Genomic DNA, 57,671 nt, shown 5'->3' on the forward strand with positions numbered 1-57,671 from the left:
AATTATGAATTATGAATTATGAATTATGAATTATGAATTATGAATTATGAATTATGAATTATGAATTATGAATTATGAATTATGAATTATGAATTTTTTTGTGGACATAGTGGCGCGTGGTTTTTTCATGACTCGTTTATGATAGCTCATTTTCTTTATTCGGATTATAATTTTTACTATGACAATTGACTATAATTTATAACCATTCTCCTATTTATAATTAGTAACTATAATTCAGAATGATAACGCGTAATAACAATCACAACTCAAAACAAACAACAAACAATAGGCAATTCATAATTCATAATTCATAATTCATAATTAAATGAAACTTTTATTGGCGCCACGGGGCGTGGCGGCGGCGGGAGGTGTGCTGGTGGTAAGTGATACGGGGCAGAACCGGGTGTTTATTTGGAAGAACTTTTCTTACCGGGAGGAGAAAGAGCCGGAGGTGGTATTGGGGCAAGATGATTTTTTGGGGACCAGTCGTAATACGGGAAAACAGGTAACTGCCCGTTCTTTACAGTATCCTTCGGGGGTGTGGACGGATGGGCAGCGTCTCATCGTGGCCGATGCCTGGAACCACCGCGTATTAATATGGTTGCAGCTTCCCACCGAGAATGGACAGCCTGCCGATGTAGTGGTAGGGCAACCAGATATGGAAAGCAATCTGCCTAACATAACAGGCCTCTCCACACCGCCCACCGCGCAAAGTTTATATTGGTGTTACGGCGTGGTAAGTGATGGGCAATCGTTATGGATTGCCGATACTGGCAACCGGCGGGTATTGTACTACGCCAACATCCCAACGACTCATTTTGCGGCCGCCGACCAGGTGATTGGTCAGTTAAACATGAACGAGCGGGAATCTGATAGCCGGAATGCGATATGGCCTTATTCCGTAAAACTGAGTGCGGGCAATGCCCTGGCCATTACTGACACCCAGTACTACCGGGTGTTGATATGGAAAGACAAAACAACCGCCTTTACCCAACCGGCGGATATAATTATTGGCCAGGAAGATTTTGAACACAACGGCCAAAATCAATACCAGCTATTACCGGCTGCCCATACATTGAACTGGTGCTATGACTGTTGTTTTTATCAGCAAGGCATTTGGGTGGCAGATACGGGCAATAGCCGGGTATTATACTGGCCGGTCTTGCCGGAGGCAAATAATGCGCCGGCGGAGAAACTGGTGGGACAGCTTAATTTTTCTACCAATGGTGAAAGCAGCCTGAGTTTGAAAACACCCCTGGTCAATGAAATGTACTGGCCATTTTCCGTTACCTGCCTGGACACGCAATTAATTGTGGCAGATACCGGCAATCACCGGATACTATTTTACGAACTATAAATGTGAACGTATGCATACCGTACCCTTACTTGTTATCATGTATGCCGGCCTTACCCATGCATTTGAAGCCGACCACCTACTGGCGGTATCTACCATCGTATCGCAGCGGAGCCGTGTGATGCCGGCATTGAAAGACGGGATGTTGTGGGGGCTGGGACATACCTCTACTATATTGATGATTGGGCTACTAATGCTCGTATTTAAAATAAATATTGCAGCACCCACCTTTTCTTACTTTGAAGCGGCGGTAGGCCTTATGCTGGTAAGTGTAGCCATCTACCGGCTGTCAAAACTTTTCCGCAAGGGCGAAATATCGGTGCATCGCCATGAACACGAGCATTCCGGCGCCAATCATCTTGTGCATGTACATATGCCGCTGGAGGCAACACAGAAAAACTTGCATAAAGCCTCTTACGGCATAGGCCTGGTGCATGGCCTGGCCGGGAGTGGTGCGCTGGTAGTGCTGGCCATGACGCAGTTTTCCACCCCGCAATCCGGTATTTTTTATTTATTCCTTTTCGGCATGGGCTCCGTGGCGGGTATGTTGCTGGCGGCGGCTTTGTTTAGTATTCCTTTTTCCAAAAAGGTGATCAATATTCCCTTACTCAGAAATAGCATGGTATTGTTATCTTCGGGCCTGTGCCTGGTGTATGGCTTTTATGTAATCTATCACAACCTTGCTGCATGAATCAGGAAGCCAAGACAGATTTGCTGGACGCACTGGCCTTCTACCAAATAACAATAGTGGAAGATAACGGACAAGCAGTATCGGTACAGAATAATTATACCATCGTCATTGAAAGCAATGGCTTGTATAAGCTAAAGGAGGAAGACCTGGTGATTGCACCCTTCAACGATTTGAATGCGCTGTGCCGTTTCATCCTCACTTAAAAAATAATTACCGGATGGACAAGAAAGAACTAAACATTGTAGCCCTCTGTGCCAGCGAATCATCGCCCGGCAATTATGCATTGATACTGGAAGAACCGTTGTCTAAGGTGCGGGTACCCATTATCATCGGTACGTTTGAGGCGCAATCCATCGCAGTATATTTTGAACGGATGAAGATACAACGCCCACTGACTTACGACCTCTTTAAAAACACCATTGCCAGCCTGGATGCTACCGTGCAGGAAGTGGTGATCTATGACCTGGCAGATAATGTATTTCATGCCTGGCTGGTGTTGCTGCGCAGCGATGGTACGGAAATAAAAATAGACGCCAGGGCCTCCGATGCCATTGCCATAGGCATACGGTTCGATAGCCCGGTAAGCATGTACGACTTTGTATTACAGGAAGCCTCGGTGGCAGAAAGCGAGAAAAGGCTGAGTTTATTAAAAGGATCGCTGGCTCACTACAGCAGCGAAGCCCTGGAAGACCTGCTGGAAGATCTCCTCAAAAAAGAGGACTATGAAAGCGCGGCCCGTATCCGGGATATGATAGAACGAAGGAAAAAGAAATAGGTGGGGCAGCAGCAAGGTTATTGTTCAATTTTCAACTGATAGTCAGCCTCCTGCCGCAGATAGTCGGGTAACCTTATTTTATTTTTAATCTCCTGGAACCCAGCATTGGGATATTTCTTTAAAGCCATGTATAAGGCTGCCCCCAGCATTTCCCGCCGGAAAGTATCCGATGCAAGCAAGGTTCTTTCAAACAAAACCTTGGTTTGCGGATGAGGATATTGCGCGAGCGCCTGGTACAATATGCGCCATAGTGGATAGTCGTACGACTCTTTAGCCCACTCCCTTTCAAATAACTGCAACAGTTTTGGATAAAACTGCTCCGATGGAAATTCCCGCACGGCATATAAGGGATAATATAACTCACCGGTATTGTCCAGGGCCGCATTGATAATATCCAGGTCTGCCGGATTTCTATAACGTTAAAGCGCCAACAGCGCCACCTCATTGTGTTGTTTTACGGCTATTTCTTTTATCCGGGCGTAGTAGGTGGGATTGGGTTTCATGCTCGAGAGCAATCCATCTTTTGCATTCAAAACCATTTGTTTGTCATACAGCAGTATGCTATCCAGTACGTGATGTTGCACCTCATTCAGCATGTAGGAAGGTGAGACTAGATGCTTTTGTGTAACGGTCCTTATAAAAAAATCCCCCACGAAATCTTCCATAACAATGCAGCCCGATTGGGTAGAAACCTTTGCGGTATCATGCAGATGCGCCAACAGTATTGGAAACACAGCGCTGTCGAGGCGATTGGCTAAAGCGCGGAAGGCATAACAACTCAGCACCGGATGATCATCATTTACCAGATCATGCAGTTCCTGCCGGGTGGCCGCTTTACAAAGGGCTTCAAAACGATACCATTGGGGTGACGTATAACCATCTTCTCCTATGGCAATATCATCCACTTTTGCGTAGGCTACCATAGCTTGCACTATCCCAGCCACAGTGGGGCTTAGTTGTATTTGCCGGACAGGAATGGCCTTTTTAGTCTGGCAGGCTGGCAGCAATAACCCTAGAAAAGTTGCCAGCAATAAGAGATGTTTACACTTCATTCTTTTGTTTTTAGGGAAAACAAATACAGCCTCCGGTACAAGCCTGTTGCATAAAGTTACTTACCGGATGCCAGCTATAAGATACAAAGCCAGTAAGTATTCCATAATTTACTCCTAAAAAAACAGCCCACCCGTGCTACACCGGAGGGCTGTTTTGTATTTACAGGCTGCTCATGCTTTTTAAATTGTTGCGCGGGTCATCCCCGGCCATGGGGAAGGGGGGGTAATCTTTACACACATCCATTTTCCTGCACAACTGGCTACCCTGTCCGTTCACCGGTTGTGCATGCACAATACCCCCTATTCCACCGCCTCTCTCTCGATGATGGCCGGGTCTTCCCATACCGGATTATAAGGCCGGATACTAAAAGACAGTTGAACGGGTTTAAAGGGAATATAATACTGTGGCAAGGGTCGGGCATTGCCTAAGCCAAGTTGTGCATAGTCCAGGCTCAGCACCGTTGATCTGCAATTCTTCTCCGCGCATATTTTTTGTGGGAATCCGGCGTGCGCCGGGAGATGTTCCGCTGCCGCGGGGGCTTTCTTTTTGCTGGTGCAAAAAGAAACAAAAAGCACCTGGCGGCTGCGGAAAATGGCTAAAATTTACTGCGTTCCGCTACGGCAAACGAGCTTACTATTTAGCGGTGGGATTTCTATTTTGCGATGGTGCGCATGGGCTCTTGTACCACCCTCGGCCCGTTTGCCGCTTAACGCTCTACTGCGTAAATTTTTAAACGCCATTTTCCTAAGGCCGCAAAGTCTTCTCATACCATCTGCTTCCATCTTGCTAAACTGCAAAGTCTTCGCATACCATCAGCAGCTATCTTCTAGGCTTTCAAATCCACCATGGTGGCTCCGATGCATAAGTTCCCCCTTGGAAGGGGCAGGGAGCAAACAAACACGCTTCGACGAACTAAATCAGGTGGATAACATTTAAGAACATCCGTCGTTTGCAAGGTGCCTGCATTACTTTAGTTTTTTTTATTAATTCATGGGCATAAGCACTCAGTTGTTGCAGGCCTTGTTCTTCCACGGCGATACAACCCGCGTCATGCGGGGGGGGGGGTAACAAATTAGGCAAATCATACCGTTGTGCCTATCTTGTAAATCAATTTTTAACAGCGATAGGCATATGGAACTTTCACTCAATAATGTAAAGACAGTGCTTCCCAAAGCAATTATAACGAAGGCAGGGAAATGCACCGTAAGAGAATGCGATGAGCTGGAGAAAGGACATTTCCAGGCTTATGTGGATGAGCAAGCCGAAAGTTTTGACGTGTCCATTACCCTGGGTGATAAAAATATAGTAACCGCCCACAGTTGCGACTGTAAGCGCAAACAGCCTGTTTGCCATCACAAGGTTGCCCTGTTACTCCACCTGAAAAAAGGAAGCAGCCTGCCATCATCCTCCCAAAAAAAGAAAACACTTCAACTGGAATCTTTAGTGGATCAGGTAGGGGTAGATGAACTGCGCGCCTGGATAAAAACATTGCTGGGAAAAAATAAAGACCTTGAACTGGCCTTCGTACACCAGTTTACCCAACAGCAAAAAGAACATACGCCTGCCGATATAAAGCAACTTACCCAAGCCGCGGTAAAAGCCGTTTTAAAAAACCGCAAAAAGGCCGACACCAGCGAAGTAAAAAAGATCGTGGAACTATGGATCGATATCCACGCATCCTTTGTAGCCCAATATCGCGCACACCTGACGGATGAAACCTTGTTCCTGCTTTTCAATGCCATCATAGCCGCCGTGGAGGACACACAAGGAGAGATCATTACTACCAGTAACCGGTTTGATAAGTATCTCGAAAAACAATTTGCCGACCTCATTACCGCATTAGATGCCCTACAGGACGATGAAGCCTGGCACACCGCCACCAGCTATTTTACCAACCACACGATCTATCAGCAGTACGGCTTACGGAAAAGCTATTTGTTCTTTCACGAAAAACTGCTCCTGCAGGCCAGTGCCGCCAGGAAGCAATGGCATGTAAAAGCCCTGTTAAAACAGTACACGAACATGAACCTCCATAAATATTACAACGGGGAAGCCTACACCGAGATGCTGTTGAATATGACCATGAACACGGGTTTATTCAACACCTGTTATTCCCGTTTTAAGCCTATTTATTATAACAATAAATACAACCTGCAGCTTATTACCGGATTAATCGACCTAGGCCAACTACCGCTGGCGGAGCAATATTGCGAACAGCAAATAAAAGTAAATGTCAAGGAGGAATATAGCATACCTTACCTGGAACTACTGCGCGACATTTACCGCCAAGAGAAGAACGACCCGAAACTGGCAACGGTGTTAATGACGCTATTCCCGCTCACGTATAATTTTGAAGACTATCTGTTCATAAACGCACAATTACCAGACGAGGAGCAGCGAAAAAACTGGCGGAGTAAAATATTAGCGCGGGCCAGAAAAGCTACCTATAATCAACATGCAGTGGCCTTTGCTTTCCGCCTCATGGAGGAAGAGCAAAAGCATAAAAAAATGATCGATTACCTGGATAGTTATTGCTCCTACCAGCTCATTGCCCAATATGCCGAAAAAATGATCCTGGCAGACAAGCAAGCGTTTCTTCGCCAATTGTTGATCAGATCGGATCTAATGGACGTGGATTATGAAGATGAGTTCGAAAATATACAGGCCTGCGTAGCCATCCTGCATAAGCATTATACCACCAGTATCTTAAAGGCAGCCATTAATGCTACAACATCAAGGCATGTGTATTTCAATAATTTATTGGTCAAATACATCCTTGAGCTTTCAGGTAAGTAAAATAGGGGTTATGAAGATTATCTTGTGGGGGTTTTTATCTGGGTGTTTTGATGTTATTTTGCCGCATTTTCTACACGCAAATTTTGTGGGTCATCCGGCTTGCGCCGGGAGTGGCATTCCGCTGCCGCGGGGGCTTTCTTTTTGCTGGTGCAAAAAGAAACAAAAAGCACCTGGCGGCTGCGGAAAATGGTTAAAATTTACTGCGCTTCGCTACGGCAAACGAAGCTTACTATTGAGCGGCGGGATTTTTATTGGGCGATTGTGCGCTTGGGCTGCTGTACTACCCTCGGCCCGTTTGCCGCTTTACGCTCCACTGCGTAAATTTCTTGACGCCATTTTCATAAGGCCGCTAAATGCTTTGCATACTATCTGCTTCCATCTTCTTCACTATAACGTTTTCGCACACCATCCGCTTCCATCCGTTCGATACGATCAAACTATCCATGGTGGCTGCGCTGCATTGGCCCCCCTTTGAAGGGATGACCTTCGCGCATATCAGGCGCACTTATCATCCGCTGCCAATTTTTCCAGCTAGAAATGTAAACACCTGGCATTCAACTAAACCATACATAAAATGAAAAGTAAATTAATCCGGCTGGCAGCTAAGCCCCAGGGCCTCCCCCAAGCCAATGATTTTAGCATAGCGGAAACAACCCTGCCACCGTTAACCGAAGGGCAATTGGCGCTACAGGCCTTGTATATTTCCGTAGATCCTTATCTGCGCGCGGCGATGGCCGGTGGCCATCCACCTAACATTCATCCTGGCGATGTGATGATCTCCCGGGGCCTTGCTGCGGTAACGGCCACTGCACATAAAGATTTTAAACCGGGCGATATCGTGATGGGCTATATGGAATGGCGCGACCGGCAGGTGTGTAGTGCCAACGGCCTGGAAATATTAGATCCACAAAACCTGCCCCTGAGTACCTACCTGAGTGTACTGGGTTCTACCGGCCTGTCTGCTTATTTCTTCCTGCAAACTATCGGCTTCCCGAAGCCGGGGCAAACGATGGTGGTATCGGGCGCTGCGGGCGCAGTGGGCAGCATTGCCGGCCAGATCGGGAAAATATACGGCAGCAAGGTGATAGGCATTGTAGGCAGTGATGAAAAAGCAGCCTTCATCACCAGCCTAGGTATGGATGCGGCGATTAATTATAAAACAACGCCCAACATAGCAGCCGCCTTAGGCCAGTTATGCCCCGAAGGCATAGACCTCTATTTTGATAATGTGGGCGGCTTTATATCGGATGCGGTATTTGCCCACATGAATAATTACGGGCGCGTGGTGGTATCGGGTTCCATCGCCAATTACAATGACCAGGAAGTGGCCATGGGCCCCCGGTTGCTGCCAATTATCATGGCTAAAAAATTACTGCTACAGGGCTTTTTGATCGGCGATTATAAAGACCGCTTTAAGGAAGGCCGGGAACAATTACGGCAATGGATAAACGAAGATAAAATTCATTACCGGGAAACTATTATCAAAGGTTTTGAGCAACTGCCCACGGCATTTATCGGTTTATTTTCCGGGCAAAATGAAGGGAAGATGCTGGTAGAAATATAATGTTACCCAGCAGTTGCACCCACTTGCTTAGAACTCCATCCGCACGCTCACAAAAACATTCCGGCGCACCAGGGGAACGCTATAGAAGTTTTGCAAGGTCGCGTAATTGTTGAAACTGGAAAAGTATTTTACATTGGCAAGGTTATCTGCCTTAATTGCTACAGACACCGGGGCTTTATTAAATTTATAGTTCACCATGGCGTCCATAAACAAAAAAGATTTGGCCTGCGGGGTAAACAGGTTGTTGTTGTAATAACTGGTAGTGTAGGTAAAACTCAATTGCTTGTTCACTTGCAGGCGCTGCTCCAGGGTGGATTTTATATTACAAATATCCGGGGCAATATTGGCAGATGCCAGGCCTTCTATTTTATTCCGGCCATACAAGCCCTGGCTGGATAGTTTAATAAAGTACACCTTATGCCAGTTCCTTTTCAGGGAAAGCGTTACACCGTAGCTGGAAAGCTTGTTTTTATAAATCTGATGATCGTCGCCGATAATCAGATTAGCACCCTTGTTGTACTGCCCGGTAATATTTATCACCGCATGCAGGAATAACGATGGGATGATATGGGAAGTGGAAATGCCCAATTGATCGGATCCCCGGTTCATGAGGCTGTCTTGCTGGATGGCTACAAAATCTTTCAACGTTTGGAAGCTGGCTATACTGGTGAAATTATGCATATAATACAGATACAACGTACTGGACACCTCGCTTTTATGCCACTGTTTAAAAAAATTTGAATTCATTGTAAACGAACGTTGTGGGCGGTTTACACCACTCCACTGCCTAAATGAAGTGAGGGAGCTTGGATAGATGGCCCTTTGCAATTGATAGGGCGCTAATTGCCTTTGATACAGGGTTCCATTGATCTCACCATTATATCCATCCCCAAAGCTAAATGGCTGACTTACATCAAAATAGTATTCTGGTACCGTAAACCGATCACTCAAGTCAGGTTCCCGGGTGGTGGCATGGGAAAAGCCATAATCAGTTTTAAACCTGGTGGCTTTTTTTCCCCATAATGATATATTTTTTTCCAGCACTACATGGAGATTATTAATCGTATAATCACCGGCATTACTAAACCCTGGTGGCATAAGCGTGTTGGTGGCGTTTGCGGTATCGGTGAGTTTCAACTGGTTGGCCAGGTGAAGGGAAGTCCTCACATAGTTAATCGACATATCAAAAGGCCATCCCTTATTATGATTGTAATATTTCCAGTTGGCCGTTATGGTTTGATAGGTGGGGCTACCCTGCTGGCTGAGCAAATCGAAGTGCCCGTTTTCCACGCCAAAAACCTGGTTCCAGTTTGGCGACCATCCCTGGCCATATTGGCCTAGTTTTTCTTTATTATAATTCACCTGCAAAATAGCGGCCTTGGTCTTGGAAATCCGGTGCGTATAAAGCAGGCTTGCCGACCCGCTCGTCCAATTGTTGTCCAGTTGATTGCGCACAAAACTGCGCGTTGTATCTGTATAGCTACTGAACTGGCCTCCGCCGGTACGATCGATAAACAGGTGGCCGCTCACGTTAAGTTCGCGGGAACTGTCCGGGTGATAGATAAAGGTTTGCCGCACCGCCAACAGCGATGGGCGGTAAGTGATGCGGTTGCTATCCAGGCGGCTGAAATAGGTACTACCCGTTAAAATCTTCGCATTATTATAACTGCGTTGTTGCTGGTTATCTTTGAGAAAATTTAATTCCGTTTCACTCCGTAGTTTTTTATTAACCGGCAGGTTCACCTGTAGGCGGTTATCCCATTGGCGATTTTGAATGTACCACCGGTTCTCAAATCCGGGAATGGTTTGTAAAGGGTGATTACTGATCATCAGGTTTTGGGCGATGGTTTCATCTGCCTGTTTAAATTCACGTTCCTCCTCCCAACCTATCCCTTCGCCAATGCTATTAAAATTACCAATGTAACCCACCTTTGCTTTCTGGAGCAGGGAAAACAAAACAGGACTTACGCTGTAGCGGTGCGCAGTACCCACGCCTGCCTCCGCATCGCCAAACACGGTGTGTAATTTATCTTTTTTAAGGCCCAGGTTTAACACGGTATTTCTGCCCCCGCCCATACCCGCCAATAGCGGCTGATCATTTTGGTTTTCGATGGCTTGTAAAGTATTGATCACATGAACCGGGAAGCTGTTCAGTAACAATTTTATTTTATCGCCGAAAAGCTCTTCTCCATCCATGCGGATCTTTTTTATCTCCCGGTGATTATACAGCAATCTACCATCGTCCATTATTTCAAATCCGGGCACTTTGGTGATCAGGTCTTTTAACTTGCGCTCATCTCCATCCTTAAAATAATCTGCCTTAAAAAAGGTAGTATCGCCTCTTTTCCACACCGGTGGCGCCTTCACCTCCACGGGATGTAAACCACGGGGTTGATACTTCATGACCGCACTAACCGTAACGATTTTTAACTGCGCACTCACAAAGGCCCTCACCACTAGGGGGGCATAACCCAGGTGGGTGATCTGAAAATTAAGGGTATCGGGCGATGGCAAGGTGAGCGACTGTTCAAACGTATTTTTATCGCCGGTATTAAAATAACCGTATATCATGCGGGAAGAGGTTCCATACACCTTCACATAACAGTCGGACACCCCTACGCCGGCGCTGTCGAGTATCTCCCCCTTCACGATAACGGGTAGCCCCTGGGCATACCCTTTCCGGTACAGCATCAACAGCAGGGCCAGAAAAAGCGTATTGGCTATTGTTTTAATAGTTCTTGTTTTTTGCTGGGGCGGCTGGGGCGATCATTTACAGTACCTCTATATAAATCAGACCGTTTGTCAAATGGCTGGTTAAATTCTTGTGGCCAGAATAGGCTGTCCTGCACAACTCCATTCGTATCGTAGCTATCCAGCGTGTAATGCCGGTGATCGGGTATACTTTCTGCATCCACGACCAGGCCGGGTACACCCATGATATTCTCGACACCCGCCTGCATGGGAATATCTGGACAAAACCAAAGCTCCCATTGAGGTATTCCATGTAAGGTTAAGGTAGCCTTTTGACAGTGCAAGCCATTGATCTCCTTGGTATCCGTTAGAAAAACCCACTGATAATAATTGGGATCAAAATTTTGTATCCGGTTGGGCAGAGTAGACAACTGGTCTACCCTACGCCGGTAAACAAGGCTATCAAAGTCGTAATAATTAATGCTTTGAATAGTGTCTGTATTTAAAGAAAAAGAGTAAGTATGATATGGATTGGGACTAACGCTTATAGCACCATCAGGATATTTATTCAGGTATGCAGGCCTTTCAAAATAAATATAGCGGTTCCCTTTTCTGTATAAAAAACCTTTAAGAGTAATGGATTCCCGGTGAACGTCTCCTCCATCGAGGTCCATTTTTATCGTGAAAGTAACGGTATATTCCGCTTGTAGTGATTGCGCATTAGCTGTAGGAGCATGCAAGACAAACAAAACAGTGAGTAATAGCAGGTATCTCATATGTGCGGTTATTAAAGCAATGGGAGGATAAATATTTGGTAACGGCCATTGGCGTTCGCCTGGTCTATGCATCATTTATTGGCAAGACCAGCTTTTACGAGCACGTGTATTGCATACGTTTTTGCATGTTGGGTAATTTAAGCACGGGGTTTAATAATACTGCCCATCTAAAATAAAATATAATTTGTTAAGGAAAATCCAAAAGAACCGGGTAATGTTTTTTCATAAAGGACCATTATATCCATACACCTTCGCATAACAGTCGAACACTCCCACGCCAGGGCTGTCACGATAACAGGTAGCCCCTGGGCATACCCTTTCCGGTACAACATCAACAGCAGGGCCAGAAAAAGCGTATTGGCTATTGTTTTAATAGTTCTTGTTTTTTACTGATGCGATCGTTTTCCTTACCACTCCGTAATGCGGGTGGTTTGCTAAAGGGTTCGTTAAATTCTTTCGGCCAGAATATACTGTCTGGCACCACGGCATTTGCATCGTAGCTATCCAGCGTGTAGTGCTTATGGTCGGACATCCGTTCTGCTTCCACGATCAGGCCAGGTACCCCCTTGATATTTCCTATACCCGCTTGCATAGGAATATCAGGACAAAACCACAACACCCATTGCAGGTTGCCGCGTAATGTTAAGGTAGCTTTTTGACAGTGCAAGCCATTGATCTCTTTGGTATCTGTTAAAAAATCCCAGTGATAATAATTGGGATTAAAATTTTGCACCCGGTTGGGCAGGGTAGACAATTGATCTATCCGGTACCGGTAAATAAGGCTATCAAAGTCACTATAATAGATGCTTTGAATAGTATCTGTATTTAGGTTAAAAGAATACCCGGTGTTCGCAGTAGTATTCGCGACAAACTGTCCATCAGGACGATCTTTCAAATACTCCGGTTTTTCAAAATAAATATAGCGGCTGCCTTTTTTGTACAAATAACCCGTGAAGGAAATAGATTGCATGGGGGAGTCTCCGCCTGCGGGGCCTACATCTATGGTGGATACAATGGCGTATTGCGCCCGGAGCGATTGTGCTTGGGCTACAGGCCAGTGCAGCATAGGCAAAACAGTAAGTAATAACAGGTATCTCATGCGTGCAGTAATTAAAGCAATAGGAGAATGAATATGATAGCTACAGCCATTGGCACCCACCTAAACCATGCATCATTTGTTCGCAAGGCAGGCGTTTACCAGCAGGTCTATTGGATGCGTGTATTCATGTTGGGTAATTTAGCACGGGGTTAAATAATACTACCCATCTAAAATAAAATATAATTTGTTAAGGGAAACCCAAAAAAACTAGATAACAATTCTTAATTCTATTGCCCTGGCATATGCTAGCCCTTATCTCCTCCTATTCTTATTTCACAAAACTACATACTACTCCTTTGGCAAATATCTATGGGATCACCTGCCATATTGGTGATAAAAGCGGCTGTCCGGAAATTTTTTATCTTTGCCTGAGTGTATCATTTGCTTGTTACCACATAAAAATCAAACTATTGGGGTTAATCGCCCCCTTTTTGTTTAGCTACTTATTTTACCCAGACAACAATATATCTTATATGGAAACCTTTTCTTTCAAATTTCAACAGGTAAAAGCTATTTGGTATTTGTTCTTGGGGCTTATAGGAATTCCATTTATCGCTTTCCTTAGTAATAATGCACCTATTGGCTGGTTTCTGTTGATTATACTAACTCCAATGGCCCTGGCTTTTTTTTTATTTTTCAAGAAAATAAAAGATGCCGATACTATTACGCTGGAAGACGACCACATAAATTCTGCAAGATTTGGTAAAATATATTACGCCGATATTGTATCTGCAAAATCACCCTGGCTTTATAGTACACCTGCGTTACAACTAAAACTCCGGAATGGCCAAAAGATTACCTGGGCAGCCTCTTTTCAAAACAATATTACTACCAGTAAGCAAGATGCGCAGACATTAGTTGCTTTTACCAATGCATTAATTAATAAAACGAGTACACGACAAGATGTACTTTTCAATCAAGCAGCAGCAGACACGAAGTCATCGCCCATAAAAAACATAAATACCGCTCCAATTGGTCAACCTATTAGTCCAACATTGCATCAATCATTAGCAGGAGCGCAGAAGCGAAATCTAAAACCCCAATGGGTGGCCATCCCAGCCGGCTCCATTATAGTATTGTTGTTGGCTTTAAAAAACTGCGGAACAGATTATATAAAAAAGCATAAAGATGATGAAGTAAGAAATATACTCCAGAACAGCGAACAGCAGTATGATCAAAGCATACAGGATGCTAGAAAAATGATCGATAGCATGACGAACGTGTTGGGTCCGGTATATCTTTATACCAATGATTCTGTTGTTTCGGTGCATTTGATGCCCGATATAAATACTGGGGATGCAGCTATTTTGGATAATGTACCTGTACTACAACATTCATTAATGTTTGATTCCATCAAAAAATTTATTGCACACCCCGATAGTTTCGCGTATAAAATTGCGATCGAACGCAAAGCGAATGATGTAGCATGGCTTCAGAAGAGTGTATTCAATTATGGCGACTCAACAGATACCTGGCTGTATCTTTTATCAATCGATCCCGATATTGATGTATCAAAAGATCGTGCAGTGATAGATACTATCCACGGTTCCGGCTCCAAACCGTTTGAATTTTCTACCGGCATACCTGTTTATAAAAATAAATCTTTATTGCAAAGCATGGAAGCTGCCAGCCCCAACTTGAGCATGATGCTTGCAAGAGCGCACTTCAGTAAAAATTATAAATTGTATTTGGTGGGCGTACGGAAAGATAATATTTCGGAAGCGTTGTTTTCGAAAGCCATTACGGTTTTCAACAAACAATTAGCCGCCGTAAAAGCCGATACCAATAGCTTTCATTATTCCAAACGATAGGATATTTTAATAAGGACGCCCCCAATAATGAGGTTGGCGCTGGAGTCATACCGTAACGCTGATGGTTTCCCATTCATTCACAACACCTCCTTTTCCAGGGCAATCTTCCGGTAAGCCATCACGCTATTGTTATTTATTGGCAGATGAAATAGTGGAGCTTTAGGGAAAGGCAGATGGATTAGGGGTGCTTTATCCACCCGTTGAGAAAATGAAAGCAGGCCTTCCCCATCTTTTGGGCAGCCTGGAAATAGAAAATGTGGGTCACTGGGTACAACATGAAGCGGCAGCACAGGTGAGCGAACAGTTACTTAAATTCTTAGCCAACGTAAAGGCGTCTTAGTTTTGCCAAACAGATGATCCCATCCACAGCGTGTGAACACTTCTGTTGGATCGGTATAAATTACCATAATCAAACCTCTATGCCCCTTTTGCAGCATCTTATGTTGTAAACAATTATTGCACAGCCTTCCGCTGTAATGTGTAAGCGTAGAAAATAAACATTGGATAATTACTACTGCACAGTGTGATTTAACTCTCCGTAAAAATCCTTCACAGTAACTATTTGTCTTTGCACAATTGCAATGCCTCATTTAATAAGGCATATTCATCCAAGCCAAATCCAATGAATTAGCAAATGAGCGTAAGCAAATGCAGGATTTGCACACCAGTCAGTACTATACCTTGGAATCCATAAAATTCACCATGGTGGCTACCATGCATTTAGTCCCCCTTTAATGGGGACAGGGGGATGACCTCGTACATCATTCGCCCCTATCCCTTCGAGACCCCAGAAAAAGCCATGATGACTCTGAGCCACCATAGCGGGTTTGATAACCTCGAAGCATAGAAGGGATCGTATCGAATGCAAAAAAAGAAATCCGCGGATGCAACTCCCGGCCCAAGCCGGAAAACCACTACATTCCCAATACCAAACACTTTGTCCGGAACCGGACAAATTTCGCACTACAAATCCACGCAAACATCTTATTATCAACAATTTGCCTTTGGCACCCGGCTTGTAAACTCACCGTCCTAAACACCCTTATGGACACGGTTATTGCGGCAAGCGTAAGAAAACGCACCACCTACAAATGGCTGATCACCGGCGGCGCGGTACTGTTGCTACTGGGGGCAGGCGTATGGCTGCTGCGGTATGCGGTGTCGTCCTCCATTAGCCGGTCTGTGATCACCACGGCGGTGGTAGAAAAAGGCAATATAGAAAATACCCTCACCGCTACCGGCGAGGTGCTGCCGGAATTTGAAGAAGTTATTACAAGTCCTATCAATGCTTCGGTGCAGCAGGTAGCGCTGAACGCAGGCAGTACCGTAAAAGCCGGTGAATCGCTGTTGACCCTGGATAAATCTGCTACGCAAACCAGTTACGAAAAACTAAAGTTCCAGTTGGAGTCTAAACGCAACGACATTAAAAAACTACGGCTTCAGTTGGACAAGAGTTTTTATGATATCAAGTCCAACAACGACATCAAGCAACTACAGATCAACAGCCTGGAGGCAGATGTAGAAAACGCCCGCCGCCTGTACAAGGCCGGCGGGGGTACCCGGGAGGATATTGAGAAAGCGGAGCTAAACCTGAAAGTGGCCCGCCTGGAAAAACTGCAACTGGAAAATGAAATCAAAAGCAAGCAGCAAACCATGCAGGTGGAGATGCGGGAAGCGGAAATAGCCGCCGCCATCCAGGATAATGAATTACAGGAACTGCAACGGAAACTGCAACAGGCCAATGTTGTAGCCAGTCGAGATGGCGTTATTACCTGGATAAACCGCAACATCGGTGCGGTGATCCATGAGGGCGATGCGCTGGCACGCATTGCAGACCTCAACAGCTTTAAAGTGCAGGGCAGTATTTCTGACAACTATCTGGACCAGCTGCACAAGGGCATGGCGGCCATTGTGCGCATGAACGAGTTGCAGATACGGGGCACTGTGATCAACATACAACCCGCGGTGCAGAATGGCATCATCACTTTTGATGTGCAACTCAATGAACGCAATCACCCGCTGCTGCATCCTAACCTGAAAGTAGATGTATACCTGGTCACCGCTGCGCAAAACAATGTGCTGCGCGTAGCCAACGGCCCTGCTTTCCGGGGAGCCGCCACGCAGGACATTTTCATTATCCGCCACCAAAAAGCCGAACGGGTAGCCGTGCATATTGGCATGAGTAATTTCGATTACGTGGAACTCAAAGACCATGTAAAACCCGGCGACGTAGTGATCACCAATGACATGAGCAATTATAAAAATGCACAAACCCTTACGCTGACGCCATAAACGCCGCCACACTATTTATGCTTATACGTACCATATATTTTTGCGGTTGTTTGCTGATAAGCCAGTTCCTCCGGGCGCAATCCACCGATACGCTCACGCTTACCTTACAGCAGGTAGTGAGCATGGCGAAGGATAAATCTATCGCGGCCCGGCAGGCGGTTACTACGCAAAAAACGAAGTATTGGCAATACCGTACCTACCTGTCGAACTACCAGCCGCAATTAGCGCTGAACGGTACCCTGCCGGGTTATAACAAAACCTTTACGCAGGTGCAGCAGCCCGATGGTACTATTTTATTCCAGTCTGTACACAATAATAACTCTACACTGGACTTGTCATTCAGTCAGACCATATCCGCTACCGGTGCCACCGTGTTTGGCACCACCCAGCTACAGCGTTATGACGACTTTGACCGGAAAACAACGCTGTATAACAGTACCCCTTTGGGCATTGGGTACAGCCAACCGCTGTGGCAGTTCAATGCCCTGAAGTGGGATAAAAAAATAGAACCCTTAAAATACCGCGAGAGCAAACAGGAATTTATAGAATCGATGGAGCAGATTGCCATCACCGCCAATGGTTATTTCTTCGACCTGTTACTGGCCCAGGTGAATCTGCAAATTGCGGAGACCAATCTTACCAATACCCTCAAAATACTGGACATCGCCCATGAGAAATTTAGCCTGGGCAAAATATCCAAAAACGAAATACTGCAATTGCAACTGGAACTGTTGAAATCAAAAAAAGCAGTAGGCATTGCCCGCCGCGATATGGAAATTGCTACGCTAAACCTTAGCTCCTATACCGGCTTGCAGGGACAGGAAAAAATAAGCTTGCTGCTGCCTACCAACATTGTGCAAATGCAAGCGCCGCCGGACAAAGTACTCTCCGAAGCCTATGCTAACCGTAGCGATGCCATAGCCTTTGTGCGCCGCATGGCAGAGGCCCGGAGAGATATTGCCAAAGCCCGTGGCGACAATGGGCTGAATGCTGCGCTCACGGCCCAACTGGGTTATTCCAAAAGTGCGGCTACCATCCCCACGGTGTACCAGCATCCACAGGATCAGCAGGAGGTGCAGCTCACGTTTTCCATTCCCATACTGGATTGGGGACGTTCCAAATCAAGAACTAAAACGGCGGAGGCCAACCTTGAATTTACCGCCTATGCGGTAGAGCAGGCCAAGCAAACCTTTACCCAGCAAATTGTAACACAGGTTACCCTGTTCGACATGATGAAAGACCAGTTGGTACTCACCGCCGGGGCAGATAGCATTGCGTCCGAAAAATACCAGATCGCCAAAGACCGCTATGTGCTGGGCAATCTGAGCATTACCGATCTAAGCATTGCCTTCCAGGAAAAAGACCAGGCCAAGCGGGATTACATTGCCGCCCTGCGCGACTTCTGGGGGGCTTACTACCAGCTTCGTTACCTGTCGCTCTACGATTTTGAGAAAAATGAAAAGATTACTTACCGGCAAACGACCGTCTTAAATTAATATATTACTTCACCTTAACTGCTCACCATGATCTCGCTGACCAACATAGAAAAAGTATACCGGACAGATACCATAGAAACGCTGGCGCTGAACAGCATTAGCCTCGATATTGCCAAAGGCGAATTCCTATCCATCATGGGCCCTTCCGGCTGTGGCAAAAGTACGCTGCTCAATATTATGGGCCTGCTGGACACCCCCACCCGTGGCCAGGTACAGATAGCCGACCAGCCCACCCAACACCTGAACGATAAACAACTGGCACATTTCCGGAATAAAAAGATCGGTTTCATTTTTCAGAGCTATCACCTCATCAACGACCTGAAGGTGTTGGACAATGTAGAACTGCCGCTATTGTACCGCCATAGCGCCGCGAAGGAACGCCGGCTGCTGGCTACCGCTGCGTTAGAGAAAGTAGGATTGAGTAACCGTATCCGGCATTTTCCCACCCAATTATCGGGCGGACAAAAACAACGCGTAGCCATAGCCCGCGCCATTGTAGGCCAGCCGGAAATTATACTGGCCGATGAACCTACCGGCAACCTGGATAGCGCCATGGGCCACGAGATCATGGACATACTGCTTACCCTGAACAAAACAGAAGGCACCACCATCATCATGGTAACCCACGATGAAATCATGGCCCGCAAAACACATCGCCTGGTAAGACTATTTGACGGAACACAGGTGCAATAAATCATCACGCTTTAATCTACAACGCATGCTGCTCAATTACTTTAAAATAGCCATTGCCGTACTGCGGCGCAGAAAGTTTTTCACCTTTATCAGTCTTTTCGGCATCAGCTTTACGCTTACCATTATGCTGGTACTTACCGCATTTATCACCAGCCTGGTGGGCAACAAGTACCCCGATAAAAAGCGCGACCGCCTGTTATACATCCGCAACATGGAGCTCACTGGGCCCCAGTCTATGAACTCCAGCAATGTTTCTTTTTATATGTTGGATCATTATGTACGCAGTATGGCAACCCCGGTACAAATAGCCATCGCCACGCCTTACAAAGGCACCAATACCTACCTCAATAACCGTAAAATTGAGGTGAACTATAAATACACCAATGCCGATTACTGGCAGGTACTCGATTACGACTTCCTGGAAGGAAAGCCCTACACCGCCCAACAGGTGGCCGCAGGCGAGCGGGTAACGGTGATATCGGAATACATGAAGAAAGCCTACTTTGGCAATACCCCACTGGTAACAGGGCAATACATAGAGGCCGATAATGTTAAGTACCGTATATCTGGCGTGGTGAAAAGCATACCCATTACCAATTACCTATTATACAGCGATATTTACCTGCCTTATACCGTTTCCAAAACAGACTATACCGGCAAGGGCTACCTGGGTAACTATACCGGCATATTACTGGCCAATAGTAAAGCAGCCGTACCCAAGATACAGCAGGAATACGAAGCCATCATTGCCCGGCTGCCCCTGCCTTCCAAAGAATACGACCATCTATATAGTCATGCCCTTCCTTATATGCAAGCCTATGTAGCCACCGGCGATGAAAAGCGTTCGGGCATGAATAGAGTTTTACTGGCTATCAGCATTTTCACCTTGCTGGTGATGTTGCTGCCCACCTTAAACCTGGTGAATATTAATGTAACCCGCATCCTGGAACGGTCTTCCGAAATAGGCGTGCGCAAGGCCTTTGGCGCCTCCTCTTCCACTCTGGTGCAGCAGTTTATTATCGAGAACCTGCTACTCACCCTGCTGGGCGGTGTGATAGGGGTGGTGTTATCTGCCATTATCCTCTACAGCTTCAATCATGCCCACCTGGTTGCCAACCTCCACCTGGTCCTCAATTTCACGGTATTGGGCATTGGCCTTCTTATCTGCCTGGTATTTGGCCTGCTGTCTGGCGTATACCCGGCCTGGCGCATGTCGCGCATGCATGTGGTGACGGCCCTGAAGGCCTGATAAAATTATTCATCTTATAACCAGCTGTTATGTTCAAGCATTTATTTATACTGATCTGGAATAAAAAGAAACAAAACTTCCTGTTGCTCACAGAAGTATTGATTTCGTTCATCGTACTGTTTGCCGTATTTACCCTGCTGGTATTTTACTACCGTAACTATAAAACACCCAGGGGCTTTGACTACCAGCAGGTATGGGTGGCCACTTATACCAATAATTTCAACATCCACGATAGCGACTCCCTGCACCAGTTCTATGAATCGCTGCGCAACGCCATTCAGGCTATGCCACAGGTAGTAAGCGTGGCTTTTGTAAGTAGTAATACGCCTTATTCCAACAACATGCAAATGAACGGTCTGCAATATCAAAAACGGCAGCTCCGTAGCGTGAACAGCTACATTGTGGAAAACAGTTACCTGCCCACCCTGCAACTGCAACTGCTGGAAGGGCAATGGTTTTCGCCTGCCGATGCCGCAGCCCGCAAAACACCTTTGGTGATAGACCAGACATTAAGAGAAGAGTTATTTGGAAACGGGCCGGCCATCGGGCAGCTCGTGGGCGACGACAACCAGCAGCAGATCATTGGCGTGGTGCAGGACCCCAAATTTAACAACGATTATTCCCTCACAGGCAAAGCCATGTTCAGTGCGCCCGATACGGGTTCCATACGTTCGCTCAGCAGGGCGCTGGTCCGGGTAGCGCCAGGCGCAGATGCCGCCCTGGAAGGCAGGTTGTACAAACTCATGGCCAATACCATGAAGAATGCCAACATACAAATTGAGCACCTGGACGAAAAAAGAAACAGCGCCAATAATTTTGCGCTGCTGCCCATGATCATATTGGCCGTGGTATGCGGCTTCCTCATCATCAATGTGGCGCTTGGATTGTTTGGGGTGCTGTGGTACAACATCAACAAGCGGCGGGGAGAAATAGGATTACGCCGCGCCGTGGGTGCCACCGGGTCATCGATCGCCTGGCAGTTGGTCGCCGAATCGCTGCTGCTGGCTACCCTGGCATTGCTGGTCGGCGTTTTCTTTGCCATCCAGTTTCCACTGCTGCACGTGTTCGACTTGGCCGCCACCACTTATTTATGGGGATTATTGTTTGCCATCGTGTTTATTTATGTGCTGGTACTGGTATGCTCGCTTTATCCGGGCAAACAGGCCGCCGCTATTTACCCGGCCGTAGCCCTGCATGAAGATTAAGCAAGCGGCAGTGGCAGCATCCGCAACACCAACGGGAAGGCGGATCTATCTTTTTAAAATGATTAACTTGCTAGCATTCTCCTGATTATGATCCTGATTATTGACGACGATATTGCAGTAAGAACCTCGCTGTTGCTCCTTTTACAAAACGAAAAGTTGCCAGCCACCGCGGCGGCCACGCCGGCGGAGGCCCTGTATATACTGGCAGCACAACCCATATCGCTGGTCATCTTGGATCTTAATTTTACCATCGCTACCTCGGGCCGGGAAGGCATGCAACTGCTGCGCGATATAAAACAGGTGAACAGTGCAGTGCCGGTCATCCTCATTACCGGCTGGGGTACGATAGCGCTGGCGGTGGAAGGCATGAAACTGGGCGCCAGTGATTTTATCAATAAGCCCTGGATCAATGATCACTTGCTGCAATCTGTTAAAACCCTCTTGCATTTGCAGGAAAACCAGCCCCGCCATTCCACCCGGCAGCAACTGGACCAGCAATACCAGCTAAGCCACATCATAGGCCAGGATCCGCGCCTGCTGGACATCCTGGAGACCATAGGCCGTATTGCACCTACAGATGCGCCGGTGCTGATAACCGGCGAGAGTGGCACCGGCAAGGAATTGATTGCAGAAGCCATTCACCAAAACAGCCTGCGCCAGCATAAACCTTTTGTGAAAGTAAACCTGGGCGGCATCTCCACCTCCCTGTTTGAAAGTGAGATGTTTGGCCACGTGCGTGGCGCATTTACCGACGCCCGTACCGATAGAATGGGCCGCTTTGAAATGGCCAACAAAGGCACCATCTTCCTCGATGAAATAGGCGAACTGGATACCAGCAGCCAGGTAAAACTGCTGCGGGTATTGCAGGACAGAACTTATGAAGTGCTGGGTAGCAGCCGCACCCGCACGGCAGACATTCGCGTGGTATGCGCTACCAACCGCAAGCTGGAAGACATGGTACAACAAGGCAACTTCCGCGAAGATTTGTTTTACCGCATCAACCTGATCACCATTCATTTGCCCGCCCTGCGGGAAAGGCCGGGCGATATACCGCTGCTGGTAAACTTCTTTATACAAAACCTGCAAACCATCTACCACCGCCCGCAACTGGGCGTTACGCCCGCCGCCTTAAAATGGATGGCACAACTACCCCTGCCGGGCAATATCCGCCAGTTAAAAAACCTCATAGAACGATCGGTGTTGATGAGTCGCAAAGACCTGCTCGACACCAGCGATTTTAGTGCGCAACTGGCCCTCTCTGCGGTAAAAAAGGGGCAACTGCAACTGCCCGAAGTGGGTACCATTACCCTGGACGAACTGGAGGCGATGATGATTCGCAAGGCACTGGCGTTTCATCACCATAAAATAGCCAAAGCCGCAGCGGCGCTGGGCATCACCCGCAGCTCGCTGTACCGGCGGCTGGAAAAATACCACATACCGTATGATGAAACTCAGGACTAAATACCTGCTGTTTATCAGCCTGCTGCATATTACCGCCCTGGTATTATCTTATTTTATTTTCCGGCAAAACAAACTCCTCTTCATCGCCGCAGAAGCAGTAATACTCCTCACGGCGGTGCTTTCCTGGCAGCTATTCCGGCAACTGATACAGCCACTGAAATTACTCATGCAGGGTATTGATGCCATGAAGGATCGTGATTTTACCGTGAAGTTTTTACCGATGGGTAATTATGAAATGGACCAGCTCATTGCGGTATACAACCAAATGATGGACGCCCTGCGCACAGAACGCACCAAACATAAGCAACAACATCTTTTCCTGGAAAAGCTCATTCACACCTCTCCCACCGGCATTATCATTTTAGATTTTGATGATCAGATACAACTGGTAAATCCCAAAGCTCTGCTCCTGCTGGGAGTACCGGAGCAACAACTGCTGCGTACCCCCATCAGCACATTCACCCACCCTTTGCTGGAACGGGTACAACAGCTTGCTTCCGGCGAAGCTGCCACGATTACCTTGCATGGAATGGCTACTTATAAACTGCAAAAGTCGCATTTCATAGACCAGGGATTTCCCCGGCATTTTATCATGATAGAAGAACTAACTGCTGAAATGCTGGCTACCGAAAAAAAGACCTACGGCAAAGTAATCCGCATGATGGCACACGAGGTTAATAATAGCATAGGGCCGGTAAACTCCATCCTTCAATCTGCGCTATCGGTACCATCGCTGTGGGAGCAGCCCGCCCACCAGGCGCTGCACCATGCGCTGGAAGTAGCCATAGCACGCAATAATAACCTGAACCTGTTTACCCGCAACTTTGCAGACCTGGTAAGGCTACCGCCACCAGCAAAGAAAACCATCGATCTGCGGGAAGTACTTAGCGCCGTCACAAAACTTATGTTGTTAAAGGCGGGCGAAAAGGCCATAGTTTTTCAACAAACGGATATGGAAGACCCGTTTTTTATCCTGGCCGATGCACAGCAAATGGAACAGGTGCTGATTAATATTGTAAAAAACGCCATTGAATCCATCGCACAAAGCGGCGTTATCACCATCCACCTGCTCCGTAGCCAGCGCACCCTGGTGATTACGGATACCGGCAAGGGCATCACACCAGAACAGGCATCCCAGTTGTTTACCCCTTTCTTCAGCACCAAGCCAGACGGGCAGGGCATTGGCCTTACACTTATCAAAGAAATTCTACTGAACCACGGCTTCCCCTTCTCCCTTAAAACAACCGCCCCCGGCCGCACGGCGTTTACGATAAAGTTTAGTGAAAGCACCCCGCATACGGTGCAGCACGGTTATTGATCCGCTGGTAGGGATTAAGCGGCTGCTTCCTGCATTTTGGCAAAAAGAAACGTAGATCCGGCTAAATTTTTGTTGCCGTTGCAGACCACCTTTGTGATAATAAAAAAAACAGTGTAGTTATGAAAGTATTTGTAACAGGTGCTACCGGTTTTATTGGTACGGCCATCGTACAGGATTTATTACAGGCAGGCCACCAGGTAGTGGGATTGTCGCGTTCCGCCACATCGTCCGAGAAACTGAAAGCAGCCGGTGCTGATGTGCAGCCCGGTGATCTGGAAGACCTGGACAGCCTGCGCAGTGGTGCTGCGGCGGCAGATGGGGTTATACATGCCGGCTTTATACATGACTTTTCCCGCTTTAAAGAAGTGTGCGAAATAGATAAAAAAGCGATTGAAACCATCGGCGCCGTACTGGCGGGCTCTAACAAGCCCCTTATTGTGAGTTCCGGCACCGCGCTGGTAAGGCCGGGCGCATTGGCCACAGAAGATATACCCAGCGAAATAGATGTCCATAAATTTCCCCGTGTTTCAGAAGGTACGGCCGACCGTGTAGCAGCACAAGGCGTGCGGGCGGCGGCTATCCGCTTATCGCCATCGGTACATGGAGAAGGCGATCATCATGGGTTTATACCTACTTTGATCAACATTGCCCGGGAAAAAGGGAAGGCAGCTTATATAGGCGATGGTGAAAACCGCTGGAATGCTGTACACCGGCTGGATGCAGCCCGCTTGTTCCGGTTGGCGCTGGAGCAGGGCACGGCCAAAGCAAAATACCATGCCGTGGGTGATGAAGCTATCACCCTTAAAACCATCGCCGAGATCATTGGGCGGCAGCTAAACCTCCCGGTCGTATCTATCGCGCCAGCAGCAGCAGCGGACCACTTTGGTTGGTTTGCCATGATGGCATCGCTGGATTGTCCGGCATCCAGCCAGCTTACGCAGCAACGCCTTTCCTGGAAGCCTACCCACCCCGGCCTGCTGGAAGACCTGAACAGCGGTATTTATTTTAAATAGTTTTTACTTTGTATTTATGCAACTGCCACCTACCCGGATAAAAAGCATCAGTGAATTTCACCGCCTGGCAGACTTACCCAAACCGGAGCATCCGCTGATTACGGTGATCGATCTGGAAACATTGAAACGACCCCTGGAAGAAGGAACTTTTTCCAGGGTGTTCGACTTTTATTCCATTGCGCTGAAAAAGAATTTTCACCTCAAAATGCAGTATGGCCAGCAGCCGCATGATTTTGAGGAAGGCATATTACATTTCATGTCGCCGGGGCAGGTACTCACCGTCAGCATCGACAACAGCCTCCCACATAACCCGTCCGGGTGGATGATCTTTTTTCATCCGGACTTTTTATGGAATACATCCCTGGCCAAAACGATTAAACAGTACGATTACTTTGGATATGCGGCCAATGAGGCGCTGCATCTTTCCGACAAGGAAGAAACCATCCTTACCGGTATCGCTAAAAATATATCCCAGGAATATCATGGCAATATCGATGGGTTTAGCCAGCCGGTGATCATTGCACAGCTGGAACTGCTATTTACTTATGCAGACCGTTTTTACCAACGCCAGTTTGTAACCCGCAAAGTAAGCAGCCACGCCCTGCTCAGCAGGCTGGAAGAAGTGTTAGATCATTATTTCCAAAGTGGCGCACTGGCCACCCAAGGCCTGCCTACGGTATCGTTTATCGCAAAGTCGCTGCATGTATCGCCCAACTATTTAAGTGGCCTGCTTAAGGCGCAAACCGGCCAAAATACCCAGCAACTACTGCATGATAAACTGATAGCCCTGGCGAAGGAAAAACTATCCACCACGCAACTGCCGGTGGGTGATATTGCTTATGCACTAGGCTTTGAGCATCTGGCTTCCTTCAGTAAATTATTTAAGACCAAGACCAGCCTTACCCCACTGGCATTCCGTAAGTCGTTTCAATAAGGGAAAAACTGGAGCCTACCCAATATATATCCCTTTCTTACAAACAGCGCAGGCAGCCATCACCCTCCCGCGCCTGCCTGGTATGCCGGAACCGGAACCGGTGCGCCTGCTGCAAATTTATTGCTCCAGTTACACAACCCCTGCAACAGCGGCACCAGCTCCCTGCCTTTAAGAGTAAGTTCGTACACTATTCCAGCCGGCGTAGTACCCGGTATAATCTTCTTCAAAAGTATTTGCTGCGCTTCCAACTCCTTCAGTTGGCGGGCTAAAACCTGTTCTGCTATATTGGGAAGGGCCTTGCTCAGCAAATGAAACCGGTTGTTGCCCTGGTAAATGGAATACACCAACTGCGATTTCCACCTCCCACTAATGACACTGATAGCGGAATTTAGAGCACATACCTGGAATAAAAACTGCTCATTGATCGCGTTCGAAGATTGTTCTTTTCGCATAGCTTTTCTTTATTGGCTCACAATTTTGTTCGCTATTGCCCGGCAATATATTCCAGGGCAAATTTGTGTTGTAAAAATAATTCAATTGAAACAGATTACCATTCTCCTGCTTTGTATCTACATGCACACCACCGCCACTGCACAAACCACCTGGATATTACCCACTAAGTACCTGGCACAGCCAGACAGCGTACTTATTTTTACACCGCAGCACTATACGCCTGCCCAGCATTATCCGCTGGTGTACCTCCTGCATGGCTATAGTGAAAATTACCTCCAATGGAGCCGCACCACCGACCTGCAGGCACTCAGCAACCGCTATAACGCCATTATTGTTTGCCCGGAAGGTGGTGTTACGTATTATGTAAATGCAGCCGCCAGAAACGGTGCTGCGTATGAAGATTTTTTCTTTAAAGACCTTGTACCTGCCGTACACGCGGCTTATACCATCGATACCAACAACATTTTTATCAGCGGCTTAAGTATGGGGGGCTATGGGGCTTTGCGCTATTTTATATTACATCCTGATTATTTTAACACCGCAGCATCTACCAGCGGCGCACTACAACCGGCGTTTTCCTTCTATCAGCAGGTTAGCCAGCACTTCTGGCAGTCTAACCGGCTTACAAACGATATGACCCTTGCGCTGGGCCAGCCTGGCCATACCAACTGGCAGGAATACCGCATCACGACCCTCTTGCAACAGCACCCGCTACACCGTCCTTTCCTGATAGATTGTGGCAGCGCAGATATTTTATTACCCGACACACAAGCCCTACAGGCACTGGCTACACAACTGCAATTACCGGCTACCTGCATCACCCAACCGGGTGATCATAATACCGCTTACTGGCATACCGCTATCGAATATCACTTTCTGTATTTTCAACAACACCTCCGCTAAGCAGCCGCTGCCAGCCTCCAAGATGGAACAACTTTTTACCACCTTCCTGCCGATGGGTGCAATTGCTGAGGGCCTTTCCCCTTAAAGATGCGCCGGTTCTTTCACCTGCATGGTTACCGGTCCTATTAAACCCGTGGCCTGCAAGGTGGCGCTGGGGTCTGGGCCGTCGATGGTCCATGTCTTGCGCTGGTCTTCCGGTATACCGGCATCATACACCAGCCGGTTAAACCAGGTACTGGTTACGGCCACCGTTAAGGTATTTTGCCCTTGATGCAGGAAGGTATTTACTGATAGCTGATAGGGTGGCGCCAGCACATTGCCCACCGGCGTACCGTTTATCGCAACGGTAGCTACCATGTCTACACGGCCCAGGTTCAGTATATATTGCCGGTTGGGTAGTACACTATCTATTGTAAAAGTGGTGGTGTAAGTAGCGGTGCCGGAGAAGGCTTTTCCTGCCGGCGATAGGTCCAGTGCATTCCATGCTTTCAGTTCGGTGAGCCTTACCGTATCCGGCGCTCCCCACCCTGCCGGAAAGTGCAAGGTCCAGGGGCCGGCAATGGGGATGGATGCCAGGTCCCTGCTGTTCACCACCTGCGTAGGAGCCTTTTTGGAGAATACAATAAAGCATGCATTTGATTGGGCAAGATCCAGGTCAATAACGGTACGGCCATCTTTTTGATAACTGGGAATGTTCCGGGTGGTGCCGGTTATGGGATCCCAATAGGCAGGGGCACCGGCGGTCCGGAAGCTAAGTTGCCCCCCAAATCCTTTCCCTTTGGGTGCACTGATAAAGTACCAGTCTGCCCCCGCTGTCTTCCGGTGCACCCATAATGCATCGCCCCCGGTAACATCGGGAGGTATATGCAACGCTGCTAATGCCTGTTGCAGGGTAATGCCGGAAACAACATACCCTTTCCCATTTTTCCGGATGCCGGTTTGGCCGGTTCCCCAAATGCTTTTCACGGCGGCATTAAAACGTAATTGCGCGGCATCCCCACCAGCTAGCGTAGCAAGGCCCACCGGCGCTTCGCCCACGATGGTGGCCCCTGCTTTCACCAGGGTGTTTATTTTGGCTAACGTTTGGGGCAGCATACGCGGTGCATCGGGTAGCCACAACACGCGGTATTCAATGCCTTCGGGAGTTACCAGCAAGCCGTTTTTTACCATAAGCCGGTTGATCAGCACATCCGGGTTACAGTAATCATACTTAAATCCTTCGGGGAAGGGCGCCAGTTGGTTGGGCTTATGATTCACTTCATCCCCCAGGTACCATAACACATCCGACACCGGTTTTCCCCTTTCCAGCATATACGTACAACGTGCCAGGTAATTGGTAAAATAAGGCATGTATGGCCACCAGGTTTGCCCTCTCAGGAAAGGGGTACCAATACCGGCACCGAACGACGATCCCGGGGCTATAAACGGCGTTTGCGGGTTGTGGGTATATGTATGAAAAACATAGTGGGTCACCCCTTCTGCCGTATTGCAGTTGGCCACTTCCCGGAGCATATCAAAGTGTTCGTCCCAACTGAGTGTCATATTGGTAAACGACTCTGCGGCCACCCTTGGCTTGCCGTACATCCGGGCTGCAGACACCGTTGGTTTAATGGGTTTAAAGTTCAGCGAGCCTACAAAGGCATCACTCATAGGCTGCCAAAACTCGGCCATCGGCACATCTGCATATTTATAGTACTCCAGGATATCGCCGGGTATAATATCCCCTGCCGATGTTTCATAGCTTACGTATAGGCCGTTTTTCCTGGCCAATGTGGCCATGCGGCCATAATAGTTATGGGTGAAGAGCTCATTGACCGTGTTGCGCCAGTCTATCAAAAAGCGTCCCGTTGTTTCCGGGTCTTTGATCACGTAGCCAAACAATGCGGGCAGCCACTGGCGCAGGGGATAATGGGAAACGCGTTGAAAATTGGCCTCCATATCCGGTGTCCAGGTTTGGGTATGGCACTCCCAGCTATCTATGAGCATGCCATTGAGCAGCCCACCGGCCAGGGGTCCCTGCTGACCGGATAAGCGGCCTATGTACCCGGCAAAATGCGCCTCTGCCCCGGAGGCAGCCAGTTTATTGGCCTCCCAGCCGGTGCCTTCTTTGGGCGCTGGTCCATTTTGGCGGCCCGCATTTACATGCCCTATCCGCAGGATGGTCCATGCGCCTTTGGGTGCTGTCCATTGCAGGTGGCCGGTGGAGTCCATGCTGCCCGAAATATCCAGGATATCATGGGCATTAATAAATGCCTGGGGCGATTGCTTGGGATGTTGCCCGGCCCTTTCCAGGCTTCTTAACGTCCATCCCGCTTCCGACTCCCAGCTATCCTTCCGCGCAGCGGAAAAAAGGCGGAGCGAACCTAGCGCCATATCATGTTTGTTGTAAATTATAATGCGGTAAGTCTTTACCCCGGGCACTTCATCACAAGCCAAGGTAATGGGCTGATCATCCTGCCAGTTTGCCTGCGGCATATTCACCTGCAGGATATCTCTTATTTGCCCCTGCGCTAATACGGCCTGTATCACCACCCTTACACCAGGATCGTACGCCTGCGCATGGTTAAAGGCCTGTATACTCGAAAACTCCACACTGCGTACGATGGTGGCGGTATCAAAATTCACTTCCACCCAATACGGCTTCATCGTATCTGCGGGCGGCAGGTGAATAGCTTGTTGGGCCTTCCCGGCTACATACAATTTCCAATCGGCGGCTACATTACTCTTTACCACCTGCGGCACCAACGGCTTGCCGGAATCGCCCAGGGGCGTGGGAAATGCCAGCACCGCCACCGGTTTATAATCACGCCAGGCGGCGGTACTGGGTTGCGGCATAGGCAGGTTTTGGCGGATGGTCTGGCCGCCAGTAACATCCGTGCGGCTCCACACGATGGTGCGCATGGCATTGGCAGGGGTGATCCATGGCCCACCGGAAGTGGCCCATCCGGGGCAGTTATTCATCGAAAAATTTAATCCTAAGCGCCGGCACTCCTGGGCGGTATGTTTTACCGCATCGTCCCAGTTTGCACTCAGGCTGGTAATTTGTGCAGCTACCCCAGGCCAGGGGCCTCCAAACTGGCCATGAAAAAGCTGTACGCCCGAGAAGCCCGCCTGGGCGATGGCCTCCAGATCTTTGGTGATGCCTGCTTTAGAAACATTCCCGCCAATGAAATGAAACCAGGTTTCCGGGTGATCTACTAGGGGCGGTGTGCGAAACTGCACTTCGTCCTCTTTTCCAAACGGACGGTCCAGCTCCTGCTGTGATGGAACAAAAGGAGGCTTCACCACCTGCGCGCTGGCGGATGCCAGCAGCACCAGGAGTGCCGCCGTGCATAACGGGTAATATCTTTTCATGGAAAGGCATTGATAACTTTAATGATGGGTGTGCATGGTGGATGATGACGTCTTTCCGCGCACTTGTTTTTTATAGCAGCGCGGTAGAATGTCATGGTAGCGCAAGCGGCCATGGCATTTCTTGTCAAGTTCATTTGGTTTCCGGTAAGGCGGAAGATAATAATATATAATGGTTTTTTTTAGCGTGGCCCTTGCCCTACTGTGGCAGTCAGGTGCGGCGGGCGGCTATTACCGGCCTTACCTAACTTCTTGAAATCCATTCCGGGCAGGCAAAAGATTATCCAGCGCCTACTTAAATTTTCATTAATATAGCGGTAACCTATCGTACGCGTAGTACTGTTTTCAGAAAATATTTAAATTTTATACCCTATGGCATCGGGTTTCTTTGCTATCCTGGACGATATAGCTTCGTTAATGGACGACATTGCTGTTACGACTAAAGTGGCTGCGCAGAAAACAGCTGGCATACTGGGCGACGACCTGGCGGTGAATGCAGAAAAAGCAACGGGCTTCGTTTCTTCGCGGGAGCTGCCCGTGCTTTGGGCTATTACGAAAGGGTCTTTGCTCAATAAACTGATCATCATTCCCATTGCTTTATTGTTGAATGTATTTTTCCCGGTGGCCATCAAGGTGGCCCTGGTATTGGGGGGTATTTACCTGTCGTATGAGGGAGTAGAAAAGATCGTGGAATTTCTTTTTCACCGGGGCAAACAAACGCCGGCACCCGTTACAGCCGCAGCGCCCGAAAATCCACCTACCGAAAAGGCGAGAATTAAAGCAGCCATTACCACCGATTTTATCCTTTCCATAGAGATCGTGATCATTGCATTGGGGGCTGTATTAAACCAGGCATTGCTTATACAGGTAGTAACCGTTACAGTGGTGAGCGCCATGGCCACCGTGGGGGTGTATGGCATTGTGGCCATCATCGTGCGCATGGATGATGTGGGATATAAAATGATATCCCGCACCAAGAACAAGGGCTTTTGGGCAGTCTTTGGCAACGGGTTGGTGAAGGCCCTGCCCGTTATTATCCGCATACTGTCTGTAGTAGGCACCATCGCGCTGGTAGTGGTAGCGGGCGGCATATTTGAGCATAATATTCCTTACTTCCATCATTTACTGCCCGGGGTAGCCTCCATGATCAAGCAAGTGATATATGGCCTCCTCGTAGGACTGCTCATGGTGGGGTTAATGACCGCCGGCAAAAAGCTGATCGCATTATTTAAAGGCCGGTAAATACAAAAGGGCGGCGCTTACGGGCACGCCCTTTCCTGTAAGGCTTCCGGATATTATTATTTGCCAGCCCGGATCATATCCAAGGTATATTGGATGTCGGGGTCTTTGCCATCGTGTATATATTGCTGAAATGCTTCAAAGGAGAGTTCCTGATCGGGTATACATCCCCGGCCATTATCCTGGCGGGCATTCATGAAATATACTTCGCTCATCGGAACGGTCAACTTACTTTTTGTTTTAGGCAGCAGGTAGGTATTGAACCAGGCCGCTGTAGTGGACGCTTCTCCGCTACCGGTTTCGGTGCCGATCAGCACCCCCCGTTTGTTATTCTTTACCAAGGCCGCAAAGTAGGTGGCCGCACTTACCGTACCCCCACTGATCAGTACATACACTTTGCCGGTAAAATTATTTTTATCGGGCGGGTAGTTGGCAATGGAACCTTCTGCCAGGCGGGCATTGCCATAGAAGAATCCCTTGGCGCTGTCGTAATCAAACCGTTGTTGCAGGAAGTTGTCGGTCTGCTTTATTTCATCTGCTGCCATCTTGGTGCCATATCCATTTAACAGGTTTTCCGGATCATGCAGCTGTATGTTCTTGGTGCGGTAATTAAACACATTATCGAACGGTTGCAAGGCGATAAAGGAATACAGCAGGGCAGCCATATTCGGGTTGCCACCGCCGTTAGCGCGGATGTCGATGATAACGTTGTTGATATGGCGCTTCTTTACTTCCGCAAAAAAATCGCTCAACTCCTTGTACATAGCATTCTCCTGCAACATAAATGTCAGCACGGTCAGGATGGCGGCAGACTCCTTTTCCTGGTACTCCTTCGTTACATAGGCACGCTTCAGGAAAGTATTGTAGGGTAGTTGGCCCAGGCTCCGGTTATGGAAACCGGTTTTAGCATCTACCGCTTTCAGTGTAACCGTCGTGGGGTTTTTAGCACCTACTTCTTTGTAGGTTACTTCATAGCTGGTGGCCTCCGGAAAAATGAGGCTGATGAATAAACTAAGGCCCGTGGCAGTACGGTCGTTCCCTGTTTGGATGAAACCATCGCTGTAAGTGGCATAGCCTATTTCGCTGAGTAGCTTAGCCGCCGGCATTTTATTAATACGCAGTATTTCTGCACCAAAAGGGATGGTTTCTCCTTTGGTATTTACAATAATCCGGTCTTTAAACGTGGTGGTGGCCAGCGGAAAATGATGCATGCCATACAATACGTCTACCACTGCTTCCTCATCATAATCCAGTTTCAAATGCACATCATGGAACAACTGTATGGGCGAATACCGTAAAGCGCTGAGCAACGAAGGATCTTTATCCAGCCGGTTCATCAGGGAATCGAATTGATGATTGAACGTAACCGTATCCGTAAACTTATAAGGGTTAGGATGCTGCTGCTTCAGCAGGGCCACGGCGTAGGTAAAATCATCTTTCAAATCCTGCCGGGTAAAGCGGGAAAAAGGTTGTACCTGGGCCACAGCAGTGGTGTAGAGCAGGGACATACCTATCCCTGCCGCAAATAGATGCTTCATGTTATGGGTGATTTTAAAACAGTAAGCTGCAAGGCTTATAGCCGGGAGCGGATCAGGGATATGTGTACACCCCGTTACATTTTATTAATCAGTGCAATGATGCCCTCGTTTTCGATGATCATCATGCCCTGCCGGTCTTCCGTAATACCTTCCTGCAACGTGTAGGTATACCGGGGTATGTTACCATCCAGTATAGTAGGCATAAAGCGGAACTGCACATTGGGCAGGTCTTTCAGCGCTGCTCCCACTTCAATGATGTGGGTGGATACGATAAACAGGCAGTTGTTGTATTCGGAAAATCCCTGCGTTACCGCCAGGGTACCATCAAAGGCGTCTTTCACATTGGTGCCTTTAAACAACTCATCAAACATCAGCAGCAGGTGTTCGCCGGTAGCTGCCGCCAGGGCAGCGTCTTTCACCCTTACTACTTCTGCATAAAAATGACTGTAGCCCATGGCGATATTGTCTGCCACGTTAATGCTGGAGAAGATGCCTTCGCGTACGGAGCATACCATTTCCGTAGCGGCCACCGGGAAACCAATATGCGCCATGTACATAGCGATACCGATGGACTTCATCCAGGTAGACTTACCCGCCATATTGGCCCCGGTGAGGAAGAGTACATTACTGCCCTCCTGCATGTGCAGATCGTTGCCCACAGCTTTATTAATACAGGGATGCCGCAGACCTTTGGCATGAAACACATTCTCGGCTTTATCCACCGCCCTGGCATAACAAAAATGCTTCTCCCGCGACACCTGGCTCACGGCCATGTATACGTCTGTTTCCGCAATGAATTGCAGCACCGCCTTCATCGCATCGTTGTGTCGGTTGCGCAGCAGGTAGTCGTAGTCCGCTACGGTACGGGTAGACATGGGCTTGTAGATATCGCTTTCCAGTATTTTGCGCATGTCTTTTTGTTGCAGGATGGCCAGCAAGGCTTCTACCTGGTCCTGCAAAGGACTGTTCTCCCGTTTTAGCCATTCCAGCAGTCCAAAACACTTCTTCAGCGTGCCAATCGTGGCCTGCAATTGCAGCAAGGTGTTTTTAAAACGGCCGTCTTTGGTGAGTATTGCCAGCAGCTTTTGCACCTGTAGCTCCGCCGCCACCGCCCATTGCGAACGGCTGGACGTGATGTCTATATATTCCCGCATGAGGGCCACCTGGTCTGTCTCAAAAGGAAAGGCCATGCCTTTATCTTCAAAAAACTTAAATATGGCTACCCGCCGGTTAATCGCAGCGGCATCGTTGAGCGGGTGGGAAAACATATCGTCCATCAGTTTCTCGCCGATCCGTGTTCTCACCTTATTGAATAGAAAATACACAGAACCCTGGCGGAATTTCCCCATCAGGTTTAGCTCTCCTACCGATTGGCGATCTATTTTAAAACTCATAATTGCTTATTTAACCTTTTTCCACCTTTGTTGCCCTGTTTCAGAATGTCCATGATACCTTCGTTGTTGATAATGATCATGCCATGCTTATCATTGGTCACGCCTTCCTGCAGGGTATACGTGTAGGCAGGTACCGCCCCGTTCATAATGGTGGGCAGAAAATAATAGGCGGTACTTTCCTTTTTGCGCAAGTCGTCTGCCGCCTCGATAATATGGGAGGAGATGATAAACTTACTGTCTTTGCGGGTGGTAAATGCATTACACACCGCCAGGGTGCCTTCCAGTGCATCCTTTACATTGGTACCGCGGAATAGTTCGTCGAACAGGACAAACAATGATTTGCCTTCACTGAGTTCCTGTCCTATTTTCTTTACCCGCAGCACCTCTGCGTAGAAGTGGCTGGCCCCTATGCCCAGGTTATCCGGCAGGTTGATGGTGGTATACACCCCATCCATTACCGAAAACTCCATCGCGGCGGCGGCCACCGGAAAGCCCATGTGGGCAATGTACACGGCGGTGCTGAACGAGCGCAGGAAGGTAGACTTCCCGGCCATGTTGGCCCCCGTAAGGAATACCAGGTTGCAGGAAGGGTCCATATAGAGGCTGTTGGCCACCGCATTTTTTAAAAGTGGATGGTATACACCGTCCACTTTTAAAATGCTGGTTCCCTTTGGGTGTACCACCGGGAACACCAGGTGATGTTTTGCGGTAACCTGCGCCACAGAAACATACACATCGATATGATAAATAAAATGCAGCAGTTGCAGCACTTTCCTTTTCTCCTTACTGCGGATCAGCACATCAAAAGCCGTTACGGCGGCAAATGATATTTTGGCATTCGGTTTTTCATTGAACACCGGTGCAAATACCGGATCTTTTAACAACCCGATGGCCGCCTGCCGCTCTTCCTCCAGCTCTTTTACCTGGGCTATTGCAGCCGATTCCAGGTATTTTCTGAGCGCATGAAAAAGATCGATGACGGCCATAATACCGTTTTGTATTTCCTTTTCGCTGAGCGATACTTTGGTACCGCCATCGGGATGGTCGTCAAACGAAATGTATTTCTCTGCCTGGTCCAGCGTGGCACTATTGAAGGGAAAGGTGGCTTTCATGTTCACAAAAGCAGTAATAGTGTTGATGCGCTGGATGATGGCTTCCCGGTTGTTCAACGGTTTGCGGAACATGGCTTCCATAATGGTTTGCCCGCCACGGGTATGGGAATGATTATACATATCATAAATACCCTGTGTGTCTGCCTTCGAAAACAACCGGAGGTCGTCCATCGTCTGCGAATCTGTCTGCAAATACATAATAATACTTTTTATAAAACAATTGAACTACCCGCTATTTGCGTTTTCTTCTGATCAGGATCACAATACCGGCCAGCAGGATAAGGGCGGGTAACACATATTGCAGCACCATCTTCAACGTTTGGGCCGGGCCCTTTTTGATGGTCAGCCATATGTCGGTGGGTACTTTAAAGTTATGATACACGGGGAACTTATTATCTACCGTATAGCTATAGAAGGCATTGCCATAATCTCCCCCATCGCTTTTAGCGGCAGACATCATGTCTGCATCGCTGGAAATGATGACTTTCTGCAATTTATGGCCGATGTGGCGGGTAAGCTGTAACCCTACCGGGTAGGGCGCTTCCTTGCGGTAGTCGCCTTCTGCCGGGTTAAAGGTAGGAGCGGCAGAATCTACCACCAGCACCCCTCTTTCTACCCAGGTGTTTACATTGTTAGGCAGGGTGGTAATCTGCTCTACTTTAAAACCGGTGGTATCGGTATAGCTCAATACACTGGCACCCGTGATCGCCACCTTGCAGGCTTTGATAATACCATTGCGGAAGAAGAAGAAGGGTTGTTCATCCGCCATGTCAGTGCCCGTTTTAGAAATTAACCCAACAAACTTGTGCGGCATATCCTGGGAATTTACCTTCACAATGGTGCCTTCGTCTGCATTTACCCCCACATGGTTTAAAATAGGGTTCATGATAAACTGCTTGCCTGGTTCGGCGTAGAACATGGCATTGCCGCCTTTGTCGATATATTGTTTTACACTATAAATAATGGATTTATCCAAGGTGGTTTTCGGATCAGACACCACCAGTACATCACCGGGCCGGAAGGTAGTTGCACCCAGAGAGGATATGGTATCGAAATTCAATCCCATATTAATTAACGCATTCCTGGAACCTTTATTGATGGTATGCCCACCATATTCCCGTTCGCCAAACTTCAGGGGGGAGCGTTCATAATGGCCGGTCAGGAATTTAAACGTGGGTGTGGTATCATTCAGTAAGCGCAGCAGGCTGCCGGATACATGTCTTTCACTGGGGAAGATCTCCGGATCCATATACGTTCTCAGGAAGGTTTTTTTTCCTTTATACTCCACCTGCATCAATAAGCCTTTCGGTTCTGATTCCAGGTCTATGAGGCTACGTATTTCCGCTGGTTTTTTAAAGAGGGCCAGGTCGGTGCGGTTCATTTCCGCATATTTCTCTGCTATTTCATCCAGGGATTTGCCCGGATATACCCGGTATATGGAACTATCGCCATCATTAACATCGTAATAGTACACGTAGTTAAACTCAATGTTATGATAAAAGCGGCGGTACCTGGCCCAGAAATCCCACAGGTAGCTATTGCGTGCGTTGGGCAAGCCACTGAGCAAGTTATAGCCTAACAGGTTGGTGTACAGGGTTACCTTCAGCGGCGATCCATCTAGCTGTTTTATGACAGCCTGGGTGTTTTCATGCAGGGTGTTTGTTTTGCTTCTCGTTACATCCCAGTAGCCTATCATTCCCTGCAGGGAGGTAACGACCAGTATTACTACCGTGATGGAAAATGCCAACAGGTACCTGAGTCCCGATACCCGCCATGATTTGGACTCGGTTACGGATTTTGTTTTGATAATGGTGAATATGATGAAAAGGGCGATAATGCTGAAAAAGTAAATCAGGTCCCTGGTGGTGATCAGGCCCGCGAGCAGGGTCTCTACCCTTCCGGAGCTGGAAAGAAAATAGGTAACATCCCGCACATAATCTGTTCCCTGAAACAATAGTTTTAAGGAGGTGAACAAAATCAGTACTACAAAGGTGCCAATACCCGCCACAATGGGGTAAGATGTTAAACTGGATATAAACATACCAATGGCTACATACATGGCCGCCAGTAAAAAGAAGCCCAGCACCATAGACAGGATATGCAGCACCTCTACCTGCTGGATAGAAACGGTTAATACGGCCAGCACACCCAGAAACACCAGGATCATCAGGCATACAAACGTGTATACGCCTAAAAACTTACCCAGGATGATTTGCCGGGTTCTCACCGGGGAGGAATGCAACAGCTTAATCGTACCGGCGGAATACTCCCGGTTAATCACGCCCATGGTCAACAGGGGGATGAACAAAAAGAAGATCATCAACACCGTGTCCAGCCCCTTGCCAATCACCATCCGGGTGAGGGGGGCATTGAGGAAACCTTGAAAAAGTTTGCCCTGCAATTCTATCATGGTGTCTTGCTGCAACGCCATATCGGACAGGTTTCCCATAATGATGCCCGCACTGGACATCAGGAATAATATCAATACAAACCATGCGATGGGTGAAAAGAAGAAATACCGCAATTCCGCCCGCGCTATATTAAAAACTACTTTCATTTTTGTAAGGTTGAAGCAACATTTGATGATAATTGTTTGAATACATCGTCCATGCCGGAAGACTCTGTGTGAATATCCGTGAGCCGCCAGTTTTTATCGCTGCTCATCTTCACTATTCTTTCTGCCAGGTCGTCGTTGGGCTGGAAGTAGATGCGGCATTTGTTATCTGGCAGCAGCTCTACTTTCTGCACATCTTCTATGGCCAGCAATTCATCTACCGCAGGCATATGGAGCATTCTGATCACCATGGAATTGGGTTGCAGGATGTTATTGAACGCATCGAGGGTGTCTGCAAATACTACCTGCCCGGCCTCGATCATGATAATCTCTTTGGCCAGCAGGTTAATTTCTGACAGTACATGGGAGGATAGCAATACCGCCCGGTCTTGTGCTATTTCTTTGATGAGTTTGCGGGCCTCAATGATCTGGTTAGGATCCAGCCCATTGGTGGGCTCATCGAGTATCACCACTTTGGGTTGGTTAATGATAGACTGGGCAATGCCTACCCGCTGGCGATAACCGCCAGACAGGTTTTTGATGAGGCGGGACCGCATTTGGGTGATGGACGTTTTCTCCAATACTTCGTCTACGGCGCTTTTAATATGGCGCTTCTCCATCAGCCTGAGCTGCGCCGCATATTCCAGGTATTCTTGCACGGTAAAGTCCAGGTACAGGGGTGCCTGCTGTGGCAAAAATCCTATCTGTTTTTTATAGGCAATCGGATCGTCTTTCATGTTCAGGCCATTGATAGACACATTGCCTTCCGTTTGCAGCAAGGTGCCACAAATGATATTCATGGTGGTAGACTTACCCGCCCCATTAGAGCCCAGCAATCCGACTACGCCGGTATCGTTGATCTCAAAATTTATTTCGCGTATGGCCCAGTTACTGGCATACTTATGCGATAGGTTGTCCACCTTTAATATAGGTTGCATATGCTGTTACTTATGATTAAAACTTGGGTTAAAAATGTCCAAAGCTTTTTGCCCTGGCCGTGAAATTGCCTGCTGCCGTATAGGTACCGCTTACCAATAAAGTACGTGCCTTAAATAGCCATTGGGTATTCAGGGTAGTAGTGCCGGTATAAATATTAATATCCGTAAAAGTGGCTAAGATTTCCCCGGTAGCATGATCCCTTACTTCAAAACGGAAATTATATACAGCCGAGTTATCCGGTACTTTGATAAAATCGGTGAGTTGCTCGTAGGCAAGGTTAGACACCATGGTGCCAGGCACCGGTTCCAGTTGCAATACGTCGATGGCCCTGTTATCAAATAGATTGATAATGCGTAGATAGGCCACACTATCATTTTTGTCACGAAGGGGAATTTGTTCTTTGATGGTCATTTGTTTCACCGCCGAAGCACTCCCGTACACAAAATGGGTGTAGATGCTGCCCAATTCCAGTGGCAGGCTGGTTTTTAAAAAGGGTTTAATAGGTGACACCGTATCGTAATTTTTATACAGCGTAACCGGCAATACTTGTTTATTGGTCGCATAGTTTATAGTATTACCAGGATAAATATAAGACAGCAACCCATAGATTTTGGGTTGCGTGTCGCCAAAATAAGCCGACAATAAAGTGGTATTATCGTTTATGCCATTCACAATTGTTACAGAAGCAGGGTATACCTCATCCGGCATATCCTTTTTACAGGAAGTACCGAGCAGCAGCATACTGATGGCTACTACACCTGCTTTGAAATATTTTTTATAGCTGAATTGAAACATGGTGTTTGGTTTAAGTGTGATCTCCTTTTAGTAGCCGGTATTCTGAGCGAGTTTGTTGTCATACAAGATCTCATCTGGCGGAATGGGATAGAGCAACTCGTGCTGGCTCCAGGGCTGTTTGTAAGAAATGGACGACAGTACCTCCGTAGCTTTGTTCGTCCTTTTCAGGTCCAGCCAGCGGTGTCCCCATTCTGCAAACAACTCTACCTGCCTTTCATGCGCGATGGTATCCGTTACCTGCTGGTCGGTCAGTGTATAAGCGAGGTTGCCCAGTCCTGCGCGGGTACGGATGGTATTGAGATCGTCGATCACCGCATTTTTATTGGCCGCGCTGCGCAGCATGTTGGCTTCTGCCCGGATCAGGTACATTTCTGCAAGGCGCATCACTACATAATATTCAGACCGGTTGCCACCATAGGAAAAGTTGGTTGAGTTGATCTTATACTTGGCCGGAAAATAACCTGCCGGTGTATAAGGGCCACTCACGACGGCCTGCATCCAGGCCGTTTTCCGGTTATCGCCTGCTTCAAAAGCGTTCAGTAGCACCGGCGTAATATAGCGGCCTGTCATGGAATACTCTTCCGGCGTGGCATTGCCCCGGGCGCCGCTGATGTTACTTTGCTTCAATTGGAAAATAACTTCCCGGCTGGCGTTGGTGAACACGCTGCTCAGCGGTTCCAGTTGAAACAAATCATTGCGGCTTATTACATTATTGGCATGCTGCCAGGCTTTCTCATAATCTTTGGTATACAGGTATACCCTTGCCAGCATACCTTCTACGAACCACTTATTAATGCGGATGCGCTCTACATTTTTACCATCATAGGCTTCGGCAAGATAGCCCGATGCTTCTTCCAGGTCGCTGATGATTTGCTGGTATATGGTGGAAGCAGGGGAAGAAGGCAGTGTTTGCGTTTCATTATAATCGATGGATAAAGCGAGGGGTATTTTCTCGAAGAGGTTTACCAGGTAAAAATAACTCATCGCCCTTACGGCCAGGGCTTCGCCCAGCACTTGCTTGCGGTAGGCCTGGGTAAAAGCGGCGGAGGTAGCCGTTTTTACACCATCTATTAACGCATTGGCATTATAGACGCCCTTATAGGCCGACTTCCACATTTTGCTGGAATAGCCCAGGTTTTGCAGGGTAATCCGGTTGGTCATTTCTACATAGTACACGTCCTGCCCACTGAGCGAGGGGTTATAGAGTTCATCTGCCGAATGACCGGCTGCCAGCGTAATGCCGCCGGCGCTGTATAAATCGTTGCCCAGCGTGGCGAATGAATTCAGTTCATTTTCTCCCCCATTGATCAGGTAAGAATATAAACCATTGAGCGCCGTGGATGCCTGATCGTCGCTCCCGAAAACCTGGCCGGTAGTGATAGAATTGATCGGATCTTTTATATCCAGCATTTTGTTGCAAGCTGTTACTAACAGGCTTACACATAAAACACCGGCGGCCGTTATATGGGAAGTAATATTTTTCATACAATTGTTTTTATAAGCTAAATCTCAGGTTGGCAGCAATTCTTCTGATCTGTGGGGTAGTACCCAGTTCCACATCCGATATTCTGTATTGCGACACTTTAAAAATCTTGGAAGAGTTTACAGAAAATGTTCCCTGCTTCATGCCTATTTTCTTTACCCAGTTAGCAGGCAGTATGTAGGCCAGGCTCAGGTTGTCCAGGCTTATAAAGGCACCTTTGGCGTAATACGCATCCGATCCGAAAAGCCCCCCGTTGCTCAGGGTGGAATACTTTGCATAAATGGCTTTATCGCCCGGCTGCTTCCAGTGCCTTTTGTCAATATCATTGTACAGCACCATGTTATTCATGACGCCATACCCAAGGTTGTTCAACTGATCAGCAACCAGTGAATTTTCGAAGCTGAATTGCGCATCCAGCGACAATACCCGCATAAAATCTACCCTGAAACCCCCACCCCCAAAATATTTAGGGTTGAGGTCAATGATCTTGTAATGATCATCCAACTTGGTGTCTGGGAAGTTGGTGCCAGTCATCCCCGCCGGTTGCAGGCCATCGCCGTTATGATCCTCAAACATGGGCGTACCATTCAGTGGGTTAATGCCGATATAGTGGGAGTAAGCCTTGGCCGTTACGGAGGTGCCTATCCGGTACATATCTTTATAAGGGGAGTCTTCCAGTCCCGGGAAAGCCACCAGCGTGTTCTGGTTCTTACTTACCTGGAAACGGGCGGTGATGCCCCAGGTATTGGTGTTCAGGATGGTGGCATCCAACATCAGTTCTACCCCTGCGTTACGGATTACAGCAGGCCAGTTGCCCGTTACGGAGGTAAAGCCGGTGAATGCCGGGGTGGTAATGTTGGTTAATTGGTTGCCATCGCGGTTGATGTAGTAGTTGGCTTCTACGTTCAACTGGCTGTTAAAAAATCCTATACGGGCACCTACTTCAAACTTACTGGCGCTGGACCAACTATATTTCTGGTTCACGGGCTGTACCAGGGTATAAATGGACTGATCGTCGTAGTCGGGCAGTTTATCCAGGGCTCCCGCCGGAATATTGGACCAGCGGCTCAGGTATTGGTAATCGCCTACATTGGCATTACCCATTACACCATAGGTAGATCTTAACTGGGCAAAGCTTAGCCAGTTCATGTTCGCTTGCTTAAACCATTTTTCATTTGATATCACCCAGGAAGCACCGGCCGATCCGAAGTTGCCAAAACGGGTACCGTCGCCAAAGCGGGACGAGCCATCGCGGCGGCCATTTAAATTAACGATGTATTTACTCTGCCAATCGAAAGATATGGTAGCCAGCATGGAGGCCATTTTCAACTGGGTATAGCTATTCATGGCCTGCACCAACTGTGCGTTGGCATAGCTCTTAATGAGATTATCGTTGGAGTAATTCATCCCAAATAACGTTTCCGCACTTTGGTCGGCATAACTATAATCGGCTGCCAGGGATGCAGAGATCTTAGCCCCCCCAAATAGCTTAATATAATTAATGTTAGGCCTTACCAGCACGCTCTTGCCGGTACCCGATCCATAGATCGCCATACTGATGGGATTTGTAATCGGATCTTTTCCTTCTTTGGGGTAATAGTTGCCGGATTTATTGGTAAAAAACTCGCCGCTAAGGTGTACGCCTACAGTCAGGTCTTTAATAATTTCGTAGGTAAAGCCTACGTTGGTCTGACTTTTAAGGGTTTGATTTTCGCCCCATTGTTTTATATTGCTGAAGGGATAACTGCTTCCATACGTAGTTCTGTAGGGCTCAAAATTATATTCCCCGTTGGCATCATACATGGAAGGTGCATTGGGGGGCAGGCTAAAAAAGTCTAACGTAGCAGCCGATTCATTGTTGCTATAGGTATTGTTGGTAGAAAGGTCCAGCGTTACCTTACCATTGGGGCTGCGGTGGTTAAAGGAGATGCCTACCGTTAAACGGTCGTTGCCCTTGCCCTGGTTGTACATTTCTGTAGTGGACGTATAGCCCACACTTACGCGGAAGGTATTGAGCAGCAACCCGCCTTCTGCCGTCATCTGCACATCATCCGACTGCTCGTTTTTGAAGAAGAGGCGTTGCCAGTCGGTATAGGCATGCTGGTCCCATACGGTGAGGTCGGGCGCATTATCCCGGGTAGGAGTAGCGGCGTCATTCATCATGGCTTCTTTTCTTACGGCCAGGTATTGATCGGTGTTCATTAAATGCATGTAACGCTGCACGCCGGAGAACACTTTGGAGTAGCTGGCATTAAACCGGGTAGGGCCTGGTTTGCCTTTTTTGGTGGTGATGATGATCACCCCATTGGCACCCCGGGAGCCATACAACGCCGTAGCATCCGCATCTTTCAGCACGTCTACGCTTTCTATGTCCAGGGGATTGATCATGTACAGCGGGCTTTCGGAAGTGGAATAGCCGCCCTGTACAGGTGTACTGCTTCCAAAAGGATTTACGGATAAGGTAGCAATGGGCAGTCCATCCACCACATACAGCGGATCGGTATACATGCCTTCGTTCAGCACGTTGCGGCCCCGCAGTTCTACTTTCCGGGCGGCTGCCGTATTAGCCGTTTGGCTGATATGGAGGCCAGGTACACGGCCTGCTATGGCATCCAGTACATTCACGACGGGTTGCCTTTCAATATCCCTGGCTTTCACCGTGGCGATATTGGCGGTACCGGTTCTTTTATTGGTGGTGCCTAATACCGTAACCTGTACTTCATCGAGTTTGTTTTCAGAAAGGGTCATCTCGATGTTATAGGCCCTGCTGGTAAGAATGGCTTCGTTGATGGTAAAAAAATGATCTACATAACCAATGAAGCTAATGCGCAACTGGTCGCCCAGCCGGATGGGCACCTGGGCCGATCCGGTACCGGCGGTGAGGTAGTTTTTTTTGTCGGTAAGGTTGCTAATGGTAGCGCTGCCCAAGGGGGCATAACCGGCGGCAAACACAAACACATTGATCAGCTCCTGTTTGGCCGGCAGCGAATCAACGGAAGAGATACCTACTGGCGGCGCAGGTTCTTTCCGGGAAATAAGAATGTTTTTGTCGATGATACGGTAGGTAAGCGACTGGTGCTCGAATACCTTGCTGAGAAAGGCTTCCAGGCCTAATCCCTGGGCGTTGATAGTAACGGGTTGTGCTACGGTTAATGCGGTAGCTTTGTACAGGAACACATAATCGGTTTGCGACTCTACGGCGGCAAACACTTTTTCCAGTGCTACGTTTTTACCGTTAAAACTGATGTTCTGCGAAAGGCCCCTGGCGGATACTTGCAACAAGGCGGCGGTAAGGAGAAGGATTGTTAGCTTCATGACTAACAGCGATTTGGTTGAGCTACGTTTCCATCCAAAGGGAACCCGTATGCAATAAAAGATAATTTGCATAGATTTGCAGATAGCCGCCTCCGTAAAAAGGGACGGTATGTTTAAGTGAACAAATAAGCAGTCCTTAACCTGATTGTGATTATTACATTACTTGAACCTCGCCGGGAGTGTCGCAAGCACTTCCGGTTTTTTTTAAAGCAACGTTTGTTACCTCCACTATTTTACATACAAAATATTCCCCTTTAACTCAAAATTTACATCCATCGTTTCCAACACTTGTAGTACATCCGACAAATTTGTATTGCGGTGCATTTTTCCTTTAAAAATTACATCCTCTGGTTTTCCAACATACTGTACTTCTATATTATACCATCTTTCCAGTTGGCGCATGACACTGTATAGATCCATGCCATCGAAATTAAATAGCCCGTTTTTCCAGGCAATGATTTTACCCGGATCCGGTGTGTCTGTGATGGTAAGGGTAGCTGCTTCCGTGGCAGCAGGTTTGCTTAAAACAGCCGTTTGTCCAGGCACCAGTACCTGTGGCTTTATGGCAGGCGTATGGCCCGGTTGTGGTGTTACTTTTACGGCACCAGTGAGCAAGGTAGTGCGAATGGTTTTTTCGTCGTTGTAGGTATTTACATTAAAGGAAGTACCCAATACTTCCAGTTTCATTTGATCGGATGTTACCACAAAGGGCTGCCAGCTTTTGTTGGCCACTTCAAAATAAAGCTCCCCGCTGATCTTCACCCGGCGTTCCGGTCCTTTGAAGGCCACCGGATATTGGATAGAAGATGCCGCATTTAACCACACTTCCGTACCATCGGGCAGCAGCAGGTGATATTGGCGACCCTTGGGCGTGGTAATGGTATTATAGGCCGCTCCGTCTGTTGCAGCGGAAGCATCATAAGTAAGTTGATGATTGTTCAGGGAAATTTGTGTGCCGTGCTGGGTGGCAATTTTTCCTTCCTGCAAACTATCCAACACGAGCTGAGAGCCATCTGCCAGGGTAAGGATGGCACCGTTTTTACCCGGCGGAATGTCGTGCTGGGCGTAGGTTTGGCCATAGCGGCCGGGTAACCCATGACGGGGAAGGAATATATAAGCAGCTACCCCCACGGCCAGTACCAGCACGGCGGCTGCCCATTTCCAGGCGTGCTGGCGCATCCGGAATACACGGGTGGCAGCCGGTTTGTTGGACAAAAAACGTTGCAGCGCCGCCGTTTCATCAAACCGGGCCATGGCGCGCACGTGCGCCTGCTGTAGGTCCGGGTTGTTCATTTCCAGCCATGCCTGGCGGTTTTCCTCGCTGGCCGCTATCCATGCATCCAGCGTTTCCTGCTCCTGGGCCGTAAGCAGGCCCTGTTGCGACCGGGAAATAAGTGCTGCAATGCTAAATGGATCGTTCGATGGAGACGCCATGTATCGTGTATTTATATTAATACAACACGACTACCCGATCGTACTAAACGAAGCGGAAAAAAATTATGGCTGCTGGGAAAATAATAAGAATAAGGAAAAAACGACGGTAGACAGGCGGGCTCTCAGGAGCTTCATGCCCCTGGTTTTCTGGTTTTTAACGGTTTGCAGGGATATAGAAAGCATTTCGGCAATCTGTTCGTTTTTTAGCCCGTCCATGTAACTCATGCGGACAATCTTCCCACATTGCTCGGGCAGGTTGCTGATCTCGCGGTAAATGCTGCGGAACACTTCCATGCGGATAACGTCCAGCGCTTCTGCAGACACCGCCTTCTCCTGCTCCTGGAGAAATTTTGCCTGCCGCTCCAGGCTATGCTGGGCCCCTTTCAGGAAGTTAAGGGCCGCATTACGGGTGGCTTTGTACAGGAAATCCTTTACATGCCGGAGGTCTTCGAAGGCATATGGCCGCTGCCATAATTTTTCAAAAACGTCCTGCACCATATCCTCCGCATGCCCCGGCTCGCCGATGATGGTTTCGGCGTAGTGGCATAGCGCGCTATAATACTCCTGGAAGATATAAGCATAGTGCAACGTATCGCCCGAAGATATTCCCTGCAAAAGCTGGTGCTCAGTAAAAGAAGATTTCTGCGACAAGTTAGCAGCCCGATTTTGATTGAAATGTAAAAATAATTAAAAAATCAAGCTATAAAAATGCAATTATCCGGCAGAACTTCGATTTTTGCAGGCAGGCAGGGCAGCCCATTCGCCGCAAAGCTGACACGTTCGGTCCATGCGCCCCCTGCCGGAAAAAATTAAAAAGAAAATCACAACATGCTGGATGCAGCGAAAACCGCTTTCTATATAAACCTGTTCAAAGGACTGGACCCCGCCGCGCTGCCTGGCCTCATCAGCGCCACCCGGCAACGGGTATTGGAACCCGGCGAAATCTTTATCCGCGAAGGGGAAAACAGCCCCCGGCTGGCCTACATTAACGAGGGCATGATCCGTTGTTATCATGTGAATGAGAAGGGCATTGAAACCACGGTACTACTGCGCTGGGAACAGCAGATCATTGCATCGTACGATAGTATTTTGTTGCAGCAGCCATCGCGGTTTACCTATCATGCCCTGGAAAAAACCTCCATCCTGGAAATCGACTATAACCTTATACAACAACTGCTGGCCAATAACCCGGCCTTTGAGCAGGCCCGCTATCAATTTGTGCTGGACATGCTGGCCCAGTCGCTGGAACGCATCGAATCTTTTGTGCTGCAAACGCCAGAAGAAAGATACCTGCAACTGATAGCAGATAAGCCCGACCTGCTGCAACGGGTGCCCGATAAACACCTGGCCACCCTGCTGGGCATTACCCCGGTATCGCTGAGCCGTATCCGGAAAAGAATTATTACCAAGCATACCCGTTAATTATCTTTTGTTAACCGCCCCGCCATTTTACCGTCCTACTTTTGTTTCGTAAAATAATTTGTATGGAACAACTGTCTAAGACCATCGCCGTTATATTCAGCATCACCCTGGTACGCTACCTCGTGCTGGCGGGTATCCCCTTTTTATTGTTCTACCTGCTGCTGGAAACCTCCACGAGCAAGTACAAAATCCAAAAAAGGAAGGCCGTTAAAAAAGACTTCTTCCGGGAAATCCTGCACTCTAGTTCTTCCAGCCTGGTATTTTCCATCATGGTAGGCATCCTGCTCTTTACCCCCCTTAAATCGCATACCCTGCTCTATACCGATGTGCAGGCCTACCCCCTGTGGTGGCTGCCGGCCAGCCTGGTACTGAGCCTGGTGATACACGACACTTATTTCTACTGGATGCACCGGCTGCTGCACCATAAAAGTATCTTCAAGTATACCCACCTGGTACACCACCAGTCGGTGAACCCCTCTCCCTGGACCTCCTACTCTTTTCACATTGTGGAGGCGGTAACGGAAGGCGCTATATTACCCATCCTGGCCTTTACGCTGCCCATGCAGGCGGACATGTTGATTATATTTACCGTGGTGAGCTTGATCATTAATGTGTATGGCCATCTTGGCTATGAGATAATGCCGAAGGGACTGCGCCAGTCTTATCTCTTCGAGGTGATCAATACTTCGGTGTACCACAATTTGCACCACAGTAAGTTTAAAGGCAATTACAGCTTGTATTTCCGCTGGTGGGATAAACTGATGAAAACGGAAAACCCCGATTATGTGAAGGAGTACGACCGCATACAGGAACAGCGGTTTGGGGAAGTGCGGGAAGTAGCTAAAGCGGCGTAAGAAAGGCGTTTCCCGGATGATGCGGGAAACGCCTGGTTGTTGGCCTTTAGCGTTTGCCTGCCGTTTCCGGTGAGAACGCAAGGAGGTTAAACATTTCCCGCATGCGGTGGCCGTAGATCTCCTGTATTTCGCCGGAATTAAGGTTGCTCGTTATGTGGGTACACATGTTGCGGCTGCGGAATAGATCGTAACGGCTCATCCGCCATTACCTGGCCACTGCACCGGCGCAGTGGCTGGCGCAAACAAGGTGGTGGCCAAGGGGCTGGCGGCATTGAACTCAAAGCCTTGTAGCAACTCCGCCTCGCCATCGATTACATTGCGCTGGCCACGGGTGCTGGTTACGTCGGCCTTGAGCACCTTCATCATTTCGCGGGTCAGGCGGGCGGTCATGCCACTGTCTTTTACCTGCTGTATACTACCGGCCAAGGCTATCCGCAATTGCTTACCGGCCTTGCCGGCCCGGCTAAATTCTGCCATGTTCTCCCGGGTGCGGGCATTCACCGGATCGTTGAGAATGCGATGATCACTTACGCCGGTCTTCATGCGGGCCATGTAGCCATTTTTCGATTTGTAAAAGGCCATGTTTCCTATGGTGCCTTCTACTGCTTGTTTTCCCATGTGATGATGTTTTTGAAGTGAAAAGAAATATGTATTTTCTGTACCGATATCGCAAAGCTATTCCTACCTGTTTTGCATACCCATTCACTTGTCCTTTATTTGCCATATTGTTATGATAAAACAGTTATCGAAACAACCACCCCGCAGATTGGTGATTTACCCGAAAGATGTAGTGCTGATTACCGGACGGACCCTGCGCACCGCATAACGCATCATGGCCCAGATTAAGGCCGCGTATGGGAAGGAAAAGCAGGATTATATTTCTGTGTCGGAGTTTTGTGGGTTTCCTGGGTTTGCGGAGGAGGATGTGATGGAGATGTTGATGTAGATTACTCCGTGTAGGGTATTGATACGGGAGGCTTTTTGAGGGGGATGGTGGTGCAGGATGGGCGTAGATGGGCTGGTGGGATTAATTATGGCATAGTTTGAAATTTCTACGCGCAGCAATGGCGAGTTCCAATTTAATTTAAAGGCAGACAACGGACAGGTGATACTTACCAGTGAAGGGTATATTGCAAAAAGCAGCTGTAAAAATGGGATTGAGTCTGTACGTAAAAACGCTCCGCTGGACGAACGTTATGAACGCAAGACTTCCACTAACGGGAAAGATTATTTTGTGCTAAAGGCTGCCAATGGAGAGGTGATCGGCACCAGCCACCTGTATGAAAGCGCACAAGGACGGGATACAGGTATTGTATCGGTGAAAAAAATGCACCTGGGGCGGATTTGGCGGAGTAAGCCGGTGGTGGAATTTAAAAAGTATGGGTGTAAAAACTAAAAAAGCCTTCAAACCCAATGCAGTTGAAGGCTTTTATTACCAGATTTTGAGCAGGTGGAAAGAGAAGTGAAAAGACATTTAAAAAAAATGAAATTATGATTTATTTGGAATGGAACGAATATATAGCAAAATTATTTTTCAAGCCTAAGAATGTAGATTGCGATGTTTTGTTCTACATCATTCCTATTAAGTATAGTTAGTAAATAATAAATACCTTAACTTAAGGGCAAAATACCTTATAAAGGCCATTACTACATCCCTACATGAAAGTTTTTCCTTATGATATTGTCTACAGTTGAACTCAACGGGTTTAGAAACTTTAAAAGTGCATTCGTTAATCTGAAAGATAAGTCTCTAATTATTGGTGCCAATGATGTCGGCAAAACCAATCTTATATGGGCGCTTAGACTACTCTTAGACAAAGGATTGTCCGAATATGATATTGAACCCAGAGATAGCGACTTTTACGCTTATGAAGAAACACACAATTTCAAGATAAAACTACGTTTTGAAAATGTTACTGACGAATGCGTTGTTTCAAAGCTGAAGGGGGTAATCAGTGATGATGCTAAACTTATACTGATGTATGAGGGTATCTGTGATCCCGTGACCAAATCAAAGTCCTATAAACTCTTTGCAGGCCCATCCGATGATGGACTTGAAGAAATACAGGAACGCTATTACCGTAAAGTGCTTAACCTACGATATATTAGCTGTAGACGAGACTTCCACACCTACATCAACAAGGAAAAGCATAATCTATTATACTTAGCAAAAGAGAATAGAACAGGAGAACAAGTAGCGGCTGACGACCAGCTTATCGGAGAAATATCAACAAGCCTTACTACGATTGATTCAAAAATACCACAGCTAACATTCGTTGCTAATGCGACAGATATCATTAACGCTGAACTTAAAAAACTGTCTCTACATCATAGCCGGCAAGATATCGTTTTTAATGCTGGGACTTCAGATATTGATAATTTTATTGACGATGTTTCTATTTCTTCAAAAAAAGACGGCAAGAGCCTTTTAATTGGGGGCGATGGTAGACTAAATCAAGTCTATTTATCACTTTGGGCAGCACGGAATGAAATTTCGGAAGCAAATATTCAAGAAGTTTCCCTGATTTGCATTGAGGAGCCAGAAGCTCACCTCCATCCCCATCAGCAACGCAAGTTATCAGAGTATCTTTCTTCTTCAATTCACTCGCAAGTTATCATCACTTCCCACTCGCCACAAATTGCCAGTGAATACTCGCCCAATTCAATAGTCAGACTTGTTGATAGAGGAGCAGGGACTTATGCAGCCTCGAACGGCTGCTCTGAGATTATAGAAAAAGCTTTTAATGATTTTGGCTATCGTATGAGTATCATTCCTGCTGAAGCATTTTTTGCCGATGCGGTTTTGCTCGTCGAAGGCCCATCTGAGGAATTGTTTTATAAAACGCTCTCACGCCAGCTTAACATCGATACAGATCGGCTTAATATCAGTATTTTAATGGTGGATGGAGTTGGATTTAAGACGTTTATTAAGATTTTAAAATCGTTAGAAATTAAATGGGTAGCCAGAACAGACCATGACACCTTTAAAATTCCCCAAAAAGAGAAATATCGATATGCTGGTGTGCAAAGATTAATAAGTTTCTATCGTGCAAATGGAATGGCTGATAATGTTCTCGATGACCTTCTTGCAACTCATGAAGCAAATCTGTCTGGCTTCAGCCTTCCAGCCCCACAATCTGCAAAAGATGCAGTAAATGTTTTAGTACCCGAGTTAATTAAACATAATTTGTACCTTTCTAATATCGACCTTGAAGATGATCTATATAATAGCCCAATTAAAACAGCTTTAGATGAGTTTCATTGCAATAATACCGATGAAGACGAGAAGGTTGTAGACGTTGTTGGTAGAATGAAAAAGAAAAAGGCTGTGTTCATGTATGAGTTTCTTAAACAGCATAAGGACAGCCTGAAGCAATTAGAAAATGAGCAAGTCGCCGTTCCCCTGAAGAGATGCGAGGAAATCGTCAAAGGATATCATGAAGCCAACAGAGCAACAGTCTGATATAATAGGTCACGGTGGAAACTCTGTGATTATTGCCGCGCCCGGCAGCGGCAAGACCTTTGTTATATCAGAAAAAATTAAACTGATATTCGATACCCTTGAAGAATATCAGGGTGTGATTGCTATTTCATACACGAATAAGGCATCAAATGAACTACAGTCGCGGTGCTTAACAAAAGGTATAAATCCCAAAAGCTCGTTTTTCGGCACGATTGACAGATTTTTTATTGGTGAAATCATAATACCATTTGGCAAACATATTTTTGGCCTTCCGAATAGGGAAATACAGATAATCAAGTCTGATCGCCTTCCTAAAGACGAGCAAAAAACTTTGGAGTGGCTACAGCGCAATTTGAAGTTAGACCACCTTAGCGCCGAGCAACTTGACATGCTTGTTTATTATTTCAGGAACGGCATTATATTAATCGAGTCGATAGGCTTACTTGCTAACTACGTTTTTAATAAGTCTATTGCTTGCAAAAAATATTTTCTCGCAAAGTACAAGTATATTTTCATTGATGAATATCAAGATTCGGGTGCTAACCAGCATGATATTTTTCTTGCGATAAATGCCTTGGGAATTGTCGGCGTTGCCGTAGGCGATCTTAATCAATCTATCTACGCTTTCTCAGGAAAGAGTTCTGTTTTTTTAGATAACTTATCCTCGAACCCTGACTTTCGCGTATTCAAATTAGATAAGAATCACCGCTGCCACCCTTCTATTATCAATTACACAAATTATTTGCTTGACCCGAGTACGGAATTGCTGCCCAGCGATACGAACCAAGTTTATTTTAAAAGAGTCGAAGGGGCTGAAGTTGAAATTACGAAGTATATTGATGGTGTTGTCACATCTATTAAAAGCAAATTCGAAATCTCAAAGAATAAGGACATTGCTGTTCTAGTTCGGGGGACAAGAACCCTCGACCTGATAGACAAAAATCTACAGACACCCCATAAAGTTTTTGTTACGACGGACTTGGATCTCAGTCTTAATGTCTGGTCTTCTTTGTTCGCGAGGCTGTTGTATTTTGCTTTTGATGCAAATGTCCGATTCATCGAAGTGATTGAAGAATTTAAACCCGCTGAAAAAATTGTCAGAAACGATATTAAAAGGCTGCTTGAACTAAAACGGGCTGCCATTGGAGAATTTGCGAAGGCCGCGCTCGACAAGCAGGCAGTTATTGATTGCTTCATTGCTATCGCAAAGATCATCGCACCAAATGCGGAGAATGAGGAATCTATCAGTTTATTAGATCAGGTTATTTCAGACGATGCTCTGCTCTCGACATTCAGGCCAGCGACAAGCGAAGAAATAACAGTAATGACCATACACAAGTCAAAAGGGCTAGAATTTGACTTTGTATTCCATCTCGACTTGTATGAGTATGTTTTACCGCAAAAAGGCCCCGGGCCGGACAAGGACTGGAATAATCCTATTTACACTAACTGGACGCAGGACATTAATTTGCATTACGTAGCCATTTCTCGTGCGCGTAAAGCATGTTTGCTTATCAACAGCACGAAAAGAACAAATAGTGGCGGCAAAATTATTGACGCGAGAGACTCTGAATTTCTTTCAAAAGATAACATTCAAGACATACGGTATAAAAATAAAAATACGTGATTTTTTGGATTTGAACTTACCAATTTATATATCTGAATGTTTTAAATTAAAATAAAGCTGTGTTGTGACGATGAATTAATTAACTATCCTACCTGTTTTTACAGGTATTTTTTTTGCTAACCGCTAAAATGGAATGCATACCTGCGATAATATTTCAGGGGGTCGTTTTAATTTTGGTTTAACAACGACGGAAGGAAATGCATAGGATTTGACCCAGTATATAATATAAAGATGTAACCCGAACGTTTTAACCCAAACATCATAATTTAGGTTCCTAGAGCAGTATTTAACGTTGGTTTTTATTTAATATTAATCCCTCTTTTCAAGAACATTGCTAGCAAAATACTTTGTTTGTGAGTCTTCACAGTCAATCACGGAAGAAAGTTCGATACAAGAGGATTTGTCTCTTCAACGTTAATAATCATGATTTTTTTAAAAAATATTTTTTCATCGATGAATAATAAGTCATTAACCTTGGCAACAGCGCTCTCTAGATATGAAACCGTTAACAACCTGGTTGAATCAGGTAGTCATTTATAGATTGCCGAGTCTGGAGGTAATTACTGCCGTTTTGATCTTTCTACCCAGGATACGTATATTTCTATAGTGCAAAACTTAAAATAAAATATTACCCCTATGAATAAAAAACTTCCATTCCTCGCGCTCGCATCTATTTGTGCATTAAGTGCTGCTTTCGCTAATGCTAAAAGGGCGGTGAAATATTATAAACAAGATACCCCCGGCATAAGTAATAACTGGCAATTGCTTACAACTACGTATGATCCGTCTAATTGTATATCGAGCAGTACGACTTATTGTGTATATACTGTTTCTACTACGGTTACTATACCCAATCTAGCATCAAGGGCACAGTTGATTGCAGTTGGTGGAACAGGGCATAATTTGGGGCTAAGGTATGTGGAGTAGCTTAAGAAGAGATTATTTTCTTCATTATATAATAAACGTTTGTAATATGTAGATAAGAAAAATAAACGCTTTGGCACTTGCATTCATATATTAATTGGGTGCAGCATACGCTAATTCAAAGCGCACGTTGCATAAATATTACCAACGAATAGCTGGGCCTTCAAATATTTTAGTCACCTTTGAAAACATGTTATTAAAACAATAATATGCTTTTTTCAAGTCTCACATTTTGCACTTACACAGTATCATCAATATTTGATTCGATCCCAGCTAAAAGTGTGCAATTAGTGGTTATTGGAACCATTGGTCATGGATTAGGATCAAAATAACTGCCAGATAAATTTTAAACAATATTGCTTAAATAAAAGAAAAAAATAACCAGCGCTTAGTTAGCCTTTTTATTATACACGTCCTCCTCCGAGCTGAAGTACCAGAAATAATTATTTGTTTTTATAAATTATGAGCACATTTTTAATTACAGCGATTTACTATTTGAAAGGGCTAGTATAGACAATTACACTGCTGTTATATTTCAATACGCTATTGGTAATTTTAGTTTAACAATGACAGGATATACAGATTAACCATCGCTTAAATGGAATAAACGCAGCAGATTTAAGAAGTTAAACCCACCACCCTAAAACATAAAGTAAATGCGAATCCAGTAAATTATTATTAACGCGTGTAATACAATGGTAATCTACTCTGGCTATTATTTTCTAAAAATATATTTATTAAAAACCCGAAAATGGAACTCAGTTATTTGCCGACGTTTGATAGCTATTTCATGTATATTGAACAGGCAGGAATTGATGTAAAGGAAGAGGGTGACTGGCTAATGTACGGTGAACCAAACTTGGTTTCCCAATGGGTACTATACTATTCACTTCATCCAAAATTTACAAAGCCATTTTTAGATGCATTCCTATCGTTTGCAAAAGAAAACAACCTCGTCTTTCGCTTAATAAAAAACGATTTACTGTGTTACAAGCTGCATAGTGGAAATCTTGGTTTTTCTGAGGTAGGAAAGTTCTTAACTGTTTTTTGCAAAAATATTGAAGAGCTCAAACAAGTGACCGTTTTTCTAAACAATTTGAACTTCAGGGTCGGACCGGCCGTTCCAGGCTCTTTGCGGATCGGATCTAACTTATATACCAACTACCTGACTATAAAAAGAAAAAATGGAGGCATATCTGCGGCTTACAGCTTGCCTAAATGGAAGCGATTTCCAATTGACGTTGCAGGTAGGCAACGGCCAAAACAAAGGCGTATATGGGGCAGGTATTATATTCCGGTCAAATTACTCCGCCCAGGACCAAAGGGGGATATCGTCTTGGCGTTGAGCCTTAAGAAATGGGCCTTCGATCCAGTTGTTATTAAGCAGGGACGCCATGGTGTTATAGAGGACCAACAGTTCAGGGATATAAGAGACCGGTTGAGATGGCAGGCAGAGGTTATACAAGACCTTTCTAGCAAAGTACCTACAGCTAAGTATTTGGATATTTTTGAACAGGACGGTAATGCTTTCTTAGTGTTAGAATACCTGAATGGCAAATACCTTCCTGAGGTCATCAATGAAATTCGCTCGGGAGAGCCCTGGCAGAACTTGCCAGCTATAAAAAAGATCCAGTTACTTGACCTCTATTTAAAATGCTTACGTATTGCCATTTCTATTCATGAGGCCGGGTATATACATAGGGATCTCCAGGATAACAATTTTCACGTCCATGGTAACAATGTTTTCATTCTTGATATGGAGTTATGTTGGTCCATGAAAACGAGGAAACCAAGTCCAGCATTTCCCCTCGGAACTTTTGGCTACGCGGCACCAGAGCAACTGCGCATGGAGATTCCCAATGGTACGGAAGATGCATACTCAATGGCTGCACTCTTAGAATTTGTAGTCGCTTTTGTACACCCTCATATTTTCTTTTCAGATGAAAAGAAAACTGTGGATGAAAAGTTGCAAGCTATGGAACTGCCAGCGGATATTGTAAGTACCATAGTTGTCGCCATTTATGAGCGGCCACGGTATAGACCACAGTTGCAAGAAATGGAACAAGTTGTTATAGCATATAGAAATGAATTGTTGACCTTTAAATAAATTCAATATGCCTTTCCGTGATTTTTTGAACAGTATCACACCAATTAAATGGTACGACTTTTTCATTGATGTGTTCCTACTACTATTTGTGTTACTTTTTGTGTATACAGCATCATCAAAATTATTCGAGTTCGATGCTTTTAAAAGATCCATCCATGCGCAACCCCTTGCAGGATGGTTAAAGGATACCATAATTTATTCGATACCCCCACTGGAACTAATTATAGCAGTTCTAATCATGTTTCCACGCACAAAGTTATGGGGGGTAATAGCATTTGCGACGATGATGATTCTCTTCACAGGTTATACAGCCTTAGTGACTGTTAATTATTACGCAAAGCAACCTTGCTCTTGTGGTGGTGTATTTCGATATCTAACCTGGAAGGAACATCTATTGCTTAACAGTGTTTTTCTTATAGCAGCTATCATTTCCGTAATAAAGTTGGGTAGGGAAAATAAAAATAAAACTTTCAAAGAAACGATTAGCTTTTCG

Annotated in this window: 47 protein-coding genes (1 of these 47 running past the window's edge); 27 read left to right on the forward strand and 20 right to left on the reverse strand. The window is 46.8% G+C overall.

Annotated features, from left to right (window positions below; genetic code table 11):
- Window positions 1-325 precede the first annotated feature (325 nt).
- From GA0116948_RS00005 to GA0116948_RS00020, 4 genes are read left to right on the forward strand one after another with little or no spacing between them, the layout of a single operon-like run.
- Entirely contained in the window at window positions 326-1,357 is a 1,032-nt protein-coding gene (locus GA0116948_RS00005) for an NHL repeat-containing protein (RefSeq protein WP_089707732.1), read from the forward strand.
- A 10-nt stretch (window positions 1,358-1,367) separates the two neighbouring features.
- Window positions 1,368-2,045: a hypothetical protein gene (locus tag GA0116948_RS00010; protein WP_089707734.1), complete on the forward strand. Its 678-nt coding sequence runs from the start codon at window positions 1,368-1,370 to the stop codon at window positions 2,043-2,045.
- Entirely contained in the window at window positions 2,042-2,248 is a 207-nt protein-coding gene (locus GA0116948_RS00015; protein ID WP_089707736.1) for a hypothetical protein, read from the forward strand. The genes GA0116948_RS00010 and GA0116948_RS00015 overlap by 4 nt, the downstream gene beginning before the upstream one ends.
- 14 nt (window positions 2,249-2,262) lie before the next feature.
- Window positions 2,263-2,820: a bifunctional nuclease family protein gene (locus GA0116948_RS00020; protein WP_089707738.1), complete on the forward strand. Its 558-nt coding sequence runs from the start codon at window positions 2,263-2,265 to the stop codon at window positions 2,818-2,820.
- A gap of 17 nt (window positions 2,821-2,837) precedes the next feature.
- Here the strand turns inward: GA0116948_RS00020 and GA0116948_RS00025 are convergent, their stop codons facing one another.
- The 3 genes from GA0116948_RS00025 to GA0116948_RS21160 form a co-directional block, all read right to left on the reverse strand.
- Window positions 2,838-3,158, reverse strand: a complete 321-nt coding sequence (locus GA0116948_RS00025) for a hypothetical protein (protein ID WP_123891657.1) — start codon at window positions 3,156-3,158, stop codon at window positions 2,838-2,840.
- Between the two features lie 81 nt (window positions 3,159-3,239).
- Window positions 3,240-3,872 (reverse strand): hypothetical protein, encoded by a 633-nt coding sequence (locus tag GA0116948_RS00030; protein ID WP_123891658.1) that lies wholly within the window; start codon window positions 3,870-3,872, stop codon window positions 3,240-3,242.
- 300 nt (window positions 3,873-4,172) lie between these two features.
- Window positions 4,173-4,331 carry a hypothetical protein gene (locus tag GA0116948_RS21160; RefSeq protein ID WP_165798298.1) on the reverse strand — a complete coding sequence of 53 codons (159 nt, stop codon included), beginning with the start codon at window positions 4,329-4,331 and terminating at the stop codon, window positions 4,173-4,175.
- 673 nt (window positions 4,332-5,004) lie between these two features.
- On the opposite strand from GA0116948_RS21160, the gene GA0116948_RS00035 reads away from it, so the two are divergent.
- The 3 genes from GA0116948_RS00035 to GA0116948_RS00045 all read left to right on the forward strand — a co-directional run bounded on the left by GA0116948_RS00035 (window position 5,005) and on the right by GA0116948_RS00045 (window position 8,233).
- Window positions 5,005-6,669 (forward strand): hypothetical protein, encoded by a 1,665-nt coding sequence (locus tag GA0116948_RS00035; RefSeq protein ID WP_089707744.1) that lies wholly within the window; start codon window positions 5,005-5,007, stop codon window positions 6,667-6,669.
- Between the two features lie 10 nt (window positions 6,670-6,679).
- Entirely contained in the window at window positions 6,680-7,144 is a 465-nt protein-coding gene (locus tag GA0116948_RS20940) for a hypothetical protein (protein ID WP_123891659.1), read from the forward strand.
- A gap of 99 nt (window positions 7,145-7,243) precedes the next feature.
- Window positions 7,244-8,233 (forward strand): NADP-dependent oxidoreductase, encoded by a 990-nt coding sequence (locus GA0116948_RS00045; RefSeq protein WP_089707747.1) that lies wholly within the window; start codon window positions 7,244-7,246, stop codon window positions 8,231-8,233.
- Between the two features lie 27 nt (window positions 8,234-8,260).
- Here GA0116948_RS00045 and GA0116948_RS00050 read toward each other — a convergent pair whose 3' ends face one another.
- The 3 genes from GA0116948_RS00050 to GA0116948_RS00060 all read right to left on the reverse strand — a co-directional run bounded on the left by GA0116948_RS00050 (window position 8,261) and on the right by GA0116948_RS00060 (window position 12,799).
- A complete protein-coding gene (locus GA0116948_RS00050; protein WP_089707749.1) occupies window positions 8,261-10,924 on the reverse strand; it encodes a TonB-dependent receptor in 2,664 nt (887 codons plus the stop codon).
- A 29-nt stretch (window positions 10,925-10,953) separates the two neighbouring features.
- Complete coding sequence (locus GA0116948_RS00055) at window positions 10,954-11,700, reverse strand: GLPGLI family protein (RefSeq protein ID WP_165798299.1); 747 nt, start codon at window positions 11,698-11,700, stop codon at window positions 10,954-10,956.
- 361 nt (window positions 11,701-12,061) lie between these two features.
- On the reverse strand, window positions 12,062-12,799 hold the full coding sequence (locus GA0116948_RS00060; RefSeq protein ID WP_089707754.1) for a GLPGLI family protein: 738 nt from the start codon (window positions 12,797-12,799) through the stop codon (window positions 12,062-12,064).
- Between the two features lie 242 nt (window positions 12,800-13,041).
- Between GA0116948_RS00060 and GA0116948_RS00065 the strand changes: the two genes are divergently transcribed.
- The 11 genes from GA0116948_RS00065 to GA0116948_RS00115 all read left to right on the forward strand — a co-directional run bounded on the left by GA0116948_RS00065 (window position 13,042) and on the right by GA0116948_RS00115 (window position 26,271).
- Complete coding sequence (locus GA0116948_RS00065) at window positions 13,042-14,610, forward strand: hypothetical protein (protein ID WP_089707755.1); 1,569 nt, start codon at window positions 13,042-13,044, stop codon at window positions 14,608-14,610.
- 208 nt (window positions 14,611-14,818) lie between these two features.
- Complete coding sequence (locus tag GA0116948_RS21645) at window positions 14,819-14,950, forward strand: alpha/beta hydrolase (protein WP_205686003.1); 132 nt, start codon at window positions 14,819-14,821, stop codon at window positions 14,948-14,950.
- Between the two features lie 704 nt (window positions 14,951-15,654).
- Entirely contained in the window at window positions 15,655-16,902 is a 1,248-nt protein-coding gene (locus GA0116948_RS00075; RefSeq protein WP_089707757.1) for an efflux RND transporter periplasmic adaptor subunit, read from the forward strand.
- Between the two features lie 17 nt (window positions 16,903-16,919).
- Window positions 16,920-18,398 carry a TolC family protein gene (locus GA0116948_RS00080; RefSeq protein ID WP_089707759.1) on the forward strand — a complete coding sequence of 493 codons (1,479 nt, stop codon included), beginning with the start codon at window positions 16,920-16,922 and terminating at the stop codon, window positions 18,396-18,398.
- 27 nt (window positions 18,399-18,425) lie between these two features.
- Window positions 18,426-19,091 carry an ABC transporter ATP-binding protein gene (locus tag GA0116948_RS00085; RefSeq protein WP_089707761.1) on the forward strand — a complete coding sequence of 222 codons (666 nt, stop codon included), beginning with the start codon at window positions 18,426-18,428 and terminating at the stop codon, window positions 19,089-19,091.
- Between the two features lie 25 nt (window positions 19,092-19,116).
- The gene (locus GA0116948_RS00090) at window positions 19,117-20,340 is read left to right on the forward strand and encodes an ABC transporter permease (RefSeq protein WP_089707763.1); all 1,224 of its coding nucleotides are present in this window, start codon (window positions 19,117-19,119) and stop codon (window positions 20,338-20,340) included.
- A 29-nt stretch (window positions 20,341-20,369) separates the two neighbouring features.
- Window positions 20,370-21,545 carry an ABC transporter permease gene (locus GA0116948_RS00095; RefSeq protein ID WP_089707765.1) on the forward strand — a complete coding sequence of 392 codons (1,176 nt, stop codon included), beginning with the start codon at window positions 20,370-20,372 and terminating at the stop codon, window positions 21,543-21,545.
- 87 nt (window positions 21,546-21,632) lie between these two features.
- Window positions 21,633-23,006 (forward strand): sigma-54-dependent transcriptional regulator, encoded by a 1,374-nt coding sequence (locus tag GA0116948_RS00100; RefSeq protein ID WP_089707767.1) that lies wholly within the window; start codon window positions 21,633-21,635, stop codon window positions 23,004-23,006.
- On the forward strand, window positions 22,987-24,324 hold the full coding sequence (locus tag GA0116948_RS00105; RefSeq protein ID WP_240619097.1) for a sensor histidine kinase: 1,338 nt from the start codon (window positions 22,987-22,989) through the stop codon (window positions 24,322-24,324). The genes GA0116948_RS00100 and GA0116948_RS00105 overlap by 20 nt, the downstream gene beginning before the upstream one ends.
- 119 nt (window positions 24,325-24,443) lie before the next feature.
- A complete protein-coding gene (locus GA0116948_RS00110) occupies window positions 24,444-25,337 on the forward strand; it encodes an SDR family oxidoreductase (RefSeq protein WP_089707772.1) in 894 nt (297 codons plus the stop codon).
- 16 nt (window positions 25,338-25,353) lie between these two features.
- Window positions 25,354-26,271 carry a helix-turn-helix domain-containing protein gene (locus GA0116948_RS00115; protein WP_089707774.1) on the forward strand — a complete coding sequence of 306 codons (918 nt, stop codon included), beginning with the start codon at window positions 25,354-25,356 and terminating at the stop codon, window positions 26,269-26,271.
- Window positions 26,272-26,330: 59 nt separating this feature from the next.
- Here the strand turns inward: GA0116948_RS00115 and GA0116948_RS00120 are convergent, their stop codons facing one another.
- Complete coding sequence (locus tag GA0116948_RS00120) at window positions 26,331-26,723, reverse strand: winged helix-turn-helix transcriptional regulator (protein WP_089707777.1); 393 nt, start codon at window positions 26,721-26,723, stop codon at window positions 26,331-26,333.
- Window positions 26,724-26,808: 85 nt separating this feature from the next.
- Here GA0116948_RS00120 and GA0116948_RS00125 point away from each other — a divergent pair, with 85 nt between their 5' ends.
- The gene (locus GA0116948_RS00125) at window positions 26,809-27,627 is read left to right on the forward strand and encodes an alpha/beta hydrolase (protein WP_205686004.1); all 819 of its coding nucleotides are present in this window, start codon (window positions 26,809-26,811) and stop codon (window positions 27,625-27,627) included.
- Between the two features lie 81 nt (window positions 27,628-27,708).
- On the opposite strand, the gene GA0116948_RS00130 is transcribed toward GA0116948_RS00125, so the two are convergent.
- Window positions 27,709-30,981, reverse strand: a complete 3,273-nt coding sequence (locus tag GA0116948_RS00130; RefSeq protein WP_089707779.1) for a glycosyl hydrolase — start codon at window positions 30,979-30,981, stop codon at window positions 27,709-27,711.
- Between the two features lie 369 nt (window positions 30,982-31,350).
- Between GA0116948_RS00130 and GA0116948_RS00135 the strand changes: the two genes are divergently transcribed.
- Window positions 31,351-32,220, forward strand: a complete 870-nt coding sequence (locus tag GA0116948_RS00135) for a DUF808 family protein (protein WP_089707781.1) — start codon at window positions 31,351-31,353, stop codon at window positions 32,218-32,220.
- Between the two features lie 56 nt (window positions 32,221-32,276).
- Here the strand turns inward: GA0116948_RS00135 and GA0116948_RS00140 are convergent, their stop codons facing one another.
- The 10 genes from GA0116948_RS00140 to GA0116948_RS00185 form a co-directional block, all read right to left on the reverse strand.
- Window positions 32,277-33,755, reverse strand: a complete 1,479-nt coding sequence (locus GA0116948_RS00140) for a S41 family peptidase (protein ID WP_089707782.1) — start codon at window positions 33,753-33,755, stop codon at window positions 32,277-32,279.
- A 74-nt stretch (window positions 33,756-33,829) separates the two neighbouring features.
- Window positions 33,830-35,149, reverse strand: coding sequence for a MutS-related protein (locus GA0116948_RS00145; RefSeq protein ID WP_089707783.1), 1,320 nt, complete (start codon window positions 35,147-35,149; stop codon window positions 33,830-33,832).
- On the reverse strand, window positions 35,146-36,459 hold the full coding sequence (locus tag GA0116948_RS00150) for a MutS-related protein (protein ID WP_089707785.1): 1,314 nt from the start codon (window positions 36,457-36,459) through the stop codon (window positions 35,146-35,148). The genes GA0116948_RS00145 and GA0116948_RS00150 overlap by 4 nt, the downstream gene beginning before the upstream one ends.
- Window positions 36,460-36,493: 34 nt before the next feature.
- Entirely contained in the window at window positions 36,494-38,818 is a 2,325-nt protein-coding gene (locus GA0116948_RS00155) for an ABC transporter permease subunit (protein WP_089707787.1), read from the reverse strand.
- Window positions 38,815-39,753, reverse strand: a complete 939-nt coding sequence (locus GA0116948_RS00160) for an ABC transporter ATP-binding protein (protein WP_089707789.1) — start codon at window positions 39,751-39,753, stop codon at window positions 38,815-38,817. Before GA0116948_RS00160 ends, GA0116948_RS00155 begins: the two co-directional genes overlap by 4 nt.
- A 28-nt stretch (window positions 39,754-39,781) precedes the next feature.
- Window positions 39,782-40,549: a hypothetical protein gene (locus tag GA0116948_RS00165; protein ID WP_089707791.1), complete on the reverse strand. Its 768-nt coding sequence runs from the start codon at window positions 40,547-40,549 to the stop codon at window positions 39,782-39,784.
- Window positions 40,550-40,576: 27 nt separating this feature from the next.
- Window positions 40,577-42,034, reverse strand: a complete 1,458-nt coding sequence (locus tag GA0116948_RS00170) for a RagB/SusD family nutrient uptake outer membrane protein (protein ID WP_089707793.1) — start codon at window positions 42,032-42,034, stop codon at window positions 40,577-40,579.
- 10 nt (window positions 42,035-42,044) lie between these two features.
- Window positions 42,045-45,347, reverse strand: a complete 3,303-nt coding sequence (locus tag GA0116948_RS00175; RefSeq protein WP_165798300.1) for a SusC/RagA family TonB-linked outer membrane protein — start codon at window positions 45,345-45,347, stop codon at window positions 42,045-42,047.
- A 228-nt stretch (window positions 45,348-45,575) separates the two neighbouring features.
- Window positions 45,576-46,781: a FecR family protein gene (locus GA0116948_RS00180; protein ID WP_089707797.1), complete on the reverse strand. Its 1,206-nt coding sequence runs from the start codon at window positions 46,779-46,781 to the stop codon at window positions 45,576-45,578.
- Window positions 46,782-46,844: 63 nt separating this feature from the next.
- Window positions 46,845-47,432, reverse strand: coding sequence for an RNA polymerase sigma factor (locus GA0116948_RS00185; RefSeq protein WP_089707799.1), 588 nt, complete (start codon window positions 47,430-47,432; stop codon window positions 46,845-46,847).
- Between the two features lie 177 nt (window positions 47,433-47,609).
- Between GA0116948_RS00185 and GA0116948_RS00190 the strand changes: the two genes are divergently transcribed.
- Window positions 47,610-48,203, forward strand: a complete 594-nt coding sequence (locus GA0116948_RS00190) for a Crp/Fnr family transcriptional regulator (RefSeq protein WP_089707801.1) — start codon at window positions 47,610-47,612, stop codon at window positions 48,201-48,203.
- Window positions 48,204-48,265: 62 nt separating this feature from the next.
- Window positions 48,266-49,057, forward strand: coding sequence for a sterol desaturase family protein (locus tag GA0116948_RS00195; RefSeq protein ID WP_089707803.1), 792 nt, complete (start codon window positions 48,266-48,268; stop codon window positions 49,055-49,057).
- Between the two features lie 46 nt (window positions 49,058-49,103).
- Here GA0116948_RS00195 and GA0116948_RS21165 read toward each other — a convergent pair whose 3' ends face one another.
- Together GA0116948_RS21165 and GA0116948_RS00200 are read right to left on the reverse strand one after the other, a co-directional pair.
- A complete protein-coding gene (locus GA0116948_RS21165; RefSeq protein WP_165798301.1) occupies window positions 49,104-49,256 on the reverse strand; it encodes a hypothetical protein in 153 nt (50 codons plus the stop codon).
- Window positions 49,253-49,675 (reverse strand): hypothetical protein, encoded by a 423-nt coding sequence (locus GA0116948_RS00200; RefSeq protein ID WP_089707805.1) that lies wholly within the window; start codon window positions 49,673-49,675, stop codon window positions 49,253-49,255. The genes GA0116948_RS21165 and GA0116948_RS00200 overlap by 4 nt, the downstream gene beginning before the upstream one ends.
- A 430-nt stretch (window positions 49,676-50,105) precedes the next feature.
- Here GA0116948_RS00200 and GA0116948_RS00205 point away from each other — a divergent pair, with 430 nt between their 5' ends.
- The 5 genes from GA0116948_RS00205 to GA0116948_RS21740 all read left to right on the forward strand — a co-directional run.
- Window positions 50,106-50,453, forward strand: a complete 348-nt coding sequence (locus tag GA0116948_RS00205) for a YegP family protein (protein ID WP_394336941.1) — start codon at window positions 50,106-50,108, stop codon at window positions 50,451-50,453.
- Window positions 50,454-50,732: 279 nt separating this feature from the next.
- Window positions 50,733-52,520, forward strand: coding sequence for an ATP-dependent nuclease (locus tag GA0116948_RS00210; protein WP_089707807.1), 1,788 nt, complete (start codon window positions 50,733-50,735; stop codon window positions 52,518-52,520).
- Entirely contained in the window at window positions 52,495-54,147 is a 1,653-nt protein-coding gene (locus GA0116948_RS00215) for a UvrD-helicase domain-containing protein (RefSeq protein WP_089707810.1), read from the forward strand. The genes GA0116948_RS00210 and GA0116948_RS00215 overlap by 26 nt, the downstream gene beginning before the upstream one ends.
- Before the next feature lie 1,675 nt (window positions 54,148-55,822).
- A complete protein-coding gene (locus GA0116948_RS00220; RefSeq protein WP_089707812.1) occupies window positions 55,823-57,178 on the forward strand; it encodes a protein kinase domain-containing protein in 1,356 nt (451 codons plus the stop codon).
- Between the two features lie 7 nt (window positions 57,179-57,185).
- A protein-coding gene (locus GA0116948_RS21740; protein ID WP_089707814.1) for a MauE/DoxX family redox-associated membrane protein crosses the window boundary here: on the forward strand, window positions 57,186-57,671 show its 5' portion. It continues 3 nt past the right edge of the window; 486 of the gene's 489 nt are visible here — the first part of the coding sequence; the start codon lies at window positions 57,186-57,188; the stop codon falls past the right edge of the window.

The organism is Chitinophaga costaii (assembly GCF_900094705.1).
GTDB classification, from domain to species: Bacteria; Bacteroidota; Bacteroidia; order Chitinophagales; family Chitinophagaceae; genus Chitinophaga; species Chitinophaga costaii.

Excerpts from the sequence above, each read along its gene's own strand:
- GA0116948_RS00005 (WP_089707732.1), top strand. The coding sequence starts at position 326 with ATGAAACTTTTATTGGCGCCACGGGGCGTGGCGGCGGCGGGAGGTGTG.
- GA0116948_RS00215 (WP_089707810.1), top strand. The coding sequence starts at position 52,495 with ATGAAGCCAACAGAGCAACAGTCTGATATAATAGGTCACGGTGGAAAC.
- GA0116948_RS00045 (WP_089707747.1), top strand. The coding sequence starts at position 7,244 with ATGAAAAGTAAATTAATCCGGCTGGCAGCTAAGCCCCAGGGCCTCCCC.
- GA0116948_RS00115 (WP_089707774.1), top strand. The coding sequence starts at position 25,354 with ATGCAACTGCCACCTACCCGGATAAAAAGCATCAGTGAATTTCACCGC.
- GA0116948_RS00180 (WP_089707797.1), bottom strand. The coding sequence starts at position 46,781 with ATGGCGTCTCCATCGAACGATCCATTTAGCATTGCAGCACTTATTTCC.
- GA0116948_RS00110 (WP_089707772.1), top strand. The coding sequence starts at position 24,444 with ATGAAAGTATTTGTAACAGGTGCTACCGGTTTTATTGGTACGGCCATC.
- GA0116948_RS00145 (WP_089707783.1), bottom strand. The coding sequence starts at position 35,149 with ATGAGTTTTAAAATAGATCGCCAATCGGTAGGAGAGCTAAACCTGATG.
- GA0116948_RS21645 (WP_205686003.1), top strand. The coding sequence starts at position 14,819 with ATGAAAGCAGGCCTTCCCCATCTTTTGGGCAGCCTGGAAATAGAAAAT.
- GA0116948_RS00130 (WP_089707779.1), bottom strand. The coding sequence starts at position 30,981 with ATGAAAAGATATTACCCGTTATGCACGGCGGCACTCCTGGTGCTGCTG.
- GA0116948_RS00065 (WP_089707755.1), top strand. The coding sequence starts at position 13,042 with ATGCTAGCCCTTATCTCCTCCTATTCTTATTTCACAAAACTACATACT.
- GA0116948_RS00035 (WP_089707744.1), top strand. The coding sequence starts at position 5,005 with ATGGAACTTTCACTCAATAATGTAAAGACAGTGCTTCCCAAAGCAATT.
- GA0116948_RS00030 (WP_123891658.1), bottom strand. The coding sequence starts at position 3,872 with ATGAAGTGTAAACATCTCTTATTGCTGGCAACTTTTCTAGGGTTATTG.
- GA0116948_RS21165 (WP_165798301.1), bottom strand. The coding sequence starts at position 49,256 with ATGAGCCGTTACGATCTATTCCGCAGCCGCAACATGTGTACCCACATA.
- GA0116948_RS00095 (WP_089707765.1), top strand. The coding sequence starts at position 20,370 with ATGTTCAAGCATTTATTTATACTGATCTGGAATAAAAAGAAACAAAAC.
- GA0116948_RS00075 (WP_089707757.1), top strand. The coding sequence starts at position 15,655 with ATGGACACGGTTATTGCGGCAAGCGTAAGAAAACGCACCACCTACAAA.
- GA0116948_RS00160 (WP_089707789.1), bottom strand. The coding sequence starts at position 39,753 with ATGCAACCTATATTAAAGGTGGACAACCTATCGCATAAGTATGCCAGT.
- GA0116948_RS00060 (WP_089707754.1), bottom strand. The coding sequence starts at position 12,799 with ATGAGATACCTGTTATTACTTACTGTTTTGCCTATGCTGCACTGGCCT.
- GA0116948_RS00210 (WP_089707807.1), top strand. The coding sequence starts at position 50,733 with ATGATATTGTCTACAGTTGAACTCAACGGGTTTAGAAACTTTAAAAGT.
- GA0116948_RS00020 (WP_089707738.1), top strand. The coding sequence starts at position 2,263 with ATGGACAAGAAAGAACTAAACATTGTAGCCCTCTGTGCCAGCGAATCA.
- GA0116948_RS00200 (WP_089707805.1), bottom strand. The coding sequence starts at position 49,675 with ATGGGAAAACAAGCAGTAGAAGGCACCATAGGAAACATGGCCTTTTAC.
- GA0116948_RS00120 (WP_089707777.1), bottom strand. The coding sequence starts at position 26,723 with ATGCGAAAAGAACAATCTTCGAACGCGATCAATGAGCAGTTTTTATTC.
- GA0116948_RS20940 (WP_123891659.1), top strand. The coding sequence starts at position 6,680 with ATGAAGATTATCTTGTGGGGGTTTTTATCTGGGTGTTTTGATGTTATT.
- GA0116948_RS00170 (WP_089707793.1), bottom strand. The coding sequence starts at position 42,034 with ATGAAAAATATTACTTCCCATATAACGGCCGCCGGTGTTTTATGTGTA.
- GA0116948_RS00165 (WP_089707791.1), bottom strand. The coding sequence starts at position 40,549 with ATGTTTCAATTCAGCTATAAAAAATATTTCAAAGCAGGTGTAGTAGCC.
- GA0116948_RS00080 (WP_089707759.1), top strand. The coding sequence starts at position 16,920 with ATGCTTATACGTACCATATATTTTTGCGGTTGTTTGCTGATAAGCCAG.
- GA0116948_RS00155 (WP_089707787.1), bottom strand. The coding sequence starts at position 38,818 with ATGAAAGTAGTTTTTAATATAGCGCGGGCGGAATTGCGGTATTTCTTC.
- GA0116948_RS00135 (WP_089707781.1), top strand. The coding sequence starts at position 31,351 with ATGGCATCGGGTTTCTTTGCTATCCTGGACGATATAGCTTCGTTAATG.
- GA0116948_RS00150 (WP_089707785.1), bottom strand. The coding sequence starts at position 36,459 with ATGTATTTGCAGACAGATTCGCAGACGATGGACGACCTCCGGTTGTTT.
- GA0116948_RS00220 (WP_089707812.1), top strand. The coding sequence starts at position 55,823 with ATGGAACTCAGTTATTTGCCGACGTTTGATAGCTATTTCATGTATATT.
- GA0116948_RS00140 (WP_089707782.1), bottom strand. The coding sequence starts at position 33,755 with ATGAAGCATCTATTTGCGGCAGGGATAGGTATGTCCCTGCTCTACACC.
- GA0116948_RS00085 (WP_089707761.1), top strand. The coding sequence starts at position 18,426 with ATGATCTCGCTGACCAACATAGAAAAAGTATACCGGACAGATACCATA.
- GA0116948_RS00090 (WP_089707763.1), top strand. The coding sequence starts at position 19,117 with ATGCTGCTCAATTACTTTAAAATAGCCATTGCCGTACTGCGGCGCAGA.
- GA0116948_RS00055 (WP_165798299.1), bottom strand. The coding sequence starts at position 11,700 with ATGAGATACCTGCTATTACTCACTGTTTTGTTTGTCTTGCATGCTCCT.
- GA0116948_RS00195 (WP_089707803.1), top strand. The coding sequence starts at position 48,266 with ATGGAACAACTGTCTAAGACCATCGCCGTTATATTCAGCATCACCCTG.
- GA0116948_RS00190 (WP_089707801.1), top strand. The coding sequence starts at position 47,610 with ATGCTGGATGCAGCGAAAACCGCTTTCTATATAAACCTGTTCAAAGGA.
- GA0116948_RS00015 (WP_089707736.1), top strand. The coding sequence starts at position 2,042 with ATGAATCAGGAAGCCAAGACAGATTTGCTGGACGCACTGGCCTTCTAC.
- GA0116948_RS00050 (WP_089707749.1), bottom strand. The coding sequence starts at position 10,924 with ATGCTGTACCGGAAAGGGTATGCCCAGGGGCTACCCGTTATCGTGAAG.
- GA0116948_RS00175 (WP_165798300.1), bottom strand. The coding sequence starts at position 45,347 with ATGAAGCTAACAATCCTTCTCCTTACCGCCGCCTTGTTGCAAGTATCC.
- GA0116948_RS00010 (WP_089707734.1), top strand. The coding sequence starts at position 1,368 with ATGCATACCGTACCCTTACTTGTTATCATGTATGCCGGCCTTACCCAT.
- GA0116948_RS00100 (WP_089707767.1), top strand. The coding sequence starts at position 21,633 with ATGATCCTGATTATTGACGACGATATTGCAGTAAGAACCTCGCTGTTG.
- GA0116948_RS00105 (WP_240619097.1), top strand. The coding sequence starts at position 22,987 with ATGATGAAACTCAGGACTAAATACCTGCTGTTTATCAGCCTGCTGCAT.